The sequence below is a fragment of the Pseudomonas citronellolis genome (assembly GCF_029335315.1).
Classification (GTDB): Bacteria; Pseudomonadota; Gammaproteobacteria; order Pseudomonadales; family Pseudomonadaceae; genus Pseudomonas; species Pseudomonas citronellolis_A.
The window spans coordinates 1-55,133 of the sequence record NZ_JARJLT010000047.1 but is presented as its reverse complement, the minus strand read 5'-3'; the positions used below and the strand labels follow the sequence as shown (position 1 = coordinate 55,133).

The window sequence follows — 55,133 nt, the reverse complement described above, 5'->3', positions numbered from 1 at the left end:
CGAGGCTGGCGCCGATGACGAAGGTCAGGGCGATGATGTTGTTGGTGTTGATGCCCAGCAGGTTGGCCATCTTGATGTCCTCGGCGCAGGCGCGGCAGGCGCGGCCCAGGCGGGAACGGGAGATGAACAGGCTGAGGCCGTACATGGCCAGCAGGGTGACGATGAAGATCAGCACCTGCATGTAGGAGACGGTCACCCCGTAGGTGGGGTCGCCGAACACCAGGTTCCCCGGCAGCAGGTTGGGGATGGCCTTGTCCTTGGAGTCCTGGGCGAGCAGGACTTCGTTTTGCAGGAAGATCGACATGCCGATGGCGGAGATCAGCGGGATCAGCCGGTTGCTGCCGCGCAGCGGGCGGTAGGCGATCCGTTCGATGCTGTAGCCGTAGGCGCTGGTCACGATGATGGCAGCGGCGAAGGTGCAGAAGATGACGATCGGCAGACTGACGATCCCCATCATGGCCAGGCCGGTGATCACGATGAAGGCTACGTACGAGCCGATCATGTAAACCTCGCCATGGGCGAAGTTGATCATGCCGATGATGCCGTAGACCATGGTGTAGCCGATGGCGATCAGGGCATAGGTGCTGCCAACGGTAAGGCCGTTGACCAGCTGTTGCAGGTAGTGATAGAGCTCAGGCATCACCTAACTCCTCGGGCGTCGCGTGAAGCGGCGCTTGTGGCGCGACGGACCCCCGGAATACGCGGAATAAACAAAGCCCACTGCAAGCGCAGTGGGCTCTGGACTCGAACGGCGGACCTTATTTGACTTCGGTCTTGGTGCCGTCCTTGTGCCACTGGTAGACCACGAAGTTGAAGTTCTTCAGGTCGCCCTTCTCGTCGAAGGCCAGGGAACCGGTGGGAGTGTCGAAGGTGTTGCTGCGCAGGGCGGCGGCGACCTTGTCGGTGTCGGTGCTGCCGGCCTTCTTGATGCTGTCGGCGATGACCTGCACGGCGGCGTAGGCGGGGAACACGAACGGGCCGCTCGGGTCCTGGTTCTTGGCCTTGAAGGCGGCGACCAGCGCCTGGTTCTTCGGATCCTGGTCGAAGGACTTCGGCAGGGTCACGTACAGGCCTTCGGAAGCCGGGCCGGCGATGGCCGAGATTTCCTTGTTGCCGACGCCTTCGGGGCCCATGAAGCCGACCTTCAGGCCTTTCTCGGAAGTCTGGCGCAGCAGCAGGCCCAGTTCCGGGTGGTAGCCGCCGTAGTAGACGAAGTCGACGTTGGCCTGCTTCAGCTTGGCGATCAGCGAGGAGAAGTCCTTGTCGCCGGCGTTGATGCCTTCGAACATGGCGACTTTCACGCCGGCGTCTTCCAGGGTCTTCTTGACCGCGGTGGCGATGCCTTCGCCGTACTGCTGCTTGTCGTGGATGACCGCGACGACCTTCGGCTTGACGTGGCTGGCGATGAACTTGCCGGCGGTCGGGCCCTGCATGTTGTCCAGGCCGATGGTGCGGAAGATCAGCTTGTAGCCGCGGCTGGTGATGTCCGGGCTGGTGGAGGCCGGGGAAATCATCAGGATGCCTTCGTCTTCGTAGATGTCCGAAGCCGGCTGGGTGGAGCTGGAGCACAGGTGGCCAACGACGAACTTGACGCCATCGTTGACGATCTTGTTGGCAACCGCCACGGCCTGCTTGGGATCGCAGGCGTCGTCGTAGACCACGCCTTCAAGCTGCTTGCCGTCGACGCCACCGGCCTTGTTGATCTGCTCGATGGCCATCTTGGCGCCAACGAACTCCATCTCCCCGTACTGGGCGACCGCGCCGGTCACCGGGCCGGCCAGGGCGATCTTGATGGTGTCGGCGGCCATCGAATAGCTGGCGACGCCGGCCAGGGCCATGGCGGTCAACAGTTTGGAAAGACGTTGGGTACCCTTTTTCATAATGCTCCACTCTTCTTGTGTTTTCGTTCTTGTGGTCCTGTGGCCGTGGTGTGCCGGGCTTTGCGCCCTGGCGGAATCCGACGGCAACTGTACCGGTACAGTGTAGAGTGCCGCTTCGCCGCTTGAAAAGCGGGGGGCGGCGGGACGCTTTGCCCCATGTCGCAATGACGAAACAAACGTATAGAAAAACGGCGTAGTGCCAGTACCCCTCCTTTGGTCCCATCCCCCTCGCGTTCCTCCCGGGAAGCTTGCCTGGCGCCGGTCGGGCGGTATCATGGCGCCGCCTGACTTCCCGGTGAGTACCATGACTGAACAAACTAGCACCCTCTATGCCAAGCTGCTCGGCGAGACCGCCCAGATCTCCTGGCAGGAGCTGCAGCCGTTCTTCGCCCGTGGCGCCCTGCTGCGCGTGGCCGACGGCGTGGACCTGATCGAGGCGGCGCAGGCCGTGGCCGAGGACGACCGCGAGAAGGTCGCCGCCTGGCTGGCCGCGGGCAACCTGGCCAAGGTCGACGAAGCCGCCGCGCAGGACTTCCTCGACCGCGACCCGTCGCTGTGGGCGGTGGTGGTGGCGCCCTGGGTGCTGGTCCAGGAACGCGCGGAAAAAACCCCGCTGCATTGATCCGGCGCGCCTTGCAATGCGCCAGGGCGAGCTAGACTTGGCGGATCACTGCACGGAGGTACGTCATGTTCGAGCCTGGTCACCTGCATCTCCACGCCCTGCCGGGCCTTGACCAGCAGGCGCTGGATATCAACCTGTTCTACGAGATCCGCCACGACGCGGCCAACGGTGCCTACGTCCACTTCACCATGGACGGCAGCATCGACGGCAACGCGTTCAAGGAGGAGTTCGACATGCCCAAGGATCAGGCCTTCAACTTCGCCAGCGATGCCACCCGCATCGCCCAGAAGCACGGCCTGCACCCGCGGTTCGGGCCGATAGTGCGGATTCACAAGGAATACGACGCGATGTTCGAGGACATCCGCACCAAGCTGGGGACCCAGCCGGGGGACCCGATCGACCTGGACAAGGTGGTTCACGGCGGCGAGTGATCGTCTGCCTCGGTTGAACGAGAAAGCCCGGCGACCGCCGGGCTTTTTCATGACGGCCTATTAGGAACCGTAGGGGCGGGCCATGCCCGCGATCGCGCGCGTGGCGCGCTCCTACGGAGCGTTGGCGGCATCCGAAGCGCTTGGCCTCAGGCCGTCACCCAGCGCTGCCGCGCCCAGCCGCTCAGGGAGTCGACGCCGAGCACCAGCACCAGCATGGCGAGGATCACCGTCGCCGCCTGGGCCTGCTGGAACAGGCTGAGGCTGAAGTAGAGCATCTGCCCCAGGCCGCCGGCGCCGACGAAGCCCAGCACGCTGGCCATGCGGATGTTGTTTTCCCAGCGGTAGAGGATGTACGCCACCAGTTGCGGCCAGACCGCCGGCAGGGTGCCGTAGGCGAAGGCCGCGACCCGGCCGCCGCCGGCCAGGCGCACGGCTTCGGCGGGTTCCCCCGGGGTGTTCTCCAGGGCTTCGGCGAACAGCCGGCCGAGCACGCCGCCGGTGTGCAGGGCCAGGGCCAGGGTGCCGGCGTTCGGCCCGAGGCCGGCGGCCAGCACCATGAGCGCGCCCCACACCAGCTCCGGCACCGCGCGCAGGGCGTTGAGGAGGAAGCGCGCGAGGCTCTGCGCGATGGCGCCGAAGCGCCCGGCCGCCGGCAGGGCGAACAGCAGCCCGAGCAGCGCCGCCAACAGCGTGCCCAGGGCCGACATGGCCAGGGTTTCCAGGGCGCCGTAGCCGACCGCGCGCAGGTGCGTGGCGGACAGGTCGGGTGGGAAGAAGTCGCGGGCGTAGCCGGCCATCTGGCCCAGGCCCTGGGCGCTGAGCAGGCCGGCGCCATCGATATCCAGGTAGAGGAAGGACGCGACCACCGCCACCAGGAGCGCGAGGACCCAGCCCAGGGCGCGCAGCAGCGCCGCGCGGGGAGCGTTCATTCGAGCCTCCGGCGCAGGAAGCGGCTGAGCTGGTCGGCGCCCAGCACCAGCACCAGGAAGGTCAGCAGCAGGCTGGCCACTTCGCCGCCAGCGAACATGCGCAGCGACAGGTCGACCTGCTGGCCGAGCCCGCCGGCGCCGACGAAGCCCATCACCACCGAGGCGCGGATCGCGCATTCCCAGCGGTACACGGTGTAGGAAATCATCTCGGCGGCGGCCTGCGGCAGCACCCCGTAGGCGAAGGCGCCGAGCCGCGAGCCGCCGCCCAGCAGCAGCGCGCGGGTCGGGCGCGGGTCGACCGATTCGAAGATTTCCGCGTAGACCTTGCCGAGCATGCCGCCGTAGGTGATGGCGATGGCCATGACCCCGGCGGTGGCGCCCAGGCCCACGGCGCGGACGAACAGCAGCGCCCAGACGATCTCCGGGATGCTGCGCAGGACGATCAGCAGCAGCCGCACCGGCCAGCGCAGCGCCCGCGCCCACCAGGCCGGCAGGCCGCCGCGGGCCAGGGCCGAGAGCGACAGCGCGCGGGTCGCCAGCAGCGCCGCGGGGAAGGCGATCAGCCAGGCCAGGGCCATGCCGGCGGTGGCGATGGCCAGGGTTTCCAGGGTGGCGCGGCCGAGCACGGCGAGGAACTCGGCGTCGTGGGCCGGCGGCCAGAAGCCGGCGAGGAAGCCGGCCATGGTCCGCGCGTTGTCGCCTGTGAACAGGCCGGGGATGTCCAGCTCGCTCAGGCGCAGGCCGGGCCACAGCAACAGCAGGGCCAGCAGGGTCAGCAGCAGGCGCGGCAGCGCGGCGGGGTCGCGGGGTTTCAGCATCGCGGAATCTGCACCACGTGCAGCGGCTCCACCGGCGCGGAGCGTTCGCCGCCCAGCTGCTCGTTGGCATAGAGCTGGCGCAGGTCCTCCGGGGTCACCGTGGTGGCGGCCTTGTCGAAGACGATGCGACCCTCGCGGATGCCGACGATGCGCGGGAAGTGCGCCAGGGCCAGGTCCACCGCGTGCAGGCTGGCCAGCAGGGTCAGGCCGTGGGCGTCGGCCTCGCGGGTGAGCAGGCCGAGGGTGTGCCCGGCGAGCACCGGGTCCATGGCCGACACCGGCTCGTCGGCCAGCAGCAGGTGCGGGCGCTGGTACAGCGCGCGGGCGATGCCGACGCGCTGCAGCTGGCCGCCGGACAGCTGGTCGCAGCGCTGGAACAGCTTGTCGGCCAGGTCCAGGCGTTGCAGGGCGGCGCGGGCGCCGTCGATGTCCAGGGGGTAGAGCAGGCTGGCCAGGCTCTTCCACAGCGGCCACTGGCCGAGGCGGCCGGCGAGCACGGCGTTGACCACCCGCTGGCGCGGTGGCAGCGGCGGCGCCTGGTGAATCAGGCCGATGCGCGCGCGCAGGCGCTGGCGGGCCCCGGCGGTGAGCCGCCAGGGCTGTTCGCCGAGCACGTCGAGGTCGCCGCTGGCGGGGCGCAGGGCGGTGGCCAGGACGCGCAACAGGGTGGTCTTGCCGGCGCCCGAGGGGCCGATGATGGCCACCCGTTCGCCGGCCTCGACCCGCAGGTCGATGCCGGCGAGCGCGCGCTGGCCGTTGGCGTGGAGGTGCTCCACGCCGGTCAGGCGCAGGGTCACTTCAACAGGCCGGCGGCGCGGGCCGACTCCTCGATGCCCTTGTAGTTCTCCGGCTTGGTCTCGATGAAGCGGCTGGCCGCCTGCAGGTCGAGGATCGCCTTGTCGCGCGGCTTGCTCGGGTCGAGGGCGAGGAAGGCCTGCTTGATCTTCTCGGCCACGGCCGGGTCGAGGTTGCCGCGCACCGTCCAGTTGTAGTCGTAGTAGGTCGGGGTGGTGGCGAAGACCTTGACCTTGTTGGTGTCGACCTTGCCGGCGTCGACCAGCTTCTGCCACACCGAGGCGTTGAGCACGCCGGCGTCCACCTTGCCGGCCTGGACCCAGGCCACGGTGGCGTCGTGGGCGCCGGAGTAGGCCACGCGGGAGAAGAACTGCTCGGGGACGATGCCGTCCTTCTGCATGAAGTAGCGCGGCATCAGGCTGCCGGAAGTGGAGGACACCGAACCGAAGGCGAAGGTCTTGCCCTTGAGGTCCTGCAGCGACTTCACGTTGGGGTCGGCGGTGATGAACTTGCTGGTGAACTGCTGGTCCTGCTCGCGCTGCACCAGGGGGATGGCGTTGCCGGTCTTCAGGCGCGCCTGGACGAAGGTGAAACCGCCCAGCCAGGCCATGTCGAGGCGGTCGGCGGCCAGGGCCTCGACCACGCCGGCGTAGTCGGACACCGGTACGAATTTCACCGGGATGCCCAGTTGTTCCTGCAGGTATTCGCCCAGCGGCTTGAACTTGCGCAGCAGCTCGGTGGGGGCTTCGTCGGGGATCGCCGAGACCTTGAGTTCCTTCAGGGGTTCGGCCTGGGTGAAGCTGGCGGAAAGGGACAGCGCGAAGCAGGCGGCGAGCGCCAGGGTGCGTTTCAGCATGGGAGCAGTCTCCGGGTCAAAAGCGGAAAAAGCCTGGGAAGTATAGTGGCGGTCTGCCGGTGTGCGCGCAAATGCGCGCGGCAGCGGGCTCGCAGGCTCGGCGAAGCGGATGGTGGGCGGTAAGATGGCCGTCCCCGTGCCCGCCATTCTGCCCGACAGGAGTCGTCCATGTCTGCCTTGCCCTCCATCGCCTTCGCCGGCCTCGGCCTGATGGGTGTGCCCATGAGCCGCCGGCTGCTCGCCGCCGGCTACCCGCTGACGGTGTGGAACCGTTCCGCCGCCAAGCGCGAGCTGCTGGCCGGGGAGGGCGCCCGCGCGGTGGAAAGCCCCGCCGAGCTGTGCCGGGACGCCGAGGTGGTGATGCTGTGCCTGGCCGACACCGCCGCCGTGCGCGAGGTGGTGTTCGGCGCCGGCGGCATCGTCGAGGGGGCGAAGCCCGGCCAGTTGCTGGTGGACTTCTCCAGCCTGGAGCCGGCCGCCACCCGCGAGATGGCCGCCGAACTGGAAGCCCGTAGCGGCATGCGCTGGGTCGACGCGCCGGTCTCCGGCGGCACCCCTGGCGCCGAGGCTGGGACCCTGGCGATCATGGCCGGCGGCCGGGTGGACGATGTCGAGCGCGTGCGCCCGCTGCTGGCCCACCTTGGCCAGCGCCTGACGCGCATGGGCGAGGTCGGCGCCGGCCAGGTGACCAAGGTCTGCAACCAGATGATCGTCGCCTGCAACGCCCTGGTGATCGCCGAGGTGGTGGCCCTGGCGGAGAGCGCCGGGGTCGACGCCAGCCTGATCGCTCCGGCCCTGGCCGGCGGCTTCGCCGATTCGAAACCGCTGCAGATTCTCGCCCCGCAGATGGCCGAGAGCCGCTTCGAACCGATCAAGTGGCACGTGCGCACGCTGCTCAAGGACCTCGACACCGCGGTGAAGCTGTCCTGCGAGCAGGGTTCGGCGACGCCCATGAGCGGCCTGGCCGCGCAGCTGATGCGCCTGCACGGCAGCCTGGGCCACCTGGAGCACGACCCGGCCACGCTGGTCGAACAGTACCGCCGCGACCGCGGCTGAGGAGATCGCCATGCAGATCTGCGCCAACCTGTCCCTGCTGTTCACCGAACTGCCGCTGATCGAACGCGTGCGCGCCGCCGCCGAGGCCGGTTTCGCCGGGGTCGAGATCCAGTTCCCCTATGAAGTGCCGGCCGCGGCGTTGCAGGCCGAACTGCAACGCCATGGCATGTCGCTGGTGCTGTTCAACCTGCCGGCCGGCGACCTGATGCAGGGCGGCGCCGGGCTGCCCGCCGTGCCGGGGCGCGAGGCGGCCTTCGCCGACGCGCTGCGCCAGGCGCTGGACTACGCCGAGGTGGCGCGGCCACAGCGGATCAACGTGCTGGCCGGGCGCCTGGCCGAGGGCGTCGAGCGCGAGCGCGCGCTCGAACTGCTCGCCGCGCACCTGCGGCAGACCGCCGAGGCGTTCGCCGCGCGCGGCGTGCCGGTGCTGATGGAGGCGATCAACCTCCACGACATGCCCGGTTTCCTGCTCAACACCCCGCAGCAGCAGCTGGACATGCTCGAACGTGTCGGCCACGCTAACCTCGCCGCGCAGCTGGACTTCTACCACATGGCGCGCATGGGGCTGGACCTGGCGGACAGCGTGCGCCAGCTGCGCGGCCATATCGGCCATGTGCAGTTCGCCGACGCTCCGGGGCGCGGCGAGCCGGGCAGCGGCGCGCTGGACTTCGAGCCGGCGCTGGCCGCGCTGGAGGCCCAGGGCTACGCCGGCTGGCTCGGCGCCGAGTACCGTCCCGGCGGCGCCACGGCCGCCGGCCTGGGCTGGCTGTCGGCCTGGCGCGAGCGCCTGGGCGGGGCCTGAGGCGGAACACAGCAAGATTCTTGTAGGGATTTTGTGGCCAATTTGACACTTTTTTGACTAACTGATGGGTAGATTCGGCGCGCGCGCCGCGAGGGCGTGCGCCTTTCGTTTCTGCCGTGTCCCGTCAAGGAGTGCCTCGATGTCCGAGGGCAACCGTCGCCTGTTTCCGACGATCAGTTCCAGCCGCCTGATCCTGCTGTTTTCCCTGGCCCTGGTGCTGTTCTACAACTTCGCCACCTGGAAGGCCCTGGATGGGCTGGTACCGCTGCAGGGGGCGTATCGCATCGCCTTCTTCGCCTCCTTCGGGGTGTTCCTCTGGGCCGCCTTCACCCTGCTGTTGACCCTGGTGTCGTTCCGCCCGCTGCTCAAGCCGGCGCTGACCCTGGTGGCGCTGCTCTCCGCCGGCGCCGCCTATTTCATGAACAACTACGGCATCGCCATCGACACGGTGATGGTGCAGAACATCTTCGAGACCAACCCGGGCGAGGCCGCCGCGCTGTTCAGCGGCAAGCTGGTGGCCTACCTGGCGCTGCTCGGCGCGCTGCCGTCGGCGCTGATCTGGCTGCTGCCGGTGAGCTACAAGCCGTTCCTGCGCGGGCTGCTGAACAAGGTGCTGGTGGTGTTCGCCTGCGTGCTCGCGGTGGCGGTGGTAGTCGGCGGTTTCTATTCCACCTACGCGCCGATCTTCCGCCAGGAAGACAAGCTCACCCACTTCATCAACCCGACCAACTACATCTACGCCGTGACCAAGTACGGCAAGCAGCGCCTGGGTATCCGCAAGGCCGAGCTGGTGGTGCAGAAGGTCGGCGAGGACGCCGTGCAGAGCGCCCAGGCATCCCAGCGGGCGAAGAAGTCGCTGTTCGTCTTCGTGGTCGGCGAGACCGCGCGGGCCGATCACTTCTCGCTCAACGGCTACGCCCGCGAGACCAACCCGGAACTGGCCAGGCTGGATATCCTCAACTTCACCAAGGTGCATTCCTGCGGCACCTCCACCGCGGTCTCGGTGCCCTGCATGTTCTCCAAGTTCCCCCGCGAGGACTACAGCGACAAGAAGGGCAAGACCTACGAGGGCCTGCTCGACGTGCTGCAGCGCGCCGGCCTGCAGGTGCTCTGGCTGGACAACAACAGCGACTGCAAGGGCACCTGCCTGCGCGTACCGCACCGCGACATCCCGAAGAACCAGCCCGGTCCCTTCTGTGACGGCAACAACTGCCTGGACGAGGCCCTGCTGCAGGACCTGCAGGCGTACATCGATGGCCTGAAGGACAACGCCATCATCGTCCTGCACGCCGACGGCAGCCACGGCCCCGAGTACTACGACCGCTACCCGGCGAACCTGGAACGCTACAAGCCGGTGTGCCACACCAACCAGTTGGGCAGCTGCTCGACGGACGAGCTGGTGAACGTCTACGACAACACCATCCTCTACACCGACTTCTTCCTGTCCAAGGTGGTCGAGCTGCTCAAGCGCAACAGCGACAAGTACGACACCTCGATGCTCTACGTTTCCGACCACGGCGAGTCGCTGGGCGAGAACGGCATGTACCTGCACGCCGCGCCCTACGCCATCGCCCCGGAAGCGCAGATCCACGTGCCGATGGTCATGTGGTTCGGCCCCTCGACCCTGGGCGACCGTGGCATCGACCGCGCCTGCCTGGCCGGCAAGCGCGACGAGGCGGACCTGAGCCACGACAACATCTTCCACTCGGTGCTGGGCCTGCTGGACGTGCGCACGAGCCTCTACCAGCCGGGCCTGGACATCTTCCACTCGTGCCGTGGCAACGCGGTGGCGGCGGGCGAATGACGCCGATGCCGTAGCCTTCTGCTTTTCGTAGGAGCGAGGGGGACGCCTAGTCCTTGCTCGCGAACGGATTCCGTGGCGGGGCTCGTTCGCGAGCAAGCTCGCTCCTACAGGGCGCTCCAGGCGAAAAAAAGGCCGTGCGGGTCACCCCGCACGGCCTTTTTCGTTTCGTGGGTTGCGGTTACTTGTCGCGAACCAGCAGCACCGGACGGTTGCTGACCCGCAGCAGGCCTTCGGCGACACTGCCCAACATCAGCCGGCGCACACCGCGACGGCCATGGGTGCCCATGACGATCAGCTCGGACTTGGCGGCGTCCGCCTCGATCTCGATGCGCTCGGCGACTTCCTCGCTGGCGCGCTCCTGGCAGACCCGGTCGAAGGTCGCCTTGACCTTGTCGCCGACCAGCTCGCGGGCCTTGGCCAGCACGTCGTCGGCGGCCTTCAGCGCGGCTTCGCGCAGCGGTTCGGGGTTGTAGTAGACGGCGTAGTCGGGCAGATGGCGCAGCGGGCTGTCGACGATGGTGATGACCTTCAGTTCGCCGCCGGTCAGTTGTGCCAGTTTCACCGCTTCACCCAGCGCGCGGTCCGACACCGGGCTACCGTCCACTGCTACCAGAATGCGCTCGTACATGATGTGTCCCTCAATGAGTGGCTTGGTGGGAAAACTCTAGCTCTCCCCGGGGGGGATTCCCTTGCGCAGGGTCAATACTAGACGGTGAGCCTGAATATGCCGGGCCTTGTGCCAGGCGCTTCCGATACTCGCGCGCCGCCTTGTAGGAGCGCGCCGTGCGCGCGAGTCGCGGGCATGGCCCGCTCCTGCGCAGAGGAGGATTGTGGGTTTGGGCTTCGGGCATGAAAAAGGCCGCCGCGGTTTCCCGGGGCGGCCTCTTCGGCGTGGCGTGGATCAGCCGGCGACCAGCACGCGGATCGCCTCCAGGCGCAGCGAGGCCTTGTCCAGCAGGGCCAGGCTCTGGTCGCGCTGGGTGCGCAGGGCGTCCAGCTCGCTGTCGCGTACGCTGGGGTTGACCTGCTTGAGCGCGGTCAGGCGCGCCAGCTCTTCGTCGAGGCTCGCCAGCAACTGCTGGCGGGCTTTCTCGACGCGCTCGGCGTGGCGCGGGACGACCTTGGCTTCGCCGATGCTGAACTGCTTGGCCAGCACGTCGCGCTGGGCCTGGACGAACTTGTTGGCGCTGGCGCGCGGCACGCTTTCCAGCTGCTCGTGCAGGGTCTCGAAGGACACCCGCGAGGACAGCTCGTTGCCGTTGGCGTCGAGCAGGCAGCGCAGCGCCACCGGCGGCAGGAAACGGCCCAGCTGCAGCTTGCGCGGGGCCACCGCCTCGCTGACGAAGAGCATTTCCAGCAGCACGGTGCCGGGCTTGAGCGCCTTGTTCTTGATGATCGCCACCGAGGTGTTGCCCAGCGAGCCGGACAGCACCAGGTCCATGCCGCCCTGCACCATGGGGTGTTCCCAGGTGAGGAACTGCATGTCCTCGCGGGCCAGGGCCTGGGCGCGGTCGTAGGTGACGGTCACGCCTTCGTCGTCGCCCAGGGGGAAGCTGGCGTCGAGCATCTTCTCGCTGGGCTTGAGGATCAGCGCGTTCTCCGAGTGGTCCTCGCTGTCGATACCGTAGGTGTCGAACAGGCGCTCCATGTAGATCGGCAGGGCGAACTGGTCGTCCTGCTCCTCGATCGCCTCGACCAGCGCCTCGCCCTCGCCGGCGCCGCCGGAGTTGAGTTCGAGCAGGCGGTCGCGGCCGCTGTGCATTTCCGCTTCCAGGGCCTGGCGTGCGGCCTCGCCTTCCTTCAGCAGGGCGGCGAAAGCGTCGTCGTCGCCGCCGTCGAGCAGCTCCACCAGGCGCGGGCCGAAGCGGTGCTGCAGGGCGTTGCCGGTGGGGCAGGTGGCGAGGAAGGCGTTGAGCGCCTTGTCGTACCACTGGAACAGGCGCTCCTGCGGGCTGTTCTCCAGGTGCGGTACGTGGATCTGGATCTCGTGCTTCTGGCCGATCCGGTCGAGGCGGCCGATGCGTTGTTCCAGCTGGTCCGGGTGCGCCGGCAGGTCGAACAGCACCAGGTGGTGGGCGAACTGGAAGTTGCGGCCCTCGCTGCCGATTTCCGAGCAGATCAGCACCTGGGCGCCGAATTCTTCGTCGGCGAAGTAGGCCGCCGCGCGGTCGCGTTCGAGGATGCTCATGCCCTCGTGGAACACCGTGGCCGGGATGCCCGAGCGCAGGCGCAGGGCGTCTTCCAGGTCCAGCGCGGTCTCGGCGTGGGCGCAGATCACCAGCACCTTGAACTGCTTGAGCATCTTCAGGGTGTCGATCAGCCATTCCACGCGCGGGTCGAAGCGCCACCAGCGGGCGTTCTCGTCGTGGTCCTCGAGCTGCGCCTGGAAGCTGACTTCCGGGTACAGGTCGGGGTGTTCGCCGACCGGCAGCTCCATGTATTCGATCGGGTTGGCCAGCGGGTAACTGTGCAGGTGGCGCACGGGGAAGCCCTGCACCGCGGCGCGGGTGTTGCGGAACAGCACGCGGCCGGTGCCGTGGCGGTCGAGCAGTTCGCGGATCAGGCGCGCGCGGGCGTCGTCGTCACCGCTCTCGACGCTGGCCAGCAGGTCGTCGCCGGCGTCGCCGAGGAAGCCGTGGATGGCCTGGCGCGCGGCCGGCGACAGGCGGCCGTGGTCGATCAGTTCCTGCACGGCTTCGGCCACCGGGCGGTACTGGCTGCTTTCGCGGCGGAAGGCTTCCAGGTCGTGGAAGCGGTCCGGGTCGAGCAGGCGCAGGCGCGCGAAGTGGCTGTCCAGGCCGAGCTGTTCCGGGGTGGCGGTGAGCAGCAGCACGCCGGGGATGATCTGCGCCAGGGTTTCCACCAGCTGGTATTCGGCGCTGGCCTGTTCCGGGTGCCAGACCAGGTGGTGGGCCTCGTCGACCACCAGCAGGTCCCAGCCGGCGGCGCACAGGGCGTCCTGGGCGCGCTCGTCGTTGCGGATCCACTCCAGGGCGACCAGTGCCAGCTGGCTGTCCTCGAAGGGGTTGCTGGCGTCGCTCTCGGCGAAGCGCTCGCGGTCGAACAGTGCCACTTCCAGGTTGAAGCGCCGGCGCATTTCCACCAGCCACTGGTGCTGCAGGTTCTCCGGCACCAGGATGAGCACGCGGCTGGCGCGCCCGGAGAGCAGCTGGCGATGAATCACCAGGCCGGCCTCGATGGTCTTGCCCAGGCCCACTTCGTCGGCCAGCAGGACGCGCGGGGCGATGCGGTCGGCGACCTCGCGGGCGATGTGCAGCTGGTGCGCGATGGGTTGCGCGCGGGCGCCGCCCAGGCCCCACAGGGAGGACTGCAGCAGGCGGGTGCGGTGTTCCAGGGTGTGGTAGCGCAGGGCGAACCAGGGCATCGGGTCGATCTGCCCGGCGAACAGGCGGTCGCTGGCCAGGCGGAACTGGATGAAGTTCGACAGCTGGGTTTCCGGGAGAACCTTGGCTTCGTTGTGCGCGGTGATGCCGTGGTAGACCAGCAGGCCGTCGATTTCCTCGACTTCGCGCACGGTCATCTTCCAGCCTTCGAAGTGGGTCACTTCGTCGCCCGGGGCGAAGCGCACGCGGGTCAGCGGGGCGTTGCGCTCGGCGTACTGGCGGGTATCCCCGGTGGCCGGATAGAGCACGGTGAGCAGCCGTCCGTCGAGGGCGAGGATGGTCCCCAACCCCAGTTCTGCTTCACTGTCGCTGATCCAGCGTTGACCCGGTTGATACTGCGCCATGGACACCTCCCGAAAAAAGCCGGCTATGGTAACGGAAGCCGCGGCTTTCAGCGACGCCCGTTCACCCGTGGCGCACCCGACGGACGGCCGGGGGCGTGCGCGGGGCCTGCGCCGGCACCGCCCGTCCGGCGGCCGCCTTGACGCCGGCGGAGTTCCCGTGAAGTGTAGCGAGGGCCCCGTGGCCCGGCGCTTCCAGCCGACAATCTGATGCCCGTGAGGAGGCAGCGACTGCGATGATTCCGCCGATTCCCAGCGACGTGCTGCCGGTCACCGCGCAGCAGGACCCGGCGCGCGTCCGCCCGGACGTGCCTCCGGTCGCCCCGGTGGCGCCGGCCGCCGGCGAGGCGGCGGTGAGTCTGGAGCGGCGTCCGGCGGAGCTGACCCCGGAGGAGGAGTACGAGCAGCGCCGCCGTCGCCGTCAGGCGCGGGGCGAGGGCGAGCCCGAGGAGATCGCCGAGGACGAGGCCGACGACGGCCTGGGCGAGGCGCCGCGCAAGGGCATGTGGATCGACGTCGAGGTCTGAACGACGTAGTAAGCTGTTCCCCTCAGCCGCCACCGCCTGCCGCCATGCTTTTCGCCGACGCGCCCATCCACCTCGAAAACGCCGAGCTGCGCCTGCTCCCGCGCTGGGTCGACGCCGCCCGCGCCCAGGCCTGGTTCGCCGAGCTGGTCGAGCGCACGCCCTGGGAACAACCCAGCGTGCACCTGCACGGCCGCGACTACCCGGTGCCGCGCCTGGTCGCCTGGTACGGCGACGCCGAGGCCAGCTACCGCTACTCGGGGCTGGTCCACCGGCCGTTGCCGTGGACGCCGTTGCTGGCGGAAATCCGCGCGCGGGTGCAGGACGAGGTCGGCCAGCGCGTCAACGGCGTGCTGCTCAACTATTACCGCGACGGCCAGGACTCAATGGGCTGGCACAGCGACGACGAACCGGAGCTGGGGCGCAACCCCCTGGTGGCTTCGCTGAACCTCGGCGGCGCGCGGCGCTTCGACCTGCGGCGCAAGGGCGGCACGGCCATCGAGCACTCGCTGGAGCTGGAATCCGGCTGCCTGCTGGTCATGTCCGGCGCGACGCAGCATTATTGGCAGCATCAGGTGGCCAAGACGCGGCGACCGGTCGCCCCCCGCCTGAACCTGACTTTCCGCCTGGTGCACGCCTAGCCATGAGTAACGACGACAAGCTGATCGACTTCACCGCCGAGCGCGACAAGCGCATCCACGACGTCCACGAGAAGCGCCTGCAGGATGTGCGCAAGGCCTTCGAGCAGGCGCTGCCGCTGGGCAAGGCGCGCAAGAAGGGCAAGGGCAAGCCGAAGAAGCGCTGAGCTCGCGCCCCGCGACACCCCCTCCCGGCCGCTCCCCGCGGCCACGCACCGCACCCCAAACCTCGCCGAACTTGACCTGGATCAGTGATCGCAAGCCCCGTGAACCGGGGCTTTGCGGCTATTGATCCAGGTCAATATGGCGCGCCCGGCCGACGCTAATCTGAGCCCATCGACACAGACGCAAGCGAAACAGGAGGCCAACATCATGTTCATCGACGAAGTGGTTCTCGCCGGCATTGTCACCGTTGGTTTGATGATCCTGTTCTGCGGTGGCGTCGGATATTTCATCTGGAAGGACTCGCACAAGCGCGGTTGACCTTCCGGATCACAGAGCACGCAAGGCACTTGGGGCGACTTCGGTCGCCCGTTTTTTTGCCTGCGATTTTTCATCGTGAACGGCTGTGTATCCGGGTGTCGTAGGGCGCATAACCGTTCGCGGTTATCCGCCGTTGGCCGAAACACCTGCGCTCGGGAATGACGGCGGATAACGCCTGGGGGCGTTATGCGCCCTACGATTCCCCCAGCTATCAATGAAAACGCCGCTTCCCCGTGGGGGAGGCGGCGTTTTCGCTTCCGGCGCGGATCAGCCGATGGTGATCGGCGGCAGCGCCGGCAGCTCGATGTCCAGCTTCTGCTTCGGCGCCAGCACCTCGGCTTCGCCTTCCACCACCGCCTCGCCGTTCTGGTTGAGCACGCGGGTGCCGATGCGCACGCGGTTCTTCGGCAGTTTCTCGAGCACCTCCAGTTCCACGTCGAGCACGTCGCCGATCTTCACCGGGCGGGTGAAGCGCAGGTTCTGCCCCAGGTAGATGGTGCCCGGGCCGGGCAGGGTGGTGGCGATCGCCGCGCTGATCAGCGCGCCGCTGAGCATGCCGTGGGCGATGCGCTCCTTGAACAGGGTGGTGGCGGCGTAGTCGGCGTCCAGGTGGACCGGGTTGCGGTCGCCGGAGACTTCGGCGAAGAGCTGGATGTCGCGCTCGCCCACGGCGCGCTGGAAGCTGGCCTTCTGCCCGACTTCGAGCTCGGAATAGGGAACGTTCTGCACCTGGGTCATGGTCTTTCCTCGTGTCGCGCGCCGGCGGAGGGGGCTCCGTCCAGCCAGGCGATCAGGTTGTGGGTGACCTCGTCGCGGTTGCTCTCGTTGAACAACTCGTGGCGGGCCTCGGGGTAGATCTGCGTTTGGACGTCGCGAACCCCCGCCCGGGTCATCGCCTGGGCCAGGTCGCGCAGGCGCTTGCCCTGGCTCACCGGGTCGCGTTCGCCGCCGATGATCAGCAGCGGCAGGGCCTTGTCGATGCGCGCCAGGTGCTCGACCGGGGTGATGTCCTGCAGGCCGCCGAGCAGGTCCAGCCACAGCTGGTTGCTGCAGCGGAAGCCGCACAGCGGGTCGCTGATGTACTTGTCGACCTCGCGGGTGTCGCGGCTCAGCCAGTCGAACTCGGTGCGGTTGGGCTTGAACGCCTTGTTGAAGGAGCCGAAGGAGAGGAACTCGATCAGCGCGCTGCGCCCCAGCGGGCCCTGGCGCCAGCGCTCGAAGCGCGCCACCAGTTGCGCCACGCGGTACAGCGCCACGGGTTGGTAGTTGGAGCCGGAAAGCACCGCGCCCTGCAGGGTGGCGCTGTGCCGGATCAGGTAGGCGGTACCTATATAGCTGCCCATGCTGTGGCCGAGCAGCACCACCGGCAGGCCGGGATTGCGCTCGCGCACGTGCTGGTTGAGGGTCAGCAGGTCGCCGACCACCTTGCCCCAGCCGCCCTGGTCGGCGTAGTGGCCGAGGTCGCCGTGCTCGGCGCTGCGGCCGTGGCCGCGCTGGTCGATGGCGTACAGCGACCAGCCGGCGGTGTTCAGCGCCTCGCCCAGGCGGGCGTAGCGGCCGGCGTGCTCGGCCATGCCGTGGGACAGCATCACCACGCCCTTGGGCAACTCGGCGGCCCAGTGGTGGGTGTACAGCGGAGTCTGGTCGCTGGCGTTCAGCCAGTAGGCGGCGTACGGCATGGGCGGTCCTTGTGCCGGCTCGGAGTGGCGGCACTATAGCAGCGCCCGGCGGGGCGCAGAATCCCGCCGTGCTGGCGAGAGATTCACGAAACGAATGACGACGCTTGAAGTATTTGCGCGGCACTGGGCAACTGCTACTTTCCGACGAATGCCCCCGCACCGGATGCCCGAGGGAACCGGCCGGGAACAGCCTTGCAGGTAATAAAGAGGACAACAGCCAATGCAAGCGGAATTCTGGAACGACAAACGTCCGGCGGGCGTGCCCAGCCAGATCGACCTGGGTGCGTACAAGTCGGTGGTGGAAGTGTTCGAACGCTCCTGCAAGCGTTTCGCCGACCGCCCGGTGTTCAGCAACATGGGCGTGACCCTCAGCTACGCCGAACTGGACCGCCTGTCCGCCGCTTTCGCCGCCTACCTGCAGAAGCACACCGACCTCAAGCCCGGCGAGCGCATCGCCGTGCAGATGCCGAACATCCTGCAATACCCGATCGCCGTGTTCGGCGCCCTGCGCGCCGGCCTCGTGGTGGTCAACACCAACCCGCTGTACACCGCCCGCGAAATGCGCCACCAGTTCAAGGACTCGGGCGCGCGGGCGCTGGTCTACGTCAACCTGTTCGGCAAGCTGGTGCAGGAAGTGCTGCCGGACACCGGCATCGAATACCTGATCGAGGCGCAGATGGGCGACCTGCAGCCGGCCCTCAAGGGCCTGCTGGTCAACGCCGCGGTCAAGCATGTGAAGAAGATGGTTCCCGACTACCAGCTGCCGCAAGCCGTGCCCTTCAAGGAGGTACTGCGCCAGGGCCGTGGCCACGCGCTGCAGCCGGTCAAGGTCGGCCTGGAAGACATCGCCGTGCTGCAGTACACCGGCGGCACCACCGGCGTGGCCAAGGGCGCCATGCTCACCCACGGCAACCTGGTGGCGAACATGCTGCAGGTGGACGCCTGCCTGTCGCAGCACGGCCCCGACGGTCGCCGGCTGATGAACGAGGGCGGCGAGGTGATGATCGCGCCGCTGCCGCTGTACCACATCTATGCCTTCACCGCGAATTGCATGTGCATGATGCACAACGGCAACCACAACGTGCTGATCAGCAACCCGCGCGACATCCCCGGCTTCATCAAGGAGCTGAAGAAGTGGCGCTTCTCCGCGTTGCTGGGGCTGAACACCCTGTTCGTCGCGTTGATGGAACACCCGGAGTTCAAGGAGCTGGACTTCTCCAACCTCAAGGTCACCAACTCCGGCGGCACGGCGCTGGTCTCGGCCACCGCCGAGCGCTGGAAGAAGGCCACCGGCTGCACGGTGGTGGAGGGCTACGGCCTCACCGAGACCTCCCCGGTGGTCAGCACCAACCCCTACGGCGAGCTGGCGCGCCTGGGCAGCGTGGGCATCCCGGTGGTCGGCACCGCGCTCAAGGTGATCGACGACGAAGGCAACGAGCTGCCGGTGGGCGAGCGCGGCGAGCTGTGCGTGAAGGGCCCGCAGGTGATGAAGGGCTACTGGCAGCGCCCGGAGGCCACCGCCGAGGTGCTCGACGCCGAGGGCTGGCTGCGCACCGGCGACGTCGCGGTGATCGACCCGGACGGTTTCGTGCGCATCGTCGACCGCAAGAAGGACCTGATCATCGTTTCCGGCTTCAACGTCTACCCCAACGAGATCGAGGACGTGGTCATGGCCCACCCGAAAGTGGCCAACTGCGCCGCCGTCGGCGTGCCCGACGAGCGTTCCGGCGAGGCCGTGAAGCTGTTCGTCGTGGCCCGCGAGCCGGGGCTGACGGTCGACGAGCTGAAGGCCTACTGCAAGGAGAACTTCACCGGTTACAAAATACCCAAGCAGATCGTCCTCAAGGATGCCCTGCCGATGACCCCGGTGGGCAAGATCCTGCGCCGCGAGCTGCGCGAAAGCGCCTGATCGCATTCGCCGCCGCAACCTGCCGAACGGAGGCTGGTCCACTGACCAGCCTCCGTTTTTTTCGCCTCCCTTTCCCTCCGGCTCGCCTTGTCAGACAATCCAACAAGGCTGCGGCCCTTCTGGGACGGGCTTTTCCGACCGATGGTGGGTTGGTGACCGATTTACCTGCTTTTGGTCATTTTTATGACTGAGTAGGCTGTGTTTGGTGCTGGTCGCGTTTTGGCAAAGCTGCTAATCTCGGCCCGCTTTTCGCTCCCTGACTCAAGGGAAAGCGGCACAAACACAACAAAGAACCGCGTACGCGGTAACGACAAGCTGTTGCTTAGGAGTGGGCTTCCATGATCGATAATTTCTGGAAGGACAAATATCCAGCAGGTATCTCTGCCGAGATCAACGCCGACAAGTACCCGAACATCCTCGCGGTGCTCAAGGAATCCTGCCAACGCTTTGCCAACAAGCCTGCCTTCAGCAACCTTGGCAAGACCCTGACCTACGGCGAGCTGTACCAGCTTTCCGGTGACTTCGCCGCCTACCTGCAGAACAACACCGACCTGCAGCCGGGCGACCGCATCGCGGTGCAACTGCCCAACGTCCTGCAGTACCCGATCGTGGTCTTCGGCGCCATGCGCGCCGGTCTCATCGTGGTCAACACCAACCCGCTGTACACCGCGCGGGAAATGGAACACCAGTTCAACGACTCCGGCGCCAAGGCGCTGGTGTGCCTGGCCAACATGGCCCACCTGGCCGAGGAAGTGCTGCCGCGCACCGGCATCCGCCACGTGGTGATCACCGAAGTCGCCGACCTGCTGCCGCCGCTCAAGCGCCTGCTGGTCAACGCGGTGGTCAAGTACGTCAAGAAGATGGTCCCGGCCTTCCACATCGGCAACGCCGTGAAGCTCAACGACGCCCTGGCCAAGGGCCACGGCAAGAGCGTGCGCGAGGCCTCGCCGAAGGCCGGCGATGTCGCCGTGCTGCAGTACACCGGTGGCACCACCGGGGTGGCCAAGGGCGCCATGCTGACCCACCGCAACCTGGTGGCCAACATGATGCAGTGCAAGGAGCTGATGGCTTCGAACCTGCACGAAGGCTGCGAGATCCTCATCGCGCCGCTGCCGCTGTACCACATCTACGCCTTCACCTTCCATTGCATGGCGATGATGCTCACCGGCAACCACAACGTCCTGGTGACCAACCCGCGTGACCTCAACGCCTTCTCCAAGGAACTGTCGGCCTGGAAGTTCACCGGCTTCGTCGGCCTGAACACCCTGTTCGTCGGCCTGTGCAACAACGAGGCGTTCCGCAAGCTGGACTTCTCCAGCCTGAAGCTGACCCTGTCCGGCGGCATGGCCCTGCAACAGGCCGCGGCCGAGCGCTGGAAGGAAGTCACCGGTTGCTCCATCTGCGAAGGCTACGGCATGACCGAGACCAGCCCGGTGGTGTCGGTGAACCCGTTCCAGAACATCCAGATCGGCACCATCGGCATTCCGGTACCCTCGACCCTGTGCAAGGTCATCGACGACGCCGGCAACGAGCTGCCCCTGGGCGAGCGCGGCGAGCTGTGCGTGAAGGGCCCGCAGGTGATGAAGGGCTACTGGCAGCGCCAGGAAGCCACCGACGAGATCCTCGACGCCGACGGCTGGCTGCGCACCGGCGACGTGGCGATCATCCAGGACGACGGCTACATGCGCATCGTCGACCGCAAGAAGGACATGATCCTGGTCAGCGGCTTCAACGTGTACCCGAACGAGCTGGAAGACGTGCTGGCGACCCTGCCGGGCGTGCTGCAGTGCGCGGCCATCGGCGTGCCCGACGAGCGCTCCGGCGAAGTCATCAAGGTCTTCGTGGTGCCGCGTCCGGGCGTGACCCTGACCAAGGAGCAGGTGGTGCAGCACATGCACGACAACCTGACCGGCTACAAGCGCCCGAAATTCGTGGAATTCCGCGAGAGCCTGCCGACCACCAACGTCGGCAAGATCCTTCGTCGGGAATTGCGCGATGAAGAGCTAAAGAAGGCCAGGGCCTGAGCCGATAACCAAGAAACCCGCCATACGGCGGGTTTTTTGATGTTGTCGTCCCTGCCTCCGGAGGCCGCCCCCTTGATTCCCTCCCTGCGCTTGCGCGCCAAGGTCCTGAGCCTGGCGCTGATCCCCATCCTGATCCTCACCCTGGTGCTCTGCGCCGTGACCCTGGTGGCGCTGAACCGGCTATCCATGCAGCAGGAACAGCAGATCCGGCAGAGCCTGATCGAGGACCGCCAGGTCCAGCTCAAGCAGTTCGTCGACGTCGCCCTGGCGGCGGTCGGCCCGCAGTACCAGGCGGCGGCCGAAGGCGACGCCGCGGCGCGGGAAGCCGGGGTGGCCTTGCTCAAGCGCCTGGCCTACGGCAACGGCGGCTACTTCTGGGGCTACGACAGCCGCGCGGTGCGGGTCTTCCAGGGCACCACGGAAGAACGCATAGGCGAGGACTTCAGCGGCTTCCGCGACCCCAACGGGGTCTACGCCATCCGCGAGCTGGTGCGCGCCGGCCAGGACGACAGCCACTACGTGCACTACAGCTTCACCCGCCCGGGCAGCAGCGCCATCGTGCCGAAGATCGGCTACGCGCAGTACCTGCCGAAGTGGAACCTGGTGTTCGGCACCTCGCTGAACCTGGACGACATCGAGGTGGACGTGCAGAAGGCCCGCGAGCAACTGCACGAGCAGATCAACGGCCTGCTCATGCTGATGCTCGGCTCGGCCCTGGCGCTGCTGCTGGTGATCGCCCTGGTGGCGGTGCCGACCGGCAACGCCATCGTCCGCCCGCTGCTGCGGATCAAGGCCAACCTCGACGACATGGCCGCCGGCGACGGCAACCTGACCCACCGCCTGCCGGTGGAGAGCCGCGACGAGCTGGGCGAGCTGGCGCAGTCGTTCAACCGCTTCGTCGAGAAGATCCACAACCTGGTGCAGCAGGTGGCCGGCACCACCCAGCAGCTGTCCGGCCTGGTCGGCAACGTGGCGCAGCAGGCGCAGCGTTCGGAGCAGGCGATGAACGGCCAGCGCAGCGAGACCGACCAGGTGGCCACGGCGATCAACGAGATGACCGCCGCCGCCCAGGAAGTCGCGCGCAGCGCCCAGCGCGCCGCCGACGCCGCCCGCGACACCGACCGCGAGGGCCAGACGGCCAAGCGCGAGGTGGGCCTGTGCGTGGCGCAGATCAACGACCTGGCCGGCGAGGTGAGCAGCAGCAGCGAGGCCCTGGACACCCTGAGCCAGGACGTGCGCGGCATCGTCGGGGTGCTCGAGGTGATCCGCTCGATCGCCGAGCAGACCAACCTGCTGGCGCTCAACGCGGCCATCGAGGCGGCCCGCGCCGGCGAGGCGGGGCGTGGCTTCGCGGTGGTCGCCGACGAAGTGCGCGCGCTGGCCAGCCGCACCCAGCAGAGCACCGGCGAGATCCAGCAGATGATCGACCGCCTGCAATCCACCACCGCAGGCTCGGTGCAGGCCATGCAGCGCGCCAGCGAGATGGCCGGGCGCACCCGCAGCCAGGCCGACCAGGCCGGGCAGTCGCTGGACGCCATGGCCGAGCTGATCGGCACCATCAACTCGATGAACGCGCAGATCGCCAGCGCCGCCGAGGAACAGACCGCGGTGGCCGAGGAGATCAACCGCAGCGTGCACCAGATCGCCGGCGCCGTGGACCAGGTGGCCGACGACGCCATGCAGGGCGCGCGCACCGCTGGCGACCTCAGCGGCCTGGGGGAGCAACTGCACAGGCTGGTCGGCCAGTTCCGTATCTGAGCCGCGCCTGAAACCGCGCCGCCACGCATTGGGCGTGGCGACGCGGGGCGTTCCTCTGCGACAATCGCGTCTTTGCCCCCTTCCGGAACGGCCGCCGCCAGGCGCGCGGCCGCGTTCCGCATAGACGCCAGCGCAGCCGATGACCGACGTAACGCCCAGCCCCGAACAGCTCCTGCAACGCCTCGACCACGCGTTGATCCGCGACCGCCATCGCCTGCGCCGGCAGTTCCACGAACTGCGCAAGCACGCCGACGACGGCAAGCTGGCGCAGTGGGTCGAGCGCTTCCAGGCCTCCTGCGCCAAGGTCGAGGCGCGCCGCGCGAGCATCCCGCAGATTCGCTACGACGACAGCCTGCCGATCGCCGCCAAGCGCGACGAGATCAAGGCCGCCCTGCTCAAGAGCCAGGTGGTGGTGATCGCCGGCGAGACCGGCTCGGGCAAGACCACCCAGCTGCCGAAAATCTGCCTGGAGCTGGGCCGCGGCACCCACGGCCTGATCGGCCACACCCAGCCGCGCCGGCTGGCGGCGCGTAGCGTCGCCACGCGGGTCGCCGAGGAAATCGGTACGCCGCTGGGCTCGCTGGTTGGCTACCAGGTGCGCTTCGAGGACCAGAGCGACGACAGCACCCTGGTCAAGCTGATGACCGACGGCATCCTGCTGGCCGAGACCCAGCACGACCGCTACCTGGAACGCTACGACACGATCATCGTCGACGAAGCCCACGAGCGCAGCCTGAACATCGACTTCCTCCTCGGCTTCCTCAAGACCCTGCTGCCGCGCCGGCCCGACCTGAAACTGATCATCACCTCGGCGACCATCGACCTGGAGCGCTTCTCCAGGCACTTCGGCGATGCGCCGATCGTCGAGGTTTCCGGGCGCACCTACCCGGTGGACACCTGGTACCGCCCGCTGGCCGCCGAAGTGGACGAGGACGGCGAGGCGCTGTTCGACGACCTGTCCGTGGACCAGGGCATCCTCCGCGCGCTGGACGAGATCGCCGCCCACGAGCGCGATATCGGCAAGCGCCCCGGCGACGTGCTGGTGTTCCTCCCCGGCGAGCGTGAAATCCGCGACGCCGCCGACATGCTGCGCAAAGCCAACCTGCGCCACACCGAGGTGCTGCCGCTGTACGCGCGCCTGACCCCGGCGGAGCAGCAGAAAATCTTCGCGCCCATGCCGGGACGCAAGATCGTGCTGGCCACCAACGTCGCCGAAACCTCGCTGACGGTGCCGGGCATCCGCTACGTGATCGACAGCGGCACCGCGCGCATCAGCCGCTACAGCTACCGCGCCAAGGTCCAGCGGCTGCCCATCGAGGCGGTCTCGCAGGCCAGCGCCAACCAGCGCAAGGGCCGCTGCGGGCGGGTCGAGCCGGGCATCTGCGTGCGCCTGTACAGCGAAGACGACTTCAATGGCCGGCCGGCCTTCACCGACCCGGAAATCCTCCGCACCAACCTGGCGGCGGTGATCCTGCAGATGCTCCACCTGCGCCTGGGCGACATCGAGGCCTTCCCCTTCATCGAGCCGCCGGACGGCAAGGCGATCAAGGACGGCTTCACCCTGCTGCAGGAACTCTCGGCGGTGAACCGCGAGGGCCAGCTGACCCCGCTGGGCCGCCAGCTGGCGCGTCTGCCGGTGGACCCGCGGCTGGGCCGCATGCTGCTGGAAGCGGCCAACCACGGCAGCCTCGCCGAAGTGCTGACGGTAGCCAGCGCGCTCTCCGTGCAGGACCCGCGCGAGCGCCCGATCGAGCGCCAGCAGGCCGCCGACCAGGCCCACGCGCAGTGGAAGGACCCGGACTCCGACTTCGCCGCGCTGATCAACCTCTGGCGCGGCTTCGAGGAACAGCGCCAGGCGCTGGGCTCCAACGCCCTGCGCAGCTGGTGCCGGAAGAACTTCCTCAACTACCTGCGACTTCGCGAGTGGCGCGACGCGCACCGCCAGCTCACCCTGATCTGTCGCGAGTTGCAGCTGCCGTTCACCAAGCCAGAACGTGGCCCTGGTAGGAGCGAGGGGGGCGCCTCAGCCATTGCTCGCGAACAGCCCAGCGCTGCGAAACCCCTGGACAACAAGGGCCGTCAGCCCACTGTCGACAATGGTGCCAAGCAGGTTCGCGAGCAAGCTCGCTCCTACAAAAGCGGTGAGCCCGAGGCGAAGCAGCGCGACATCGACTACGCCGCCGTGCACAAGGCCATTCTCTCCGGCCTGCTCAGCCAGATCGGCCAGAAGAGCGAGGACGGCGACTACCTGGGCGCGCGCCAGCGGCGTTTCTGGGTGCACCCCTCCAGCGTGATCGGCCGCAAGAAGCCGCAGTGGATCATGGCCGCCGAACTGGTGGAGACCACCAAGCTGTTCGCGCGCATGGTGGCAAAGATCGAGCCGGACTGGCTGGAGCCGCTGGCCGCGCACCTGGTGAAGAAGAACCACCTGGAACCGCACTGGGAGAAGAAGCGCGGCCAGGTGGTGGCCTACGAGCAGGTGACCCTCTACGGGCTGATCATCGTCGGCCGCCGCGCCGTGCACTACGGCCCGATCGACCCGCCGGTGGCGCGCGAGCTGTTCATCCGCGAAGCCCTGGTGCGCGGCGAGATCAACAGCCGCGCCAAGTGCCTGAACGCCAACCGCCTGTTGCTGGAGAAGCTCGACGAGCTGGAGGCCAAGGCGCGCCGCCGCGACATCCTCGCCGACGAGGAAACCCTGTTCGGCTACTACGACGCGCGGGTGCCGGCGGACATCTACCAGACCGCCAGCTTCGAGAAGTGGTACGAGCGCGAGCACAAGCAGCAGCCCGACCTGCTGATCATGCGCGAGGAAGACGTGCTGGCCCGCGACGCCAGCGAAGTCACCGCCGGTCTCTACCCCGACCGGCTGCGCCTGGGCGAGCTGCAATTGCCGCTGACCTACCACTTCGAACCGGGCCACCCGCGCGACGGCGTGACCTTGCGCGTGCCCGCGCCGTTGCTGCCGCAACTGCCGGCCGAGCGCCTGGAATGGCTGGTGCCGGGCCTGCTGGAGGCCAAGTGCGTGGCCCTGGTGCGCAACCTGCCCAAGGCCATCCGCAAGAACTTCGTGCCGGTGCCGGACTTCGTCCGCGCCGCGCTGAGCAAGATGACCTTCGCCGAGGGCGCGCTATCCGAAGCCCTGGGCCGCGAGCTGCAACGCATGACCGGCAGCCGCGTGGCCGAGGAAGCCTGGGCCGAAGCCGAGACCCAGGTGGAAAGCCACCTGCGCATGAACATCGAAGTGGTGGACGCGCGCGGCAAGTTCCTCGGCGAAGGCCGTGACCTGACCGAGCTGACCGCGCGCTTCGCCGAAGCCAGCCAGGCCGCCCTGGCCATCCCCCAGGCCGACAAGCCGCAGAAACCGGTGGAAGCCAAGGGCTTCGCCGAAGTGGCGGAAAAGGCCCAGCAGAAGATCGCCGGGCTGTCGATGACGGTCTACCCGGCGCTGGTGGAAGAGGGCGGGGAGGTGAAGGAAAACCGCTTCCCGACCCAGGCCGAGGCCGAGTTCCAGCACCGCCGCGCGCTGCAGCGCCTGCTCCTGCAACAGCTCGCCGAGCCGGCCAAGTTCCTCCGCGGCAGGCTGCCGGGACAGACCGAGATGGGCCTGCTGTACCGCGAGCTGGGCCGCGTCGAGGCGCTGGTCGAGGACATCCTCCTGGCCAGCCTGGACAGCTGCATCCTCGACGGCGAGGCCAGCCTGCCCCGCGACGGCGCCGGCCTGGCGTCCCTCGCCGAGAAGAAACGCGGCGCCTGGAACGAACACGCCGAGCGCCTGGCGCGCCTGGTGCTGGACATCCTCAAGCTGTGGCACGGCCTGCAGAAACGCTTCAAGGGCAAGGTCGACCTGGCCATGACCGTGCCGCTCAACGACGTGAAGGGGCAACTGGCCAACCTGGTCTACCCCGGCTTCGTCCGCGACACCCCGCTGGAGTGGCTGAAGGAATACCCGCGCTACCTGAAGGCGGTGGAACAGCGCCTGGACAAGGTCGCCGGGCAGGTCCAGCGCGACCGCGTCTGGAGCGGCGAGATGGCCGGCTACTGGGACCAGTACAAGGCCCGCCAGGCCAAGCACGCCCAGGAAGGCAAACGCGACCCGGAACTGCTGCTGTACCGCTGGATGCTGGAGGAATACCGCGTATCGCTGTTCGCCCAACAGTTGGGCACCAGGGTGCCGGTGTCGGACAAGCGCCTGAGCAAGCAGTGGAGCCAGGTCGAGGCCTGACGCTGATTGCTTTTCGTAGGAGCGAGGGGGACGCCTAGTTCTTGCCCGCGAACGATTAGTGTCAGGTTCGGCTCCGGAGCGGTGTCGAAGTCCGTCCCCTCTCCCCAGCCCTCGGCTGCGCGCCCCGCCCTGAAGGGAGAGGGGGCTTGTCCGTGCCGAGAGAGGGAATGGTTTCAGCCGGAAACCTTCGGTGCTGCCGGCTAACTCCAAAACATCCCGTTCTGCCCAACGGTCCCCTCTCCCTTCAGGGAGAGGGTTAGGGAGAGGGAGCGGAGTCCCTCTCGAACATTGAAGCAGCCGGGAAACACCGTTCGCGAGCAAGCTCGCTCCTGCAGGCCCAACCTCAACCCCGCTCCGGAATCCCCAACCCCCGCTGCACCGCCGGCCGCGCCAGGAACGCCTCCAGCACCCGCTTCACGTTCGCGAAGCGCTCGAACTGCACCAGGTCGTCGGCCTCATAGAAGCCCACCAGGTTGCGCACCCAGGGGAAGATGGCGATGTCGGCAATGCCATAGTCCTTGCCCATCACCCAGTCGCGGCCTTCCAGGCGCTGGTCGAGCACCGCCAGCAGGCGCCGGGATTCCTCCACGTAGCGGTTCAGCGGGCGCTTGTCCTCGTACTCGCGGCCGGCGAATTTGTTGAAGAAGCCGATCTGGCCGAACATCGGGCCGATGCCGCCCATCTGGAACATCAGCCACTGGATCGCTTCATAGCGCCGCGCCGGGTCCTGCGGCAGCAACTGGCCGGTCTTGTCGGCCAGGTAGATGAGGATCGCGCCGGACTCGAACAGCGCCAGCGGCTGGCCGCCGGGGCCGTTGGGGTCGAGGATCGCCGGAATCTTGTTGTTCGGGTTCAGCGAGAGGAATTCCGGGCTCATCTGGTCGTTGCGCTCGAAGCTGACCAGGTGCGGCTCGTAGGCCAGGCCGGTCTCCTCCAGGGCGATCGACACCTTCACCCCGTTGGGCGTGGGCAGCGAGTACAGCTGCAGGACGTCGGGGCGGGTGGCGGGCCATTTGCGGGTGATCGGGAAGTCGGCGAGCGAAGGCATGGGGTACTCCGGTTCTGACGTCAAAAATCCCGAGCATACGCCCCTTGGCCGCCGACGGGGGAGGTGCCAGCGACGTCGCGAGCCGGTATGGTTGGCGCCTCCGATCCACCGCTCAAGGACAGCGTCATGAGCCTGCAAGGCACCTACGATGCGCAGAACATCTTCGCCCAGATCATTCGCGGCGAAGCCCCCTGCTACAAGCTGTACGAGGACGACGACGTGCTCGCCTTCCTCGACCTGTTCCCGCAGTCCCACGGCCATACCCTGGTGATCCCCAAGCGCAGCGCCGCGCGCAACATCCTCGAAGTCGACCCCGATGCCCTGTGCAAGGTGATGGGCGTGGTGCAGCGGCTGACCCGCGTGATCGTCGACGAGCTGAGCCCGGATGGCGTCCAGGTGGCCCAGTTCAACGGCGCGCCGGCCGGGCAGACGGTGTTCCATATCCACATGCACATCGTGCCGCGCTACGCCGGCCAGGGCTTGGGCATCCACGCCGCGCAGAAGGCCGACGCCGGCGAGCTGGAGCAGCTGCGGGCGCGCCTGGTGGCACGTCTCGAGGGTTGAGGCGGGAAGGGCGGGGCGGCGGGCCCCGCCGGACGTTCAGCGTTGCGCGGGAAGGATGTCGAAGCCGCTGTTGGCGTCGCTGAGGATGCGCAGTTGCGCGGTCTGCCCGGAGGTCAGGTCGACGGCCAGTTCGCGCCGCAGGTGGCCCCTGCTGCATAGCCCCGGGCCCTTGTCGTCGATGCCGATGCCGACGATGTGCTGGCCGGGCGGCAGGTGGAAGCTGGCGGATTCGCCCACGGCGATCAGCGCCGCCGGCTGGCGGTCGATCTGCAGGGCGATCATGCAGCCGCCGCCGAGGAAGCCCAGGTCGCGCGCGACCTCGACTTTCGCCGAGGCACCGTTGTCCTGCTGGAAGCCCAGCAGGCGCTCGGCGGGGACCGAATCGCTTTCCTTGGCCTGGTAGGAAGAACAGCCGGCCAGGGCCAGCAGCGACAGCGAAGCGATGAACAAGCGCATGGGCGCCCTCCGTGATTGGCATCCCCGCAAGGCTAGTCCAGGCCCGGCGAAGCTGCCGGGCGATTGGCGCGCGGCGCTGGCCGAATGTTTGACGAAATCCTTCAGTTCTTTCCGTCGGGCGACGACCGGCGGTCATCTGCGCTGGCGGGAATGGCTAGAATCGACGGCACGTGGAAGCGTCGGCGGTCCTTCCGCGCGGTGTTCCGCCGTCCGGGCGGGGCCAGGGAAAGGTAGCCATGGACAACAAGCTGGATGTGAACGCGGCGGGCGAGCCCGGGGCCGGCAGCGGCGGCCTGGACCTGGCCGACCAGCGCCTGCTGATGCGCCTGATCTTCTTCAGTACCGGCGTGACCCTGGCGGTCTTCTCGGTGTTGCAGACGCTGTCCGGCAACTACCTGCTGGCCGCGCTCGAGGCCAGCGTCTGCGCGCTGCTGTTGTGGGCCACGCGGCGCCTGAAACGGGTCGTCAACCTGACGCCGTGGATCTACGCCTACCTGCTGCCGACCTTCAGCTTCCTCGTCTACATCATCATCATGCCCGCCGCCTCGGTCACGGCCTTCGTCTGGCTGTACTTCATGCCGGTGATCGCCTACCTGATGCTCGGCGCGCGGCGCGGCTTCCTGCTCTCGGTGCCGTTCGTGGCGGTGGCCATCCTGCTCTACCTGCGCCAGCACCCGATGCGCCTGGACGCCCCGGGGATGATCGACCTGGGCAACGCGCTGATCTGCGGCGTACTGATCCTGGCCTTCGTGCACATCTACGAAACCCGCCGCGCCCAGGCCCAGCAGCAGCTGCGGCGCATGGCGCTGAGCGACGCGCTGACCGGGGTGGCCAGCCGCGAAGCCTTCCAGCGCGCGCTGCTGCGCTGCCAGGAAGAGGCCCGCGCGGGAGCCTCGCGCTGGGTGCTGGTGGTGCTCGACGTGGACCATTTCAAGACCGTCAACGACCGCTGGGGCCACGACGCCGGTGACAAGGCCCTGCAACTGATCTGCGCGCGCCTGCGCATGCACCTGCGCGCCAGCGACATGGTCGGTCGCCTGGGTGGCGAGGAGTTCGCCCTGCTGCTGCGCAACACCGGGCGCCAGGACGCCGAGCCGCTGGTGGAGCGCCTGCGCCTGGACCTGGTGGCCAACCCGCTGCTCTACCGCGGCAACTTCATCCCGCTGTCGGCCACCTTCGGCCTGGCCGAATGGCCGCGCGACGGCCAGGACATCGAGGCGCTGTACCGCTGCGCCGATCGCCGCCTCTACAGCGGCAAGGCGCTGGGGCGCAACCGCCTGGTCTGCAGCGACAGCTAGGCCGCCAGCGCGCCGGTGGCTGGAAGAGGGCTATCGCGCAAGACTCTGTGGCACCTCGGCCAAACCCGCGCGCGGACCTTGGCTATGGCCCTGCTCGGCATTTTCAATCGCCGTCCGGTACAAGGTCTGTATGCTGGAAAGCTGCGCTAAGGCAGCGGCATTTCCCGGCGAATTGCCGCATAATTCCCGACTATTCGAGCGTTGCGCCGCAACCGCCGCCGTTGGGCGGGCGAAAGCGCCGCCGCGCCAGCCGGATGGCACACTGCCTGCTCAAGCGGGCGCGTGTGCGCCGCGAACCCCTTTGCAGTGCCGGCCGATGGGCGGGCACATCGATGCCTAACCAGGCTGCCGCAGGCGGCAGCCAGCTTTCAGAAGAGGATTGACCGTGCATAAAGTCGTGATCAGCGGAACCGGTCTGTACACCCCGCCGTTCAGCATCTCCAACGATGAACTGGTGGAGTCCTACAATACCTACGTTCGCCAGTACAACGACCAGCACGCCGAAGCCATCGCCAAGGGCGAACTGGAAGCCCTCAACGAGTCCAGCTCGGCGTTCATCGAGAAAGCCTCCGGCATCAAGAGCCGCTTCGTGGTCGACAAGGAAGGCATCCTCGACCCGCAGCGCATGGTTCCGCGCATTCCCGAGCGCAGCAACGACGACTGGGGCATCCTCTGCGAGATGGCCGTGCAGGCCGCCAGGCAGGCCCTGCAGCGCGCCGGCCGCAGCGTCGAGGACATCGACGGGGTGATCGTCGCCTGCTCCAACCTGCAGCGCGCCTACCCGGCGGTGGCCATCGAGGTCCAGGCCGCCCTCGGCATCCAGGGCTTCGGCTTCGACATGAACGTGGCCTGCTCCTCGGCCACCTTCGGCATCCAGGCCGCGGTCAACAGTGTGCAGCTGGGCCAGGCCCGCGCGATCCTCATGGTCAACCCGGAAATCTGCACCGGCCACCTGAACTTCCGCGACCGCGACAGCCACTTCATCTTCGGCGACGCGGCCACTGCGGTGATCGTCGAGCGCGCCGACCAGGCCACCAGCAAGCACCAGTTCGAAGTGGTCAGCACCAAGCTGCTGACCCAGTTCTCCAACAACATCCGCAACAACTTCGGCTTCCTCAACCGCGCCGCGGAAGAGGGCATCGGCCAGCGCGACAAGCTGTTCGTCCAGGAAGGCCGCAAGGTGTTCAAGGACGTCTGCCCGATGGTCGCCGAACTGATCGGCGAGCACCTGGCGCAGAACGCCATCCCGGTCGCCGAGGTCCAGCGTTTCTGGCTGCACCAGGCCAACCTGAACATGAACCTGCTGATCACCCGCAAGCTGCTCGGCCGCGACGCCGAGGCCCACGAGGCGCCGGTGATCCTCGACACCTACGCCAACACCAGTTCGGCCGGCTCGGTGATCGCCCTGCACAAGCATCAGGACGACCTGGCACCCGGCAGCGTCGGCGTGCTCAGCTCCTTCGGCGCCGGCTACTCCATCGGCAGCGTGATCCTGCGCAAGCTCTGATTGGTGGGCGCCACCGACGATGAGCTGCTGGCGCGCCTGCGCGCCGGCGAGGAAGCGGCCTTCGCCGAGATGGTCGCGACCTACCAGGGCGCCATGCGCGCCGTGGCCCGCGCCATCGTCGGCGCCAGCCAGGCCGACGAAGTGGTGCAGGACGCCTGGCTCGCCGTGGTGCGCCACCTGGACGGCTTCCAGGGCCGCTCCAGCCTCAAGACCTGGCTGCTGACCGTCACCGCCAACACCGCGAAGAGCCGCCTGCGCCAGGCGCGCCGGGAAGTCTCCCTGGACGACCTGCCGGCGCCCCACGGCAGCGTCGACGACAGCCGCTTCGCCGTCGACGGCCACTGGAGCGCCGCGCCCCTGGCCTGGCACGAGGACTCGCCCGAAGCCCTGCTGGCCGAGGACGAGTTGCGCGAATGCCTGGAGAAGACCCTGCTCAGCCTGTCGGAGATGCAGCGCAGCGTGATCCTGCTGCGCGAACGCCAGGGCCTGGAATTGCAGGAGATCTGTAATCTGCTGGAGCTTTCGCTCTCCAATGTCAGGGTGCTGCTGCATCGCGGGCGGCTGAAGCTGTTCGCCACCCTGGAGCATTTCGAGGAGACCGGCCAATGCTGACCTGCAAGGAGCTGGTGGCCCTGTCCAGCGACCTGCTGGACAGCCAGCTGGGCCTGCGCGAGAACCTGGCGGTGCGCCGCCACCTGCTGCTGTGCCGCAACTGCCGGCGCTTCATCCGCCAGATGCGCCTGACCCAGGCGACCGTGCGCCAGCTGCCGGAAGACCGCGACGCCGGCCTGGACCTGCTCGCCGCGCGGCTCGCCGAGCTGCGCCGGGACCATTCGCGACGCTGAGCGCCACGCCGGTCAGCGCTACCTGGACGTGCCGCAGCCGTAGGGCGAATAACCGTTCGCGGTTATCCGCCGCTGCCGATGGCGGATAACGCCTGGGGCGTTATGCGCCCTACGAGGGCCGTGCGGAAGCCACTCAGGCCCCGACCTGGCTCGCGTTCCACGCCTCCAGCCCACCGGACAGCGCCCAGGCCTGCGGGTAGCCCTGCTTGCGCAGGCGCTCGGCGAGCATCGCGGCGGACAGCTCGTTGGGACAGGCGCAATAGATGACCACGTCGGCCGCGCCCAGGCGGTCTTTCAGGGTGTCCAGCGGCGCGTCCAGCAGCACCGGGATGGAACCGGGGATGCCATCCTCACCGGCGTCCGCGCGCACGTCGAGGATCAGCGGCGTTTCGCCCTGGTCCAGGCGTTCGCGCAGTTCCTCGACGCTGATCCGCGGCACCCGCGCGGTGCGCCGCAGCAAGCTGAAGCGCTGCCACAGGCGCCAGGCGATGAACAGCGCGAAGGCGCCGAGCACCACCAGCAGGCCGCGCGCCGCGTAGTCGCGGAGCCAGCCCAGCAGGCTGTCCACGGTGTCGGCGAAGATCGCCCCGAGCAGCAACGCCGAACCCACCCACAGCGCCGAGCCGGCCAGGTCGTAGCCGAGGAAGCGGCGCATGGGCGTGCCGGTCATCCCGGCCAGGCTGGTGGACAGCGCGCCGGCGCCGGGCAGGAACTTGCTGATCAGCAGCGCCCGCGGGCCGATGCGCAGGTACAGGCCCTGGCTCTGGCGGATGCAACTGTCGCGCGACAGCGACACCTTGCAGATGCTGCGCAGCAGGAAGCCGCCGTAGCGCTGCCCGGCCAGGTACCAGGCGCAGTCGGCGATCAGGCAGGCCAGGGTGGCCACCGCCAGCGCCTCGCCCAGGGACACCCCGTGGCCCTGCATGGCCAGCGCGCCGGCGACGATCAGCGCCGGGTAGGCGGGAATCGGCAGGCCCAGCTGTTCCAGCAGCACGTTGAGGAAGAGCAGGGCGGGGCCGTAGCGTTCGATCAGGGGTTGCAGTTCGTGCATGGGGTGGCCGGGCAACGGAGGGGAAGGCGACAGCATACTGCCGCCCATCCGGTGCGTCAGTCCCCTCTGAAGGCCACGGCTGTCGGGCGGTGACCGCGTAGTCGAAGTTTTCGGAAAAGTTCAGCTGTAACAAAAAGTTTATATATGTGCCGCTGATCTGAAATAACCCCCCGCCAAGATTCCCCGCAACACATAAGAGCCGCCACAACGGCTGCGCGAGACCATGGGGGCCGCGCCCCAAGCCAGGCGCTCAGCGTGTTCAACGCTTAAAACACCATAAGGGGAATCCTGATGATCCGTAAGAACTACGCCGGTTTTGCCATGGGCGGGCTGGCGCAGGCCGTGCTCGGCGCCAGCATTGTCGTACCCGCAGTCGCTCACGCCGACTTCATTTCGGACAGCAAGGCAAACGTTGAACTTCGCAACTTCTACTTCAACCGCGACTTCCGCAGCTCCACCCAGGCGCAGCAGAGCAAGCAGGAAGAGTGGGGCCAGGGCTTCATCCTGAAGTTCGAATCGGGTTACACCGAAGGCACCGTGGGCGTGGGCGTGGACGCCATCGCCGCGCTGGGCCTGAAGCTCGATTCCAGCCCGGACCGTACCGGCACCGGCCTGCTGCCGAAGACCGCCAGCGGCGACGCCCCGGACGACTTCAGCAAGGGCGGCGGCACCGCCAAGTTCCGCTACGAGAAGAACGTGCTGAAAGTCGGCACCCTGATGCCGAAGCTGCCGGTCATCGTGCCCAACGACAGCCGCCTGCTGCCGCAACTCTTCGTGGGTACCGGGTTCAACTCGACCCAGATCGACGGCCTGAACTTCGACGCCGGTCGCCTGAACCAGACCAACCGTCGCGATTCCTCCGACTACGAGGAAATGACCGTCACCACCGGCGGCAAGAAGAACATCACCACCACCAAGGGCCTGACCACCAACGAGTTCAACTACGCTGGCGGCACCTACAACTGGACCAAGAACTTCAGCACCGGTTACCACTACGGCCAGCTGGACGACTTCTACAAGCAGCACTACCTGACCCTGGGCTGGACTCTGCCGATCGCCGACGGCCAGTCGCTGAAATCCGACGTGCGCTGGGCGCGCTCCAAGGATGACGGCGGCAGCAACATCGACAACAAGGCGTTCAACGCCATGGTCACCTACAACCTGGGCTACCACGCCTTCGGCCTGGGCTACCAGAAGATGAGCGGCGACACCGGCTTCGCCTACATCAACGGCACCGACCCGTTCCTGGTCAACTACATCCAGATCCTGGACTTCGCCAACAAGGACGAGAAGTCCTGGCAGGCCCGCTACGACTACAACTTCGCCGGCATCGGCATTCCCGGCCTGACCTTCATGACCCGCTACGTGAAGGGCGACAACATCGACCAGCTGAAAGTCGGCGCGGACGATGGCAAGGAATGGGAACGCGACACCGACATCGCCTACGTCTTCCAGGAAGGCGCGCTGAAGGGCTTCGGCATCAAATGGCGTAACGCGACCACCCGCAGCAACTTCGCGCAGAACAGCGCCTCGTCGAACTACGCCGACGAGAACCGCCTGATCCTCAGCTACACCATGCCGCTGTGGTAACAGCTGCATGACGAGGGGCCGCCCGGCGCGGCCCCGCGTCAGGGAAGACGCCACTCCTATTGGTTTGAGCCCCGCCTTTTGGCGGGGCTTTTTTTATTCGCGAGCGCGGCGGCGGGGCTGATCGAAAGGGTCAATCGAGCCTGAGCGAAGGCGTCATTGAGGCGCGGGGGCGGCGCCACCTAACCTGCCGGCACCTCCACTGCCCAGGATCGTCCGCCATGCAGCGCATACATTTCGAGACCGAACACAACCTGTTCCGCGATGCCTTCGGCGCCTTCCTCGCCAAGGAAGTGGTGCCGCACCAGGAGGCCTGGGAAGAGGCCGGGGTGGTGGACCGCAGCGTCTGGCTGAAGGCCGGCGAGCAGGGCTTCCTGCTGCCCTGGGCCGACGAGGAGTACGGCGGCGCCGGGCTGAAGGACTTCCGCTACGAGCAGATCATGTGCGAGGAGCTGGCGCGCATCAACGAGCCGGGCTTCATGATCCCGCTGCACTCGGCGCTGTGCGGGCCCTACATCGCCGAGTACGGCAACGCCGAGCAGAAGGCGCGCTTCCTGCCGGGGATCATCCGTGGCGAGACCATCCTCGCGGTGGCCATGACCGAACCCTCCGCCGGCTCCGACCTGGCCGGCATGCGCACCACCGCCGTGGACAAGGGCGACCACTACGTCCTCAACGGTTCCAAGGTGTTCATCTCCAATGGCCTGCTGGCCGACCTGGTGATAGTCGCGGCCAAGACCGACCCGAACAACAAGCACGCCATGGGCCTGTTCCTGGTCGAGCGCGGCATGCCCGGCTTCGAGCGCGGGCGCAACCTGAAGAAGCTCGGCATGAAGAGCCAGGACACCGCCGAACTGTTCTTCAACGACGTGAAGGTGCCCAAGGAGAACCTGCTGGGCGACGCCAAGGGCGGCTTCTACTACCTGATGAACATGCTCGCCCAGGAACGCCTGACCAACGCCTGTGGCGCGGTGGCCGGGGCCGAGGCGGCGCTGCAGGCGACCCTCGACTACGTGAAGGAGCGCAAGGCCTTCGACCGGCCCATCGCGCACTTCCAGAACACCCGCTTCAAGCTCGCCGAGATGCGCACCCAGGTCGACGTGGCCCAGGTATTCACCGACCGTTGCGTGATGGACCACAACCAGAAGAAGCTCAGCCCCGAGGTGGCCGCCGAAGCCAAGCTGTTCACCACCGAACTGCTCGGCAAGGTGGTCGACGAAGGCGTGCAACTGCACGGCGGCTGGGGTTACATGTGGGAATACCCGATCTGCCGGATGTACGCCAACGCGCGCATCCAGCGCATCTTCGCCGGCACTTCGGAGATCATGAAGGAAATCATCAGCCGCGGCATGAAGCTCTGAGGCGCGCCGCGTCGCTACCGGACAGACAGGAGTTCCCATGACAGGCCCGCTCGCCTCGCTGAAGATCCTCGATTTCTCCACCCTGCTGCCGGGGCCCTTCGCCTCGTTGCTGCTGGCCGACATGGGTGCCCAGGTGCTGCGCGTGGAATCGCCCACGCGCATGGACCTGGTACGCGTGCTGCCGCCCCACGACGAGGGCGTCTCGGCCAGCCACGCCTACCTGAATCGCAACAAGCGCAGCATCGCCCTGGACCTCAAGCGCCCCGAGGCGGTGGAGGTGGTGAAGCAACTGGTGGGCGAGTACGACATCGTCCTCGAGCAGTTCCGCCCGGGCGTCATGGACAAGCTGGGCGTCGGCTACGAGGCGCTGAAGGCGATCAACCCGAAGCTGATCTACGTCTCCATCACCGGCTACGGCCAGACCGGCCCGTATCGCGACCGCGCCGGCCACGACATCAACTACCTGGCCCTGGCCGGGGTGGCCAGCTACACCGGCCGCCGCGACACCGGCCCGCTGCCGCTGGGCGTGCAACTGGCCGACCTCGGTGGCGGCTCGCTGCACGGGGTGATGGGCCTGCTGGCCGCGGTGATCCACCGCCAGCAGACCGGCGAGGGCCAGCAGGTGGATGTGAGCATGACCGACTGCGCCTTCAGCCTGAACGGCATGGCCGGCGCCGGCTACCTGGCCTGCGGGGTGGAGCCGGACATGGAGACCCAGGCGCTGAACGGCGGCAGCTTCTACGACTACTACCGCACCCGCGACGGCCGCTGGTTCTCGGTGGGCAGCCTGGAGCCACAGTTCATGCAGCAGTTCTGCGCCGCCATCGGCCGCCCGGAACTGGCCGCGCGCGGGCTGTCGCCCAAGGCGGAAGAGCAGCGGCTGCTCAAGCGCGAGATCGCCATGGAGTTCGAGAAACGCGACTTCGCCGACTGGCGCGAGCGCTTCGCCGCGGTGGACGCCTGCGTGGAACCCATGCTGCCGCTGTCCGAGGCGGTGCAGCACCCGCAGATCCAGGCGCGCGGCCTGGTCACCGAGGTGCCCCGTGGCGACGGCCGCAGCCAGCGGCAGATGGCCTGTCCGATCCGTTTCTCGGCCGGTCTGCCGGAGCCCCGGCACATTGGCGTGGCGGCGGGTGCGCACAGCGCGGAGGTATTGGCGGAACTGGGCTACAGCGACGAGCAGGTGAGCGCGCTCAGGGCCGCGAAGGTGATCGCCTGAGGCAGCTTACTCGCGCACCACTTCGCCGCTGAATACCAGCGTGGTGCGGCAGCGCCGGCAGTAGTAGCGGCGGCCCTGGGCGACCAGGTTGTGGCGCTGGGCGGAGAAGGGGAAGTCCGGGTTCTCGTCGCAGCGGCAGCGGTAGATGTAGCGCGTGGCGCGGCGGCGCTTGATCTCGTAGGTGTGGCAGCGGTCCGGCGGCAGGCCATAGACGCCGCGCATGATCAGCTGCCACTCCTCGCCATGCGGGCGGATGCGCGGGCCGAACAACTGGTGGGCGATCAGGTGCGCCACTTCGTGGGCGACGGTCTGCTTGAGGAAGTGTTCGTGGTTTTCGCGATAGAGCTGGGGGTTGAAGCGCAGCAGGTTCTCGTCCAGGTGCGCCACCCCGGCTTTCTGCCCGCGCAGGCGGAAGCTCACCTCCGGGCGCGGGAAGCGGCGCTGGAAGAAGCCTTCGGCCATCTGGTAGCAGGCTTCGACGCGGGCGTTGAGCTGTTCGGGCATACAGTATTTTCTCCGGCGGCTGCCGATTATGCCGGAGCCGCAGGCATTCTGCAGGCCGCTCGTCCGCCATGCAGTTTCGGGCAAGCGCTGCGCAGTTTCAGGCAAGGCTTCGCGGGGAGGGGGCCTGACCGTAGGAGCGCGCCATGCGCGCGATCGCGGGCATGGCCCGCTCCTACGCGGGGTTGAATCGGTTGTCTTCGCGGGCGCGCCCGCCTTTCGCAGCCCCAACGAAAACCGGGCCACTGGGGCCCGGTCTGCATTCGGTTGTCGAGGGTCAGGTGTATTCCGGGCCCACGCCGCTGCCCCAGAGAATCACCGACAGCGCCATCATCGCCACCAGCACCACCAGGCCCACCGCCAGCACCGAGCTGGAGAACAGGAAGCCTTCGTCCTTGGGAATGCTCATGAAGGCCGGAATCCCCACATAGAGCAGGTAGACCGTGTAGCAGATGGCCGCGGTGCCGATGATCATGCCCAGCCACAGGTGCGGGTAGAGCGCGGCCACGCCACCGATGAACAGCGGGGTCGCCGTGTAGGCAGCGAACACGATGCACTGGGTCATGCTTGGGGTGGCGTCGTAGGTACGCGCCATCCAGTGGATGAAGGCGCCCATCACGGCGACGCCGGCGAGCATGGCGATGTAGGTGAGTATCGTCAGCTGGATCGCGCTGGCGGGTGTCAGCTTGACCGGTCCTCCGCCACCCAGCACCCAACCCACCTGGGTGGTGCCTACGTAGGCGCAGATGACCGGGATGGCAGCCAAAATCAGCACATGGGTCAGATACATGTGGCTGATGCTTTCTTCCTCGCCGCGGATTTCCTGCCATTCCTGATCGGGATGGGTGAAGAGCCCCCACACATGATGGATCATCTCGGCAACCTCCTCGTTATTATGCGAGCCGCCTCCCAGCGCCGCGCCGGGGACGCGTGGACAGCGTCAACCGGTGCCCGTCAGACTCGTGCGACTCTGTGTCGCAGTATAGGAAAGCCCTGGAGGCCACGTCCCGCGTGGGGTTAGAGCAAATCGGAGCTTCATGGGCGGCTGTAATAGCGCTCCAGAATTTCCATCGCCTTGTTGATCGACTGCAAACGCGTGGTGCTGCCGCCGCGATCCGGGTGGTGCAGGCTGACCAGCTGGCGGTAGCGCAGCTTGATCAGCGCGTAGTCCACCGGGCCGTCCTCCAGCTCGAACAGGGCCAGCGCGGCGGCCTTCTCGCCGTCGCCCTGCATGCGCGTCCAGAAGCTTTCCAAAAGCTTCTCCACGTCGCGCTCGGTGGTGTCGCGCAGGTTGCTCTCGTCCAGGTAATAGGCGCGCAGCGGGTCGCTCTCCACCAGGCCGGGCGCGCCGGGCTGCCAGGGCAGCAGGCCGATCTGCAGCGGGCCGATCTGCAGGTAGCCGCTCTGCTCGGCGCACAGTTGGTCGCGCAAGCGGTAGAGGGCGTTGAACACCAGGAAGTGGGTGCGGAACAGCACCAGCTTGTCGATCAGCGGCAGGTGCGGCACGTGGGTGGAGTGGCGCGCCTTCAATTGCTGGATCAACTGGTACTCGGAAAGGCCTTCGGGCGCGGCGCGCAGCAGTTCGAGCAGCTGCCCGGCGAGGTCGAGGCGGGCGTCGAGGTCGGGGGTCATAGGCCTCAGCCTAGCATCAGCCTACGGATGGGGCTGGGGTACGCGTCGCTTTGCGCGTAAAATGCCCAGCTTTTCGTCTTACCCCGGATTCCACAGCACCATGGCCAGCACCCTTTCGGTCAACCAGAACAAACTGCAGAAGCGCCTGCGTCGCCAGGTTGGCGAAGCCATCGCCGATTTCAACATGATCGAAGACGGCGACAAGGTGATGGTCTGCCTGTCCGGCGGCAAGGACAGCTACACCATGCTCGACGTCCTGCTGTACCTGCAGAAGGTCGCGCCGATCCAGTTCGAGATCGTCGCCGTGAACATGGACCAGAAGCAGCCGGGCTTTCCCGAGCACGTGCTGCCCGCCTACCTGGAATCCATCGGCGTGCAGTACCACATCATCGAGAAGGACACCTACTCGGTGGTGAAGGAGAAGATCCCGGAGGGCAAGACCACCTGCTCGCTGTGCTCGCGCCTGCGCCGCGGCACCCTCTACACCTACGCCGACGAGATCGGCGCGACCAAGATGGCGCTGGGGCACCACCGCGACGACATCCTGGAAACCTTCTTCCTCAACATGTTCTACGGCGGCACCCTCAAGGCCATGCCGCCCAAGCTGCTCTCCGACGACGGCCGCAACGTGGTGATCCGCCCGCTGGCCTACTGCAACGAGAAGGACATCGAGGCCTACTCGGTGCTCAAGGAATTCCCGATCATCCCGTGCAACCTCTGCGGCTCGCAGGAGAACCTGCAGCGCCAGGTGGTCAAGGAGATGCTGCTGGAGTGGGAGCGCAAGACGCCGGGCCGCGTCGAAATCATGTTCCGCGCCCTGCAGAACGTGGTGCCCTCGCAACTGGCCGACCGCAACCTGTTCGACTTCGCCAGCCTGCGCATCGACGACAACGCCACGCCGCGCTTCCTCGACGTGATGAACCTGTAATAAAGGAAGGGCGATGCGCGACTACCAATGGCTGTACGAATACTGCCTGAACCGCTTCGGCTCGGTGGCGGCCCTGGAGGCGCGCCTGCCGCAGCCGAAAAGCCCGGCCGAGCTGGCCGCGCTGGGTGACGACCGCTACCTGTCGCTGCTCAGCCTGCGGATCTTCCGCGCCGGCCTCAAGCACAGCCTGGTGGACGCCAAGTGGCCGGCCTTCGAGGAGGTGTTCTTCGGCTTCGACCCGGAGAAGGTCGTGCTGATGGGCGGCGAGCGCCTGGAAAATCTCATGCAGGACGCCCGCCTGATCCGCCACCTGGGCAAGCTCAAGAGCGTGCCGCGCAACGCCCAGATGGTCCTCGACGTCGCCCGCGAGTACGGTAGCTTCGGCAAGCTGCTGGCGGACTGGCCGGTGACCGACATCGTTGGCCTGTGGAAGCTGCTGGCCAAGCGCGGCAACCAGCTCGGCGGGCTGTCGGCGCCGCGCTTCCTGCGCATGGCCGGCAAGGACACCTTCATCCCCACCGACGACATGGTCGCCGCGCTCAAGGCGCAGGAAATCATCGACAAGGCGCCGACCAGCCAGAAGGACCTCGCCGCCGTGCAGGCCGCCTTCAACGCCTGGCACGAACAGAGCGGCCGACCGCTGTGCCAGCTCTCGGTGATGCTGGCGCACACGGTCAACCACTGACGGGCCGTCAGAAACGCAGGGACATGCAGCTGACGCCGCCGTCGATCTTGCGGTACTCGGAGCTGTCGACCTCGATCACCTGGTAGCCCAGCGCGGCGATCCTGTCCCGCGTGCGCGGGTAGCCGGCCGGCATGATCACCCGGCCGTTGACCCAGATGCAGTTCGCCGCGTAGGCCTCTTCCTCGGGTATCTCGATGATGTTCAGGTGCTGGAATTCCGGCTTGTCGACGAACTCGCCGGCGGCCAGCAGGTTGCCGTTCTCCAGGTAGGCCAAGCCGGTCTTCAGGTGCAGCACCTTCTCCAGGCGCACCACCGAACCCGTGAAACCGTGCTTCTCGAGGAGGGCGATCATCTGCCGCGCGCCCTCGGCGTTGGTGCGTGCCGACTCGCCTATATAGAAGTGCTCGCCGACCATCATGATGTCGCCGGCTTCCACGGTGCCGGGCGCCTCGATGCGTTCGACGCGGCCGGGGTAGAAGCGCTGGATGGTCTCCTCGATGATCGCCGTCTCGCCGCGCCGCGACTCCGCGCCCGGGCGGGTGATGATCGCGCAGCGCGAGGTGCAGAGCACCGGGTCCTCGACGAACACCGAGTCGGGGAAGTCCTCGTCCGGCGGCAGCAGGGTGATGTCGACCTCGCAGGTCTGCAGGGCGCGAATGTAGGCGTTGTGCTGGTCGAGGGCCTTGGCGTAGTCCGGTTTGCCGAGATGGGCGGAGGTCAGGCCGTCGATCAGCGAGCGGGCGGGGGTGCGGGCGATGATGTGCTTGAACATGCTGGTTTCTCTTGCGGGGTATGCGCAGGACGGTGCAAGTCACGCGCCAGGCCGGGGCGTGCCTCTGGCCGGGGAGGGCGCCCGTGGAATCGGGGCCTGGCGGGCTCCGGCCGGTCATCGAGGATGAAGGACGTTGGCGGCTTTCGTCGAAATTGCGACAATCGTCGAAGTTAAGACAAAGCTGAAGGACTGGGCTGGCCATGAATCCTGTCGATGAATCGTCGCAAGACCCGGCTGACGGTGAGCTTGCGTGGCTGGTGCGTTGCCTGCGGCCGATTTTCGACGGACTGCGGCAACCGGTCACGGTGGTCGATCCCGCCGGCCGCTTCGTCTACTACAACCAGGCCAGCGGCGCGCTGGACGGCCTCGATCCGCAACAGGTACTGGGCATGCACGTGCTGGAAAGCGCGCCCTGGTTGAGCGCGGAGCAGAGCACCTTGCTGCGCTGCCTGGCGGACGGGCGTCCGTCCTTCGACACCGTGCAGGCCTACGTCGGTGCCGGCGGCGAACTGTTGCAGTACCGCCATCGGGCGATCCCGCTGCACGGCCGGGGCGGCGAGCTGGTCGGTGCGATGGAGCTGGGCGAAGTGGTGGCCGATAAGCCGGCGTCCGCCGGCGAGGCGGAGGGCCCGAGCATTCCCAGCGGCGATCCCGGTATGCTGCAGCAGCTGCGGCGGCTGGATGTCTTCGCCGCCACCGAGCTGCCATTGCTGATCCATGGCGAAACCGGCACCGGCAAGGAACTCTTCGCCCGCCGTGCCCACACCCTGAGCCCCCGGCGCGCCGGGCCGCTGATCAGCCTGAATTGCGCGGCCATCCCGGAGACCCTGCTGGAAAGCACTCTGTTCGGCACCACGCGGGGCGCGTTCACCGGCGCGGAGAACCGCAAGGGCATGTTCGCCATGGCCGAAGGCGGCAGCCTGTTCCTCGACGAAATCAACTCCATGCCCCTGGCGCTGCAGAGCAAGCTGCTGCGGGTGTTGCAGGACGGCAGCTACCTGCCGCTGGGTAGCCTGAACGCCCAGCGCGCCGACGTTCGCCTGATCGCGGCGAGCAACCAGGCGCCGCGCCAGGCGATCGCCGCCGGTCGCCTGCGCGAAGACCTCTACTACCGGCTCAACGTCGCCTGCCTGAGCATTCCGCCGCTGCGCGAGCGGCCGGGCGACGTGGAGCTGTTGGCGCGGTTGTTCGTCCGGCGCGACGCGGCCAACCTCAACCCACGCATCACCAGTCTGGGGCCGGCGGCCCTGGCGCGCCTGCGCGAATGCGCCTGGCCGGGCAACGTCCGCCAGCTGGAAAACGTGATCCGCCGCAGCCTGCTCCTGCACGTCGGCGACGAGGCGGTGCTCGACACGCTGGTGTTCGCCGACGACGAGGACGGTACTCCCGTCGCCGAGCCTTCATCCTCGGCAGCCGGGAGCCTGCGCGAAAGGCTGGCGGAGCAGGAGCGCAAGCTGATACATGAGGCGTTGCACGAAGCGCGCGGCAACCTTTCCCTGGCCGCCGCGCGCCTGGACATACCCCGCACGACCCTGCTCGGCCGCCTGCGCCGCCTGGGGCTGCCGACACCCCGCGAGAATCGCTCGTTCACCTGACAGGAGCCCGCCATGGATACGCCCTTCGCCGAACTCGCCGACGCCCTGCAGCGGGCCGAACGCATCCTGGTCATCACCGGCGCGGGCCTTTCCGCCGACTCCGGCATGCCCACCTATCGCGGCCTGGGCGGGTTGTACAACGGCGTGACCGAGGAGGGCATCCCCATCGAGGCGGCCATCTCCGGGTCGATGCTGCGGCGCGATCCGGCATTGTGCTGGAAGTATCTGGCCCAGCTTGGCCGCGCGTGCCTGGCCGCCGCGCCCAACGCCGGCCACGAGGCTATCGCCGAACTGCAGAGGCTCAAGCCGGGCTGCTGGGTGCTGACGCAGAACATCGACGGTTTCCACCGGCGCGCCGGCTCGCCGGCCGAGAGGCTGATCGAGATCCACGGCGAATTGCAGCCGCTGTACTGCCAGTCGTGCGGCGTGCAGAGCGATGAACTGGAGGAGCACCTGCTGCGTCCGCTGCCGCCGCGTTGCGCGAGCTGCGGCGGTGTGTTGCGGCCACCGGTGGTGCTGTTCGAGGAGATGCTGCCGGAGGAGGCGATCGATAGCCTCTACCACGAAGTGCGCAAGGGGTTCGATGTGGTGATGCTGGTGGGCACCACCGCGAGTTTCCCCTATATTGTCGAGCCCGCCTTGCGCGCCCGCGCCGCCGGTGGCTTCGTGGCCGAAGTCAATCCGGCGCTGACCGACCTCAGCCCGCTGGTCGATGCGAGAATTGTTGGTCGAGCCTTAGACATTTTGCCGCGTCTGATAAGTCACATTTCTCGATAAAAAACTTGCATCACCTCGATTGAGCGGGCACATTAGCGCGCTAATGGAACTAATGAGACACGGTCGTGCCCATGCTTAAACGCTTCGCACCCCTCGTGCCCATGAGTTTCGTCTTGCTGCTGGCCGCTTGCGCCAGCCATTCGCCAGAGTCCCAGCCGGGTCAACAACAGGTCGCCGTAGAGCAGACCACCCGTAGCTGGGTACAGATTGACCACCACGAGGCAACACTGGCGGGTGTAGAAGACGAGGGGGCAGGAAACAACAACGGGAATCCGTCAGGGCGGGTTTCCAGCATTCTGGATCGAGCATTCGAACTGATCGGCACGCCGTATCGTTTCGGGGGCCGTTCGGAACAAACCGGTTTCGATTGCAGCGGTTTCGTGGGCTACCTGTTCCGCGAAGAAGCTGGGATCAACCTTCCGCGTTCCACGCGCGAGATGATCACCATGGACGTTCCGCTGGTCTCGAAGGATGACCTGCGCCCGGGCGACCTGATCTTCTTCAACAACCGTGGTCGCGGTCGCGTCAGCCACGCCGGCATCTATATCGGCGATGGCCAGTTCATCCACTCCGCCAGCCGTCGAGGTGGTGGTGTGCGGGTGGACAATCTGGACGACAGCTACTGGCGCCTGAGCTACATGGAGGCTAAACGCGTCCTGAAGCCGGGTTACCAGGCGCGGCAGACAGTCATCCGCTAAACTTAAAGTTTTACTTTAAGTATTGCGCTTAACCGTCTGACGGTGCACAGTGATGGCATTCCTGAATCGGGGATGCCATCACATGCATACCTCCCTTCGCGTTCTCGCACTCGCACTCATATCCCTGCTGGCCGCCTGCGCCAGTCATCCGCCGCCTGCGCCGCCGCCTGTGGTCTACGCTCCGTCGACCAGCATGGAGAGCGATTCCGCGGCCGCCAACGACGTCCTGATCCGCGCCATCGGCCTGGTGGGTACGCCCTATCGCTGGGGCGGCAACACGCCCGATGGTGGCTTCGACTGCAGTGGCCTGATCGGCTTCGTCTACCGCGACACCACCGGCATGCAACTGCCGCGCTCGACCCGCGAGATGATCGGCATGCGCGCGCCCAACGTCGGCCGCGAATCGCTGCAGAGCGGCGACCTGGTGTTCTTCGCGACCAACGGCGGGCGTAATGTCAGCCACGCCGGCATCTATGTAGGAGAGGGGCGCTTCGTACATGCGCCCAGAACCGGCGGGACGGTACGCCTGGACAGCCTCGACAGCCCCTATTGGCAGAAAGCCTTCCTGGAGGCCAAGCGCGTCCTCGCGGTGCAGAGTCTCGCTCTCCACCCCTGATCCGCGGGAGGGCCCATGACCACGCGCACGCTCAATCTCGACGACGCGCTCTACCAGTACCTGCTCGACACCTCTCTGCGCGACACCCCGCTCAAGGCGCACCTGCGTGCGGAAACCGCGGCGCTACCCACGGCGCGCTGGCAGATAGCCCCGGAGCAGGGGCAATTCCTCGCCCTGCTGGTCAAGCTGGCCGGCGCGCGGCGCATCCTTGAAGTGGGCACCTTCACCGGCTACAGCGCCTTGTGCATGGCCGAGGTGCTACCGGACGACGGCCACATCCTCTGCTGCGACCTGCCCGGCGACTACAACGCCACCGCACAAGGCTACTGGTGCGAAGCGGGCGTGGCTGAACGCATCGAACTGCGCCTGGCCCCAGCCCTCGACACCCTGGCCGGCCTGGAAAGGGAAGGGCAGGCGGGCAGCTTCGACATCGTCTTCATCGACGCCGACAAGGCCAACTACCCAAGCTACCTGGAGCACGCCTCGACCCTGCTGCGCCAGGGCGGCCTGGCGATCTTCGACAACACCCTGTGGAGCGGCCGGGTGCTCGAGGAAAACCCCCAAAGCGCCGACACCCGCGCCATCCAGCAACTGAACCGGGCGCTGAAGACGGACGAGCGCTGGGACTACTCGCTGTTGCCGCTGGGCGATGGCATGGGGCTCTGTCGCAAGCGCTAGCGCGGGTTTGGGATGTAGGCCAACTTTACGGCGCCAATCGTTGCCTACAGAAAGTCCCTAGGCTAGATTCCTACGGCTTCGGTTCGTGACATGGCAGAGGGATTGGTTTGCAAGAAGGCGCCAGGAAGTTGCTTAAGCTGATAATTCAGATTCCCTGTTACAACGAGGGAGAAACTCTAGCCATTGCACTCGCTGCATTGCCTCGTACCGTCCCTGGTTTCGATGTGGTGGAGTGGTTGGTCATCGACGATGGCAGTAGCGATGACACTGTAGCTGTAGCCGAACGGCACGGTGTCGACCATGTAGTCCGACACACTCGCAACAAGGGGTTGGCCAAGGCTTTCATGACCGGTATCGAGGCCAGCCTGAAGTGTGGCGCGGACGTAATCGTCAATACCGATGCCGACAACCAGTATGACGCATCCTTCATTCCTGACCTGACGCGGCCGATACTCGAGCATCGGGCGGAGATGGTCATTGGTGAACGGCCTATTTCTACTATCGAACATTTCTCCCCGGTGAAGAAGTTGCTTCAGCGGCTCGGTAGTTGGGTAGTGCGAGTTGCCAGTAACACCGACGTACCTGATGCGCCCAGCGGCTTTCGCGCCATAGGGCGAGGTGCTGCCCAAAAGTTGATGGTGTTCAATAACTACACCTATACGCTGGAAACCATCATCCAGGCCGGACAGAAAAACATTTCCGTGACATCCGTGTCTGTGAAGGTCAATGACGATCTACGGCCATCCCGCCTGGTGAAGAGTATTCCGTCCTATATCAATCGCAGCATTGTCACCATCGTCCGCATTTTTATCATCTATCGGCCATTCCGCTTCTTCGGCGCCATAGGGGGACTTCTCTTCGGAGCGGGTTTCCTACTAGGGGCGCGCTTTCTGTGGCATTACCTGCAGGGTGATGGCGATGGTCACGTACAGTCTCTGATCCTGGCCTCGGTATTGCTGGGTATGGGCTTTCAGACGTTGCTGATCGCCTTCGTCGCCGATCTACTGGCAGCCAATCGCATGCTGTTGGAGGATGTCCGCGTAAAAGTTTCCCAGCTGACGGGTGACGATAAGCGATCGACTAACGAGGATTCGCATGGCTGATCAGGCTTCCGAAGGACTGTTATCTCCTTATCTACGTGAAAAGCGCATTCAGGCGGTCCGTCCTTATTTGAAGGGGCGGGTACTGGATGTCGGTTGTGGTTCAGGTGCTCTGGCTCGATTGCTCGCACCAGGGAACTACCTTGGAGTGGATCGCGATTCAGCCTCTTTGCAGCGGGCTCGCGCCACGTTTCCGATCTATGCCTTTGCCAGCGAGTTGCCGGAGTCTGAGGGGCAATTCGATACCGTAGTGTCCATGGCGGTCATTGAGCATCTGAGTGATCCAGTCGAACACCTGAGGTCATTGTCTCAGCACCTGAAAAAGGGACGGGAGGCTCGCATAGTCCTTACCACGCCGCATCCAGCGGTTGACTGGGTTCATGACATCGGTGCGCGTGTCGGTCTGTTTTCCCGACACGCTAACGATGAGCATGAGGAGCTGCTGGACAGGGCTCGCCTGCTCAGCGTTGGAGCCAGTGCAGGCCTGGTACTGAGTGTGTACGAGCGCTTCCTGTTCGGAGCCAACCAACTGGCCATTTATTCTCGGGAGCACTCGTGAGCATCCGAATCTCGAAAGGCGACAGCGAAGAGGGTGTGGTCATTGGCAATGCCTATGACAAGTACGGTTCGCGCAATCCATTAGTGCGCTGGATGATGGCGGGCTTCGAGGATGCCTTGTCTACCTTCGTGCGCAAGGTCGAGCCGACGACTATTCATGAGGTCGGTTGTGGCGAAGGCTACTGGGTGATGCGTTGGGCGCAAGAGGGCCTTGCCGTGCGTGGCTGCGACTTTTCCGCCAAGGTCATTCAGATCGCTCGTGACAACGCCTCGAGTGTCGGGCTCCCTGAGGAGTTGTTCCAAGCACGCAGTATCTACGATCTTCAGCCACCCGAAGACATTGCTGACCTAGTGGTCTGCTGCGAGGTCCTGGAGCATCTCGAATCGCCGGAGCTGGCTCTGGAAGCTCTGCAGAGGGTGGTCGGCGGTCACCTGATCCTCAGTGTGCCAAAGGAGCCGTTGTGGTGCGTGCTCAACTGCCTCCGCGGTAAGTATCTGGGGCAACTGGGTAATACTCCGGGGCATATACAGCACTGGTCGAGAAGGCGTTTCGTCGAGTTGGTATCGAAGTACTTCGAAGTGCTGGAGGTTAGAAACCCACTCCCCTGGACCATGCTCCTCTGTCGCCCTCTGCAGACTCGATGAGCAGAGTGTTCAAGCAGTGCCTGCACTGGCTAGGAAATGCAATGGCTCTGGCTGGCGTCGTTTTCGTCGGCTATCGCTTCAGCATCTACCGAGGGCAGTTGGACAACTTCCATGACTGGTGGCTGGTCTCTGGATTGGCGTTACTCAGCGGCATTTCCGGAGTTCTGCTTGGTTGTGCATGGTGGCTATTGCTGAGAGGTCGGCTTCACGATCGGGTGCCAACATTGTCCTGGGCCGTCTTGGTTTACGGTATTTCCCAGTTGGCCAAGTACTTACCGGGAAATATTTTTCATTTCGCCAGTCGCCAAGCGTTGGGCATGGGGGCCGGTCTATCCTCGAGAGTCCTGCTTGGTTCCGCATTTCTGGAATTGCTGATGATCGCTTCGGCTGCCTGCGGATTTGCTCTATTGGTTTTGCCTTTACTGAAGGTGGCACCGCATCTGTTTGCAGAAGGAGCATTTGTTCTTGCCCTGCTAGTAGTCCCGACAATTCTGTGGCGGATGCGCGGCGTAGATTTGTCCTGCGTATGGTTGGTCCATTCGCTTTATCTTGGTCTTGCTGCCGCTGTCTTCTGTGTTCTTCTGTGTAGCGTGATAGAGGAGGCTGCCTCGCCTACGTTCATCTTGAGCTGTGCCGGCGCCTATGTACTGGCTTGGCTGGCTGGCCTGGTGATTCCTGGAGTGCCTGCCGGAATTGGGGTTCGGGAGTTCGTCCTACTGTTTCTGCTTAAGGGCATCGTCGTCGAAGCAGACTTGTTACTGGCCGTACTGCTCGGTCGGGCTGTGACGACCGCTGGTGACTGTCTCTATTACCTTGGTTCTTTGATTGGAATGGCTGTGCTGAAGGATGTTCACCATGCATCGCGCTGATTGCCGCAGGCCGAGTGCCGAGACTTTTTCCGCTTGGTCAATCGGATTCGCTTTCAGCCTCTACAGTTGTTGGACACTGCTGTGCCATATAGCGACTTTCACCGGCATTTCCTGGGATGCACTCAACAGTTGGTTGCTATGGCTGGTTCTACCGCTGCTGCTCGGTTCGCTGGTTATGGCAGGGCGAGTCGCCCGTGCGTACTCCACGTACCTGCTAACGGCTGAGCCGAACCTGCAGGTACCAGTCGGCAGTCGAGCTTCACTGGCCAGCATTCTATTGCTGGCCACAATGGGGTTGTTATTCCTTGGAAGCTACGAGTTCAAGTTCGTTGTCGTCCTGGTCGCAGCCCCCGTGTTGGTGCTCCTCCATCAAGCGGTGCCGCTCGAACCTGCTCCTGTCTTGAGCCCCGCGGCCAGCAAGATCGCGCTGCCATTGCTTGTGCTGCTTTGCGCCGTGGCCGTGGTCCTAGTGCTGGTGTTGAAGCGCACTGATCTGGATGACTCCAGTTTCCTGCAGATTGCGGCGCAGACTGCGTTGCACTCGAACTTGGCGCCACTGACCTACGACGCCTCCCTTGGGCACCTTGTCGAACCTTTCCGCTTCGCACCCTACCGACTCAGTTCCTACGAGTTGTTGGCGGCCCTGCTGGTCAAGTGGACGGGCCTGAACCTGTTGGCCATCTACTACCTAGTACTCCCGGCGATCGGGGCGGTTCTGTGCATACTTGCCGCGTTTCTCTTTGCTCGCTGCTTTGTTCGCGGCAGCCTGCCAGCAGTGCTGGCGGTCCTGGTGTTTCTGTTAGTTATCCTGGTGTGGGGGGAGACTTCGACGGCCTACGGCAATCGACTTCTAGTCAGGTTATTCCAAGGCAAAGGCTTGCTGATTGCTGTCACCACTCCGGTGTCGCTGGTGGCCGGTTTGATGCTGATTCGCCAACCGAGCCTGTTGGCTTGGTCGCTCCTATGCCTGGCGAACGTTTGCGCGATAGGCGTTTCCTCATCGGGCTTGGTGCTTTGCGTATTCGTCGCCGCATTGATTTTCTGCGCCTCCATCGCTGCCGGGCCACGGCGTTGTATGGTGATCGGGTTTCAGTTGTTTATCGCCTTGCTCTACCCGATGCTACTGGCGTTCTGGATGAAGTTCGAAAGTCGTTCGGCAGTGTCCTTCAGCGAGATTGGGACATATTTGCCGATCGATGCATCGTTGGGCGGCGGCGGTCGCGAGTCCATAGCCTTGGCCGCAATGCTCGGAGGGTTCCTAGTGTTCTTCCGGGCTCGGGACAAGGAGTTGGCACTGCTCTTCGCCGGTACTCTTTTGGTGACCTTGAACCCCTGGCTTGCCGAGCTGTTTGCACATTTCAGCTCCCGCAACATGAGTTGGAGGATCGCCTGGGCTGCGCCTGTCCCACTATTGTTGAGTGTCACTCTTGTTGCCATCCTGCAGGCTGGTTGGCAGCAGAGGCACAGATTGCAGGGTTGGCTGCCTGCTGTTCCAGCGTTAGGGATGGCACTGTTGTTCCTGTTTGTGGGACGGACTGTGTTTGCTCCGGAGAACAACCTGTCCTGGGGGCGTCCTGGGGCAAAGATTGAGCCACAGTACTTCCAGACTTGGGAAATTGCCCGACACCTTCAGCTACTGAAATTCGATGGCAGTGTGCTTGCTCAACGTGAGGTCGCAGCCTGGCTGCCTTTGACGTTGCCGGGAGTCGAACTGGTGATGCCCGGGCACACATACCCGATCCAGTTGCAGACGGTTTTGGGGCCGGATGACTATGCTGCGCGAATGCGCCTGGTAGATGTGATAAACCACCCGGCACCACCTTTGCAGCAGCACTTGGATGATTTGCGTCGCTACCGGGTTCGGTTATTGATCGTCAGTGACGCTACGGTACTGCCGCAGCCTGGGCAGGGGACGCTCGTCTTGCGGGAGCTGTTCCGCCAGTCGGGTTATAAGGTGGTGGAGGTCGATAGTGACTGAGCGCTGGAGAGTAAGCCGATGTCAGCATCTCATCGCGGCCTCCTCCTGTTCACGGCAGTCCTATTGTCTCTTCCTCTCCTGCAAAGGCCGATAATTGCCGAATCATGCATTGGGCCTTCCGATGCACTTGTGAGATAAAAGAGGGCAACGCTACCAAAAGGGCACGCTTGAACGTGCCCTCTTTTCGTTTCCATCTTCACCGTCAGGCGATGTCGACCAGGATGACTTCGCTGTCCTCCAGCGCCGTCACCTTGACTACAGCCTCTTCCGCGATAGCCGCGCCGTCGCGAGCTTCCAGCGTCACGCCATTGACCTCCACCTTGCCGGTCGCCGGTACCAGGTAGGCGCGGCGGTCGGTGCCGAGGGCGTATTCGGCGCTCTGGCCGGCCTTCAGGGTGGCGGCCACCAGGCGGCCGTCGGCGCGGATGCGCAGGGCGTCGGTGTCGCTTTCGTCACCGCTGGCCAGGGTTACGAACTGGCCGGCGCGGTCGCCTTTCGGGAAAGGCTTGGCGCCCCAGGACGGCGTGCCGCCGCGCTGGGTCGGCAGGATCCAGATCTGGAAGATCTTCGTCAGTTCCGGCTCCAGGTTGTACTCGGAGTGGACGATGCCGCTGCCGGCGCTCATCACCTGCACGTCGCCCGCTTCGGTGCGGCCCTTGTTGCCCAGGCTGTCCTGGTGGGTGATCGCCCCCTGGCGCACGTAGGTGATGATTTCCATCTCGCGGTGCGGGTGCGGCGGGAAGCCCGAGCCGGCGGCGATCTCGTCGTCGTTCCAGACGCGCAGGTTGCCCCAGTTCATGCGTTCGCTGTCGTAGTACTCGGCGAAGGAGAAGTGGTGCTTGGCGTTGAGCCAGCCGTGGTGGGCGCCGCCGAGCTGGTTGAAGGGTCTGCGTTCGATCATGGAATCAGTCCTCTTGGGGCGCAAGGCCTGCGATCGGGCCGGTTTGCGCGGTTCATGGAGGCTATGTTGATCCCAGTATGATCGATAAAAAAGCGCAAATATCCGACTTTAAATATCGATTTATTGGATTGGTCCGGCTCAGTCCTGGCCGGACTTGAGGAACTTGCTGAGGAATTGCCGGGTGCGTTCTTCGCGCGGGTTGGCGAACAGCGCCCTGGCGTCGCCCTGTTCGACGATCACGCCCTTGTCGATGAAGATCGCCCGGTTCGCCACGTCGCGGGCGAAGCTCATCTCGTGGGTGACGATGACCATGGTGCGGTTTTCCTGGGCCAGGCTGCGGATGGTCGCGAGCACTTCGCCAACCAGTTCCGGGTCCAGCGCCGAGGTAGGTTCGTCGAACAGGATCACGTCCGGTTGCATCGCCAGGGCGCGGGCGATGGCCACCCGTTGCTGCTGGCCGCCGGAGAGACGCTTGGGATAGGCGTCTTCCTTGCCGGCCAGGCCGACCTTGGCGAGCAACTGGCGGGCGCGCTGCTCGGCGCTGGCGCGGGCTTCCTTCTTCACCACCACCGGGCCTTCGATGACGTTCTCCAGGGCGGTGCGGTGGGGAAACAGGTTGAAGTTCTGGAACACGAAGCCGACATGCTGGCGCAGCTTGCGGATCAGCCCCTGCTGGGCCTTCAGCGGGCGCGAGGCGTCGATCTCGATGTCGCCGACGCGAATGGTCCCGCCGTTGGGCGTTTCCAGCAGGTTCAGGCAGCGCAACAGGGTGGTCTTGCCCGAGCCGCTGGGGCCGATGATCGCCACTACTTCGCCGGCCTCGACGGTCAGGTCGATGCCCTTGAGCACTTCCTGGCCGCGGAACTGCTTGGTCAGCTTGCGTACCTCGATCATGCCTCGTGCTCCTGGTCATGGCGGTTTACCCGCTGCTCCAGGCGGTTCTGCAGGTGCGCCAGGATGCTGGCCAGCACCCAGTAGATGAGCGCCGCGGTGAGGTACATGGTGAACACCTCGAAGGTCCGTGCGGTGATCAGCTGCGCCTGGCGGAACAGTTCCGGCACCTGGATGGTGGCGGCCAGGGCGGTGTCCTTGACCAGCGAGATGAAGCTGTTGCCCAGCGGCGGCAGAGCGGTGCGCGCGGCCTGCGGGAGGATCACCCGGCGCAGGGTCTGGGCGCGAGTCATGCCGATGCTGGAGGCGGCCTCCCATTGGCCGCGATCGATGGAGCCGATGGCCGCGCGGAGAATCTCGCAGACGTACGCGGCCATGTTCAGCGAGAAGCCGATCAGCGCCGCCGGCAGCGGGTCCAGTTCCAGGCCCAGCTGCGGCAGGCCGTAATAGATCATGAACAGCTGCACCAGCAGCGGCGTGCCACGGAAGAAGGACACGTAGATCCGCGACAGCCAGCTGAGCAGCGGGTGGCCATACAGCCGCAACAGGGCGAGGACGAACCCGAGCAGGAGGCCGAAGAACATCCCGCCGACGCTGAGCACCACCGTGAACACCGCGCCCTTGAGCAGGAAGGGCGCGGAGTCCAGCGCGAGCTGCAGGCTTTCGTCGATCATTGGGTGACGTCAGCCTGGAACCATTTCTCCGAGAGTTGCTTCAGCGTGCCGTCGGCCTTGAGTTTGTCGATGGCCTTGTTCAGCGCCCCGAGCAGTTCGGGATTGCCCTTGCGCACGGCGATGCCGGCTTCCTGGCGGGCGAACGGCTGGCCGGTCAGGGCCATGGCGCCCTTGGTCTTGTTGACCATGTCGAAGGCCGCCAGGCGGTCCACCAGGATCACGTCGATGCGCCCGCTGCGCAGGTCCTGGAACTTGGTCGGGTCGTCTTCGTAGGTACGTACGTCGGCCTGGGGTACGTTCTGCTTCAGCCATTGCTCGTAGTTGGTGCCCAGCCCTACGCCGACCTTCACGCCGGCGAGCTTGGCCGGGGTGTCGTACTTGGCTTCGTCACCCTTGCGCACCAGCGCCTGGATGCCGGAGACGGTGTAGGGCTCGGAGAAGTCGTACTTCTTCTTGCGCTCCTCGGAGATGGTCACCTGGTTGATCACCACGTCCAGGCGCTTGGATTCCAGCGCGGCGAGGATGCCGTCCCACTTGGTCGGCTGGAACTTGGCCTTCACGCCCAGCTCCTTGGCCAGCAGGTCGGCGAAGTCCACTTCGAAGCCGGACAGCTTGCCGCTCTCGTCGACGAAGCTGAACGGCGGATAGGTGCCTTCCAGGCCGACCTTGATGCTGCCGTTGCCCTGGATCTGCTTGAGCAGGTCCTCGTCGGCGCTGGCCT

Annotated in this window: 54 protein-coding genes and 1 pseudogene (1 of these 55 running past the window's edge); 34 read left to right on the top strand and 21 right to left on the bottom strand. The window is 66.2% G+C overall.

Going from position 1 to position 55,133, the window contains the following annotated elements:
• Positions 1-640 carry the 5' portion of a high-affinity branched-chain amino acid ABC transporter permease LivH gene (gene livH / locus P3W75_RS03955; RefSeq protein WP_276226070.1) on the bottom strand. It extends 281 nt beyond the left edge of the window, so only the first 640 of its 921 coding nucleotides appear in the window; the start codon lies at positions 638-640; its stop codon lies beyond the left edge, outside the window.
• Between the two features lie 118 nt (positions 641-758).
• Positions 759-1,880 (bottom strand): branched-chain amino acid ABC transporter substrate-binding protein, encoded by a 1,122-nt coding sequence (locus P3W75_RS03950; protein WP_276226069.1) that lies wholly within the window; start codon positions 1,878-1,880, stop codon positions 759-761.
• Between the two features lie 304 nt (positions 1,881-2,184).
• On the opposite strand from P3W75_RS03950, the gene P3W75_RS03945 reads away from it, so the two are divergent.
• Together P3W75_RS03945 and P3W75_RS03940 are read left to right on the top strand one after the other, a co-directional pair.
• Positions 2,185-2,502: a DUF2288 domain-containing protein gene (locus P3W75_RS03945; RefSeq protein WP_276226068.1), complete on the top strand. Its 318-nt coding sequence runs from the start codon at positions 2,185-2,187 to the stop codon at positions 2,500-2,502.
• A 65-nt stretch (positions 2,503-2,567) separates the two neighbouring features.
• The gene (locus P3W75_RS03940) at positions 2,568-2,933 is read left to right on the top strand and encodes a DUF5064 family protein (protein ID WP_276226067.1); all 366 of its coding nucleotides are present in this window, start codon (positions 2,568-2,570) and stop codon (positions 2,931-2,933) included.
• A gap of 146 nt (positions 2,934-3,079) precedes the next feature.
• On the opposite strand, the gene phnE is transcribed toward P3W75_RS03940, so the two are convergent.
• Genes phnE through P3W75_RS03920 form a run of 4 tightly spaced genes read right to left on the bottom strand, consistent with a single transcriptional unit; the run spans position 3,080 to position 6,331 of the window.
• On the bottom strand, positions 3,080-3,862 hold the full coding sequence (gene phnE / locus P3W75_RS03935) for a phosphonate ABC transporter, permease protein PhnE (protein ID WP_276226066.1): 783 nt from the start codon (positions 3,860-3,862) through the stop codon (positions 3,080-3,082).
• Positions 3,859-4,680, bottom strand: coding sequence for a PhnE/PtxC family ABC transporter permease (locus P3W75_RS03930; protein WP_276226065.1), 822 nt, complete (start codon positions 4,678-4,680; stop codon positions 3,859-3,861). The genes phnE and P3W75_RS03930 overlap by 4 nt, the downstream gene beginning before the upstream one ends.
• Positions 4,674-5,477: a phosphonate ABC transporter ATP-binding protein gene (locus P3W75_RS03925; RefSeq protein ID WP_276226064.1), complete on the bottom strand. Its 804-nt coding sequence runs from the start codon at positions 5,475-5,477 to the stop codon at positions 4,674-4,676. Before P3W75_RS03925 ends, P3W75_RS03930 begins: the two co-directional genes overlap by 7 nt.
• Positions 5,474-6,331, bottom strand: coding sequence for a putative selenate ABC transporter substrate-binding protein (locus tag P3W75_RS03920; RefSeq protein ID WP_276226063.1), 858 nt, complete (start codon positions 6,329-6,331; stop codon positions 5,474-5,476). The genes P3W75_RS03925 and P3W75_RS03920 overlap by 4 nt, the downstream gene beginning before the upstream one ends.
• Positions 6,332-6,499: 168 nt before the next feature.
• Between P3W75_RS03920 and P3W75_RS03915 the strand changes: the two genes are divergently transcribed.
• From P3W75_RS03915 to P3W75_RS03905, 3 genes are all read left to right on the top strand, one after another.
• Positions 6,500-7,387, top strand: a complete 888-nt coding sequence (locus P3W75_RS03915; protein WP_276226062.1) for an NAD(P)-dependent oxidoreductase — start codon at positions 6,500-6,502, stop codon at positions 7,385-7,387.
• Positions 7,388-7,397: 10 nt separating this feature from the next.
• Complete coding sequence (locus P3W75_RS03910) at positions 7,398-8,189, top strand: hydroxypyruvate isomerase family protein (RefSeq protein ID WP_276226061.1); 792 nt, start codon at positions 7,398-7,400, stop codon at positions 8,187-8,189.
• A 139-nt stretch (positions 8,190-8,328) separates the two neighbouring features.
• Complete coding sequence (locus P3W75_RS03905; protein WP_276226060.1) at positions 8,329-9,993, top strand: phosphoethanolamine transferase; 1,665 nt, start codon at positions 8,329-8,331, stop codon at positions 9,991-9,993.
• A gap of 178 nt (positions 9,994-10,171) precedes the next feature.
• Here P3W75_RS03905 and P3W75_RS03900 read toward each other — a convergent pair whose 3' ends face one another.
• Both P3W75_RS03900 and rapA read right to left on the bottom strand, forming a co-directional pair.
• The gene (locus P3W75_RS03900; RefSeq protein WP_276226059.1) at positions 10,172-10,621 is read right to left on the bottom strand and encodes a universal stress protein; all 450 of its coding nucleotides are present in this window, start codon (positions 10,619-10,621) and stop codon (positions 10,172-10,174) included.
• Between the two features lie 273 nt (positions 10,622-10,894).
• Complete coding sequence (gene rapA, locus P3W75_RS03895) at positions 10,895-13,747, bottom strand: RNA polymerase-associated protein RapA (RefSeq protein WP_276226058.1); 2,853 nt, start codon at positions 13,745-13,747, stop codon at positions 10,895-10,897.
• Positions 13,748-13,974: 227 nt separating this feature from the next.
• Here rapA and P3W75_RS03890 point away from each other — a divergent pair, with 227 nt between their 5' ends.
• The 4 genes from P3W75_RS03890 (at position 13,975) to ccoM (ending at position 15,383) form a co-directional block, all read left to right on the top strand.
• A complete protein-coding gene (locus tag P3W75_RS03890; protein ID WP_276226057.1) occupies positions 13,975-14,265 on the top strand; it encodes an aspartate-semialdehyde dehydrogenase in 291 nt (96 codons plus the stop codon).
• Between the two features lie 44 nt (positions 14,266-14,309).
• A complete protein-coding gene (locus P3W75_RS03885; RefSeq protein ID WP_276226056.1) occupies positions 14,310-14,903 on the top strand; it encodes an alpha-ketoglutarate-dependent dioxygenase AlkB family protein in 594 nt (197 codons plus the stop codon).
• A 2-nt stretch (positions 14,904-14,905) separates the two neighbouring features.
• The gene (locus P3W75_RS03880) at positions 14,906-15,067 is read left to right on the top strand and encodes a hypothetical protein (RefSeq protein ID WP_276226055.1); all 162 of its coding nucleotides are present in this window, start codon (positions 14,906-14,908) and stop codon (positions 15,065-15,067) included.
• Positions 15,068-15,272: 205 nt separating this feature from the next.
• Positions 15,273-15,383: a cytochrome c oxidase subunit CcoM gene (gene ccoM / locus P3W75_RS03875; RefSeq protein WP_276226054.1), complete on the top strand. Its 111-nt coding sequence runs from the start codon at positions 15,273-15,275 to the stop codon at positions 15,381-15,383.
• Positions 15,384-15,650: 267 nt separating this feature from the next.
• Here the strand turns inward: ccoM and P3W75_RS03870 are convergent, their stop codons facing one another.
• On the bottom strand, positions 15,651-16,121 hold the full coding sequence (locus P3W75_RS03870; RefSeq protein ID WP_276226053.1) for a MaoC family dehydratase: 471 nt from the start codon (positions 16,119-16,121) through the stop codon (positions 15,651-15,653).
• Entirely contained in the window at positions 16,118-17,062 is a 945-nt protein-coding gene (locus P3W75_RS03865; protein WP_276226052.1) for an alpha/beta hydrolase, read from the bottom strand. The genes P3W75_RS03870 and P3W75_RS03865 overlap by 4 nt, the downstream gene beginning before the upstream one ends.
• Before the next feature lie 220 nt (positions 17,063-17,282).
• Here P3W75_RS03865 and fadD2 point away from each other — a divergent pair, with 220 nt between their 5' ends.
• The 5 genes and pseudogenes from fadD2 to hrpA all read left to right on the top strand — a co-directional run bounded on the left by fadD2 (position 17,283) and on the right by hrpA (position 26,978).
• Positions 17,283-18,971, top strand: a complete 1,689-nt coding sequence (gene fadD2, locus P3W75_RS03860; protein WP_276226051.1) for a long-chain-fatty-acid--CoA ligase FadD2 — start codon at positions 17,283-17,285, stop codon at positions 18,969-18,971.
• Between the two features lie 338 nt (positions 18,972-19,309).
• Positions 19,310-20,995, top strand: a complete 1,686-nt coding sequence (gene fadD1 / locus P3W75_RS03855; RefSeq protein ID WP_276226050.1) for a long-chain-fatty-acid--CoA ligase FadD1 — start codon at positions 19,310-19,312, stop codon at positions 20,993-20,995.
• A gap of 39 nt (positions 20,996-21,034) precedes the next feature.
• A pseudogene (locus P3W75_RS31880) lies at positions 21,035-21,895 on the top strand (cache domain-containing protein); the annotation flags it as partial.
• A 102-nt stretch (positions 21,896-21,997) separates the two neighbouring features.
• Positions 21,998-22,753 carry a methyl-accepting chemotaxis protein gene (locus P3W75_RS31875; protein WP_430765336.1) on the top strand — a complete coding sequence of 252 codons (756 nt, stop codon included), beginning with the start codon at positions 21,998-22,000 and terminating at the stop codon, positions 22,751-22,753.
• Between the two features lie 139 nt (positions 22,754-22,892).
• Positions 22,893-26,978, top strand: coding sequence for an ATP-dependent RNA helicase HrpA (gene hrpA, locus P3W75_RS03845; protein WP_276226048.1), 4,086 nt, complete (start codon positions 22,893-22,895; stop codon positions 26,976-26,978).
• A 343-nt stretch (positions 26,979-27,321) separates the two neighbouring features.
• Here the strand turns inward: hrpA and P3W75_RS03840 are convergent, their stop codons facing one another.
• Positions 27,322-28,026: a glutathione S-transferase N-terminal domain-containing protein gene (locus P3W75_RS03840; protein ID WP_276226047.1), complete on the bottom strand. Its 705-nt coding sequence runs from the start codon at positions 28,024-28,026 to the stop codon at positions 27,322-27,324.
• A 126-nt stretch (positions 28,027-28,152) separates the two neighbouring features.
• Here P3W75_RS03840 and P3W75_RS03835 point away from each other — a divergent pair, with 126 nt between their 5' ends.
• The gene (locus P3W75_RS03835; RefSeq protein WP_276226046.1) at positions 28,153-28,590 is read left to right on the top strand and encodes an HIT family protein; all 438 of its coding nucleotides are present in this window, start codon (positions 28,153-28,155) and stop codon (positions 28,588-28,590) included.
• Between the two features lie 36 nt (positions 28,591-28,626).
• Here P3W75_RS03835 and P3W75_RS03830 read toward each other — a convergent pair whose 3' ends face one another.
• Entirely contained in the window at positions 28,627-29,046 is a 420-nt protein-coding gene (locus P3W75_RS03830; protein ID WP_276226045.1) for a 3-isopropylmalate dehydratase, read from the bottom strand.
• Between the two features lie 236 nt (positions 29,047-29,282).
• On the opposite strand from P3W75_RS03830, the gene P3W75_RS03825 reads away from it, so the two are divergent.
• The 4 genes from P3W75_RS03825 to P3W75_RS03810 all read left to right on the top strand — a co-directional run bounded on the left by P3W75_RS03825 (position 29,283) and on the right by P3W75_RS03810 (position 32,696).
• Positions 29,283-30,344: a GGDEF domain-containing protein gene (locus P3W75_RS03825; protein ID WP_276226044.1), complete on the top strand. Its 1,062-nt coding sequence runs from the start codon at positions 29,283-29,285 to the stop codon at positions 30,342-30,344.
• 385 nt (positions 30,345-30,729) lie between these two features.
• Entirely contained in the window at positions 30,730-31,851 is a 1,122-nt protein-coding gene (locus P3W75_RS03820; RefSeq protein ID WP_276226043.1) for a beta-ketoacyl-ACP synthase III, read from the top strand.
• A gap of 3 nt (positions 31,852-31,854) precedes the next feature.
• Positions 31,855-32,463, top strand: a complete 609-nt coding sequence (locus P3W75_RS03815) for an RNA polymerase sigma factor (RefSeq protein WP_430765335.1) — start codon at positions 31,855-31,857, stop codon at positions 32,461-32,463.
• Positions 32,457-32,696 carry a zf-HC2 domain-containing protein gene (locus P3W75_RS03810; RefSeq protein WP_276226041.1) on the top strand — a complete coding sequence of 80 codons (240 nt, stop codon included), beginning with the start codon at positions 32,457-32,459 and terminating at the stop codon, positions 32,694-32,696. Before P3W75_RS03815 ends, P3W75_RS03810 begins: the two co-directional genes overlap by 7 nt.
• A gap of 133 nt (positions 32,697-32,829) precedes the next feature.
• Here P3W75_RS03810 and P3W75_RS03805 read toward each other — a convergent pair whose 3' ends face one another.
• Positions 32,830-33,747: a DedA family protein/thiosulfate sulfurtransferase GlpE gene (locus tag P3W75_RS03805; protein ID WP_276226040.1), complete on the bottom strand. Its 918-nt coding sequence runs from the start codon at positions 33,745-33,747 to the stop codon at positions 32,830-32,832.
• 291 nt (positions 33,748-34,038) lie between these two features.
• On the opposite strand from P3W75_RS03805, the gene P3W75_RS03800 reads away from it, so the two are divergent.
• From P3W75_RS03800 to P3W75_RS03790, 3 genes are all read left to right on the top strand, one after another.
• Positions 34,039-35,337, top strand: coding sequence for an OprD family porin (locus P3W75_RS03800; protein ID WP_276226039.1), 1,299 nt, complete (start codon positions 34,039-34,041; stop codon positions 35,335-35,337).
• A gap of 218 nt (positions 35,338-35,555) precedes the next feature.
• Positions 35,556-36,695 carry an acyl-CoA dehydrogenase family protein gene (locus tag P3W75_RS03795; RefSeq protein WP_276226038.1) on the top strand — a complete coding sequence of 380 codons (1,140 nt, stop codon included), beginning with the start codon at positions 35,556-35,558 and terminating at the stop codon, positions 36,693-36,695.
• A gap of 37 nt (positions 36,696-36,732) precedes the next feature.
• Complete coding sequence (locus P3W75_RS03790) at positions 36,733-37,914, top strand: CaiB/BaiF CoA transferase family protein (protein ID WP_276226037.1); 1,182 nt, start codon at positions 36,733-36,735, stop codon at positions 37,912-37,914.
• 6 nt (positions 37,915-37,920) lie between these two features.
• On the opposite strand, the gene P3W75_RS03785 is transcribed toward P3W75_RS03790, so the two are convergent.
• From P3W75_RS03785 to P3W75_RS03775, 3 genes are all read right to left on the bottom strand, one after another.
• On the bottom strand, positions 37,921-38,418 hold the full coding sequence (locus P3W75_RS03785; protein ID WP_276226036.1) for a SprT family zinc-dependent metalloprotease: 498 nt from the start codon (positions 38,416-38,418) through the stop codon (positions 37,921-37,923).
• A 274-nt stretch (positions 38,419-38,692) separates the two neighbouring features.
• Complete coding sequence (locus P3W75_RS03780) at positions 38,693-39,289, bottom strand: Yip1 family protein (protein WP_276226035.1); 597 nt, start codon at positions 39,287-39,289, stop codon at positions 38,693-38,695.
• 161 nt (positions 39,290-39,450) lie between these two features.
• Positions 39,451-40,047 carry a DNA-J related domain-containing protein gene (locus tag P3W75_RS03775; protein WP_276226034.1) on the bottom strand — a complete coding sequence of 199 codons (597 nt, stop codon included), beginning with the start codon at positions 40,045-40,047 and terminating at the stop codon, positions 39,451-39,453.
• Positions 40,048-40,147: 100 nt separating this feature from the next.
• Between P3W75_RS03775 and ttcA the strand changes: the two genes are divergently transcribed.
• Positions 40,148-40,975, top strand: a complete 828-nt coding sequence (gene ttcA / locus P3W75_RS03770; RefSeq protein ID WP_276226033.1) for a tRNA 2-thiocytidine(32) synthetase TtcA — start codon at positions 40,148-40,150, stop codon at positions 40,973-40,975.
• A gap of 13 nt (positions 40,976-40,988) precedes the next feature.
• Complete coding sequence (locus P3W75_RS03765) at positions 40,989-41,660, top strand: DNA-3-methyladenine glycosylase I (RefSeq protein ID WP_276226032.1); 672 nt, start codon at positions 40,989-40,991, stop codon at positions 41,658-41,660.
• 7 nt (positions 41,661-41,667) lie between these two features.
• On the opposite strand, the gene ddaH is transcribed toward P3W75_RS03765, so the two are convergent.
• Entirely contained in the window at positions 41,668-42,432 is a 765-nt protein-coding gene (ddaH, locus tag P3W75_RS03760) for a dimethylargininase (protein WP_276226031.1), read from the bottom strand.
• Between the two features lie 200 nt (positions 42,433-42,632).
• Between ddaH and P3W75_RS03755 the strand changes: the two genes are divergently transcribed.
• The 10 genes from P3W75_RS03755 to P3W75_RS03710 all read left to right on the top strand — a co-directional run bounded on the left by P3W75_RS03755 (position 42,633) and on the right by P3W75_RS03710 (position 51,946).
• Positions 42,633-44,027 (top strand): sigma-54 interaction domain-containing protein, encoded by a 1,395-nt coding sequence (locus P3W75_RS03755; protein ID WP_276226030.1) that lies wholly within the window; start codon positions 42,633-42,635, stop codon positions 44,025-44,027.
• A 12-nt stretch (positions 44,028-44,039) separates the two neighbouring features.
• Positions 44,040-44,804, top strand: coding sequence for an NAD-dependent deacylase (locus P3W75_RS03750; protein ID WP_276226029.1), 765 nt, complete (start codon positions 44,040-44,042; stop codon positions 44,802-44,804).
• Between the two features lie 65 nt (positions 44,805-44,869).
• Positions 44,870-45,502 (top strand): C40 family peptidase, encoded by a 633-nt coding sequence (locus tag P3W75_RS03745; protein ID WP_276226028.1) that lies wholly within the window; start codon positions 44,870-44,872, stop codon positions 45,500-45,502.
• Positions 45,503-45,584: 82 nt separating this feature from the next.
• Positions 45,585-46,118: a C40 family peptidase gene (locus P3W75_RS03740; RefSeq protein WP_276226027.1), complete on the top strand. Its 534-nt coding sequence runs from the start codon at positions 45,585-45,587 to the stop codon at positions 46,116-46,118.
• Between the two features lie 15 nt (positions 46,119-46,133).
• Positions 46,134-46,796 carry an O-methyltransferase gene (locus tag P3W75_RS03735; protein ID WP_276226026.1) on the top strand — a complete coding sequence of 221 codons (663 nt, stop codon included), beginning with the start codon at positions 46,134-46,136 and terminating at the stop codon, positions 46,794-46,796.
• A 128-nt stretch (positions 46,797-46,924) separates the two neighbouring features.
• Positions 46,925-47,899: a glycosyltransferase family 2 protein gene (locus P3W75_RS03730; protein ID WP_276226025.1), complete on the top strand. Its 975-nt coding sequence runs from the start codon at positions 46,925-46,927 to the stop codon at positions 47,897-47,899.
• Positions 47,892-48,455, top strand: a complete 564-nt coding sequence (locus P3W75_RS03725) for a class I SAM-dependent methyltransferase (protein WP_276226024.1) — start codon at positions 47,892-47,894, stop codon at positions 48,453-48,455. Before P3W75_RS03730 ends, P3W75_RS03725 begins: the two co-directional genes overlap by 8 nt.
• Complete coding sequence (locus tag P3W75_RS03720; RefSeq protein ID WP_276226023.1) at positions 48,452-49,099, top strand: class I SAM-dependent methyltransferase; 648 nt, start codon at positions 48,452-48,454, stop codon at positions 49,097-49,099. Before P3W75_RS03725 ends, P3W75_RS03720 begins: the two co-directional genes overlap by 4 nt.
• Positions 49,096-49,968 carry a hypothetical protein gene (locus P3W75_RS03715; RefSeq protein ID WP_276226022.1) on the top strand — a complete coding sequence of 291 codons (873 nt, stop codon included), beginning with the start codon at positions 49,096-49,098 and terminating at the stop codon, positions 49,966-49,968. The genes P3W75_RS03720 and P3W75_RS03715 overlap by 4 nt, the downstream gene beginning before the upstream one ends.
• Positions 49,955-51,946, top strand: coding sequence for a DUF6077 domain-containing protein (locus tag P3W75_RS03710; protein ID WP_276226021.1), 1,992 nt, complete (start codon positions 49,955-49,957; stop codon positions 51,944-51,946). The genes P3W75_RS03715 and P3W75_RS03710 overlap by 14 nt, the downstream gene beginning before the upstream one ends.
• A gap of 202 nt (positions 51,947-52,148) precedes the next feature.
• Here the strand turns inward: P3W75_RS03710 and P3W75_RS03705 are convergent, their stop codons facing one another.
• From P3W75_RS03705 to tcyJ, 4 genes are all read right to left on the bottom strand, one after another.
• Complete coding sequence (locus P3W75_RS03705) at positions 52,149-52,847, bottom strand: pirin family protein (protein ID WP_276226020.1); 699 nt, start codon at positions 52,845-52,847, stop codon at positions 52,149-52,151.
• A 138-nt stretch (positions 52,848-52,985) separates the two neighbouring features.
• Positions 52,986-53,741, bottom strand: a complete 756-nt coding sequence (gene tcyN, locus P3W75_RS03700) for an L-cystine ABC transporter ATP-binding protein TcyN (RefSeq protein ID WP_276226019.1) — start codon at positions 53,739-53,741, stop codon at positions 52,986-52,988.
• A complete protein-coding gene (gene tcyL, locus P3W75_RS03695) occupies positions 53,738-54,409 on the bottom strand; it encodes a cystine ABC transporter permease (protein WP_276226090.1) in 672 nt (223 codons plus the stop codon). Before tcyL ends, tcyN begins: the two co-directional genes overlap by 4 nt.
• On the bottom strand, positions 54,409-55,133 hold a 725-nt coding region (gene tcyJ, locus P3W75_RS03690), incomplete at its 5' end, for a cystine ABC transporter substrate-binding protein (protein WP_276226018.1). The genes tcyJ and tcyL, both read right to left, overlap by 1 nt.

Excerpts from the sequence above, each read along its gene's own strand:
- ccoM (WP_276226054.1), top strand. The coding sequence starts at position 15,273 with ATGTTCATCGACGAAGTGGTTCTCGCCGGCATTGTCACCGTTGGTTTG.
- P3W75_RS03870 (WP_276226053.1), bottom strand. The coding sequence starts at position 16,121 with ATGACCCAGGTGCAGAACGTTCCCTATTCCGAGCTCGAAGTCGGGCAG.
- P3W75_RS03920 (WP_276226063.1), bottom strand. The coding sequence starts at position 6,331 with ATGCTGAAACGCACCCTGGCGCTCGCCGCCTGCTTCGCGCTGTCCCTT.
- P3W75_RS03725 (WP_276226024.1), top strand. The coding sequence starts at position 47,892 with ATGGCTGATCAGGCTTCCGAAGGACTGTTATCTCCTTATCTACGTGAA.
- P3W75_RS03945 (WP_276226068.1), top strand. The coding sequence starts at position 2,185 with ATGACTGAACAAACTAGCACCCTCTATGCCAAGCTGCTCGGCGAGACC.
- P3W75_RS03710 (WP_276226021.1), top strand. The coding sequence starts at position 49,955 with ATGCATCGCGCTGATTGCCGCAGGCCGAGTGCCGAGACTTTTTCCGCT.
- fadD1 (WP_276226050.1), top strand. The coding sequence starts at position 19,310 with ATGATCGATAATTTCTGGAAGGACAAATATCCAGCAGGTATCTCTGCC.
- P3W75_RS03715 (WP_276226022.1), top strand. The coding sequence starts at position 49,096 with ATGAGCAGAGTGTTCAAGCAGTGCCTGCACTGGCTAGGAAATGCAATG.
- tcyN (WP_276226019.1), bottom strand. The coding sequence starts at position 53,741 with ATGATCGAGGTACGCAAGCTGACCAAGCAGTTCCGCGGCCAGGAAGTG.
- phnE (WP_276226066.1), bottom strand. The coding sequence starts at position 3,862 with ATGAACGCTCCCCGCGCGGCGCTGCTGCGCGCCCTGGGCTGGGTCCTC.
- P3W75_RS03795 (WP_276226038.1), top strand. The coding sequence starts at position 35,556 with ATGCAGCGCATACATTTCGAGACCGAACACAACCTGTTCCGCGATGCC.
- P3W75_RS03930 (WP_276226065.1), bottom strand. The coding sequence starts at position 4,680 with ATGCTGAAACCCCGCGACCCCGCCGCGCTGCCGCGCCTGCTGCTGACC.
- P3W75_RS03740 (WP_276226027.1), top strand. The coding sequence starts at position 45,585 with ATGCATACCTCCCTTCGCGTTCTCGCACTCGCACTCATATCCCTGCTG.
- P3W75_RS03905 (WP_276226060.1), top strand. The coding sequence starts at position 8,329 with ATGTCCGAGGGCAACCGTCGCCTGTTTCCGACGATCAGTTCCAGCCGC.
- hrpA (WP_276226048.1), top strand. The coding sequence starts at position 22,893 with ATGACCGACGTAACGCCCAGCCCCGAACAGCTCCTGCAACGCCTCGAC.
- P3W75_RS03805 (WP_276226040.1), bottom strand. The coding sequence starts at position 33,747 with ATGCACGAACTGCAACCCCTGATCGAACGCTACGGCCCCGCCCTGCTC.
- P3W75_RS03780 (WP_276226035.1), bottom strand. The coding sequence starts at position 39,289 with ATGATCCATCATGTGTGGGGGCTCTTCACCCATCCCGATCAGGAATGG.
- P3W75_RS03790 (WP_276226037.1), top strand. The coding sequence starts at position 36,733 with ATGACAGGCCCGCTCGCCTCGCTGAAGATCCTCGATTTCTCCACCCTG.
- P3W75_RS03825 (WP_276226044.1), top strand. The coding sequence starts at position 29,283 with ATGGACAACAAGCTGGATGTGAACGCGGCGGGCGAGCCCGGGGCCGGC.
- P3W75_RS03785 (WP_276226036.1), bottom strand. The coding sequence starts at position 38,418 with ATGCCCGAACAGCTCAACGCCCGCGTCGAAGCCTGCTACCAGATGGCC.
- P3W75_RS03750 (WP_276226029.1), top strand. The coding sequence starts at position 44,040 with ATGGATACGCCCTTCGCCGAACTCGCCGACGCCCTGCAGCGGGCCGAA.
- P3W75_RS03765 (WP_276226032.1), top strand. The coding sequence starts at position 40,989 with ATGCGCGACTACCAATGGCTGTACGAATACTGCCTGAACCGCTTCGGC.
- P3W75_RS03810 (WP_276226041.1), top strand. The coding sequence starts at position 32,457 with ATGCTGACCTGCAAGGAGCTGGTGGCCCTGTCCAGCGACCTGCTGGAC.
- P3W75_RS03835 (WP_276226046.1), top strand. The coding sequence starts at position 28,153 with ATGAGCCTGCAAGGCACCTACGATGCGCAGAACATCTTCGCCCAGATC.
- P3W75_RS31875 (WP_430765336.1), top strand. The coding sequence starts at position 21,998 with ATGAACGGCCAGCGCAGCGAGACCGACCAGGTGGCCACGGCGATCAAC.
- P3W75_RS03705 (WP_276226020.1), bottom strand. The coding sequence starts at position 52,847 with ATGATCGAACGCAGACCCTTCAACCAGCTCGGCGGCGCCCACCACGGC.
- P3W75_RS03865 (WP_276226052.1), bottom strand. The coding sequence starts at position 17,062 with ATGCCGTACGCCGCCTACTGGCTGAACGCCAGCGACCAGACTCCGCTG.
- P3W75_RS03775 (WP_276226034.1), bottom strand. The coding sequence starts at position 40,047 with ATGACCCCCGACCTCGACGCCCGCCTCGACCTCGCCGGGCAGCTGCTC.
- P3W75_RS03800 (WP_276226039.1), top strand. The coding sequence starts at position 34,039 with ATGATCCGTAAGAACTACGCCGGTTTTGCCATGGGCGGGCTGGCGCAG.
- P3W75_RS03840 (WP_276226047.1), bottom strand. The coding sequence starts at position 28,026 with ATGCCTTCGCTCGCCGACTTCCCGATCACCCGCAAATGGCCCGCCACC.
- P3W75_RS03915 (WP_276226062.1), top strand. The coding sequence starts at position 6,500 with ATGTCTGCCTTGCCCTCCATCGCCTTCGCCGGCCTCGGCCTGATGGGT.
- P3W75_RS03910 (WP_276226061.1), top strand. The coding sequence starts at position 7,398 with ATGCAGATCTGCGCCAACCTGTCCCTGCTGTTCACCGAACTGCCGCTG.
- P3W75_RS03950 (WP_276226069.1), bottom strand. The coding sequence starts at position 1,880 with ATGAAAAAGGGTACCCAACGTCTTTCCAAACTGTTGACCGCCATGGCC.
- P3W75_RS03755 (WP_276226030.1), top strand. The coding sequence starts at position 42,633 with ATGAATCCTGTCGATGAATCGTCGCAAGACCCGGCTGACGGTGAGCTT.
- P3W75_RS03900 (WP_276226059.1), bottom strand. The coding sequence starts at position 10,621 with ATGTACGAGCGCATTCTGGTAGCAGTGGACGGTAGCCCGGTGTCGGAC.
- P3W75_RS03940 (WP_276226067.1), top strand. The coding sequence starts at position 2,568 with ATGTTCGAGCCTGGTCACCTGCATCTCCACGCCCTGCCGGGCCTTGAC.
- ddaH (WP_276226031.1), bottom strand. The coding sequence starts at position 42,432 with ATGTTCAAGCACATCATCGCCCGCACCCCCGCCCGCTCGCTGATCGAC.
- P3W75_RS03830 (WP_276226045.1), bottom strand. The coding sequence starts at position 29,046 with ATGCGCTTGTTCATCGCTTCGCTGTCGCTGCTGGCCCTGGCCGGCTGT.
- P3W75_RS03885 (WP_276226056.1), top strand. The coding sequence starts at position 14,310 with ATGCTTTTCGCCGACGCGCCCATCCACCTCGAAAACGCCGAGCTGCGC.
- P3W75_RS03880 (WP_276226055.1), top strand. The coding sequence starts at position 14,906 with ATGAGTAACGACGACAAGCTGATCGACTTCACCGCCGAGCGCGACAAG.
- fadD2 (WP_276226051.1), top strand. The coding sequence starts at position 17,283 with ATGCAAGCGGAATTCTGGAACGACAAACGTCCGGCGGGCGTGCCCAGC.
- P3W75_RS03890 (WP_276226057.1), top strand. The coding sequence starts at position 13,975 with ATGATTCCGCCGATTCCCAGCGACGTGCTGCCGGTCACCGCGCAGCAG.
- ttcA (WP_276226033.1), top strand. The coding sequence starts at position 40,148 with ATGGCCAGCACCCTTTCGGTCAACCAGAACAAACTGCAGAAGCGCCTG.
- P3W75_RS03735 (WP_276226026.1), top strand. The coding sequence starts at position 46,134 with ATGACCACGCGCACGCTCAATCTCGACGACGCGCTCTACCAGTACCTG.